Below are 52,707 nucleotides of genomic sequence, written 5' to 3'. Positions count from 1 at the left end.
GCCTAACCAGGCCGACAAGATCCGCACCGCGCAGAAGGTCTCCAATCCGGGCTGCTATCCGACCGGTGGCATCGCGCTGCTGCGGCCGCTCGTCGATGGTGGCCTGCTCCCGGCCGACTATCCCGTCACCATCAATGCGGTGAGCGGCTATTCGGGCGGCGGCAAGTCGATGATCGCAAGCTTCGAGGACGGCTCGGCGCCGGCCTTCCATCTCTATGGTCTCGGCTTCGAGCACAAGCACGTGCCGGAGATGCAGCTCTATTCGCATCTGACGCGGCGGCCGCTCTTCGTCCCGTCGGTCGGCAACTACCGGCAGGGCATGCTGGTCTCGGTGCCGCTGCAGCTCGACGCGCTGCCGGGCAAGCCGACGGGCGCCGACCTGCAAGCCGTGCTGGCGAAGTGGTACGCCGGCAGTAAATGCGTCTCGGCGATGCCGCTGCAGAACGAGGCCAGCAAGGGCGGCAAGATCGAGCCGGAGGCGCTCAACGAGACTAACCAGCTCGAGCTCTATGTGTTCGCCAGTGACAAGCACCGCCAGGCCGTGCTGGTCGCCCGGCTCGACAATCTGGGCAAGGGCGCCTCGGGCGCCGCGGTCCAGAACATGCGGCTGATGCTCGGGCTTTCCGACAGCTGACGGCGAGGTGCGCATCGTGGACGACGCCACGCTGCAATTCTATCGGCGCAATGCCGAGGCCTATGCCGGGTGGGCGAAAGCGCCGTCCACCCGGCTGATCGGCTTTCTCAAGCTGCTGCCGCCGGGCGGCGCGATCCTCGAACTCGGCTGCGGTGCCGGCAATCATGCCGCGGTCATGCTTGCCGAAGGCTTCGTGCTGCGCGCGACCGACGGTTCACCCGAGATGGCTGAAGTCGCGGCACGGCGCATCAACCATCCCGTCGAGGCGATGCTTTTCGATGAGCTCGAGGATCGTGGGGCCTATGACGGCGTCTGGGCCAGCGCCTGCCTGCTGCATGTGCCGCGCGACGAATTGGCCGGCATCCTCGGCCGTATCCATCGGGCGCTGAAACCCGGCGGCATCTTCTACGCGAGCTACAAGGTCGGCCATGGCGATGGCCGCGACAGCATCGGCCGCTACTACAATTATCCCGCGGCTGACTGGCTGGCGGCGACCTACGCCGCGTCAGGAGCATGGTTCCAGGTCTCGTCCGACACCAGCGAGATCAAGAGCTTCGATGAGGCGCCCGCGACGATGCTGCATATCGTCGTGCGGAAAGACAAGGAATAGCGCCGGCGCGGATGTGACCGCCGCCGGCGCGAATGTGTCGCTTAGAGGATCTTGAAGATCGCGAGCGCCAGCACCGCCTGCGCGATGAAGCCGACCGTGAAGGCCAGGGTGCGGAACACCGGCAGGCCGAGCGTGTAGACGATCAGATGCGCGACGCGGGCCCAGAAATACACGGCGCAGGCCAGCACGGTCCATTTGGTGGAATAGTCTGCCGCGTTGAGGATCAAGACCAGCGGCGCGAAGATCACGAGGTTCTCGACCGCGTTGTCATGGGCAAACATCAGCCGGTTGGCCCATTCGGCGTGCGGCTTGTCGGTGCGCGATGGATTGCCCATGGCGCCGGAGAGGCCGCGCACCTGGCAGCGGTTGATGATGTAGGGAACCCACAGCAGCCCGGTCAGGATCACCGTCAGCGACAGCCAGAACAGTTCGCGCGTCATCGTCTCCCCCTCACGTGAATTCGATTCCCGACCGTCGGGACCATCTGTTTATAGCTGAGCGGAAGAACTCGCGCTACGCGCGGACGCGGACATAGCTGCCCGGAGCGTCCTCGAGCACCGACGCCCCGTTCGAGCCCACCATACGTGCCGGCACCGTCTCCGGATCATGGCTTTCCAGCCACCCGCGCCAGTCGGGCCACCACGAACCCTTGTGCTCCTCGGCGCCCTTCAGCCAGTCGGCGAGCTTCATGTCCTTGATGTTGTCGTTGGTCCAGTACTGGTACTTCTTGGAGGCCGGCGGATTGACCACGCCGGCGATATGGCCGGAGCCGGACAGCACATATTTCACCGGGCCGCCGAAGAACTGCGAACCGTAGAGCACCGATTCCGCCGGCGCGATGTGATCCTCGCGTGCCGCGAGGTTGTAGACCGGCACCTTCACCTTCGACAGATCGAGCAGCGTGTTGTCGAGCACCATCGTGCCGGTCGACAGCCGGTTCTCCAGATAGCAGTTGCGCAGATAGTAGGAGTGGTTCGACGACGGCATCCGCGTCGCGTCCGAATTCCAGTGCAGCAGGTCGAACGAGGAGGGCGGCTGGCCCTTCAGATAATTGTTCACGACATACGACCAGATCAGGTCGTTGGAGCGCAGCATGTTGAAGGCCATCGCCATCTTGCTGCCTTCGAGCACGCCGGATTCCTGCATGTCGCGTTCCAGCGCCGAGATCTGGTCCTCGTCGACGAACACCAGGAGATCGCCGGCGTGGGTGAAGTCGACCTGCGCGGCAAAGAACGTCGCTGACGTCACGCGCTGACGGCGCTTTTCGGCTAGGTAGGCCAGCGTCGAGGCGAGCATGGTGCCGCCGACGCAATAGCCGGCGGTGTGCACCTTCAACTCGCCGGTGACCTTCTCGATCACGTCCATCGCCGTGAGCGGGCCCTCGGCCATGTAGTCGGCCCAGGTCTTCTTGCCGAGCTCCTTGTCCGGATTGACCCACGAGATCACGAACACCGTGATGCCCTGGTCGACGCACCATTTGACGTAGGATTTCTCAGGGCGCAGATCGAGGATGTAGAACTTGTTGATCCACGGCGGCACGATCAGGAGCGGCGTGCGCAGCACGTTCTCCGTCGCCGGCGAATACTGGATCAGCTGCATCAGGTCGTTCTGGTAGATCACCTTGCCCGGCGTCGTCGCCATGTTGATGCCGACCTCGAGATTGCTCGAATCGGACTGGCGGATCCGCAGCGTGCCGTGCCCGGCCTCGATATCCTCGGCTAGCATCTTCATGCCGCGGACCAGATTGTCGCCATTGGTCTCGACGGTAGCGCGCAGCACTTCCGGATTGGTCAGCACGAAATTCGACGGCGCCAGCGCGTTGGTGATCTGCTGGACGTAGAATTCGGCCTTCTTGCGGGTGTGCGGATCGATCCCGTCGGCGTCGTGGACCAGCTGCTGCGCCCATTTCGCTGTCAGCAGATAAAGCTGGAGGATGAAGTCGAAGAACTGATTCGACTTCCACTCCGGATCCTGGAAGCGCTTGTCGCGCGGGGCCGGCGCGATCGCCGGCTTGGCGTCGGCTTCGCCGGCCATGCGGCGCACGGCCGAGCCCCAGAGATCGAGGTAATCCTTGCCGAGCTGCATCTGCAACGAGGAGGCGCGTTCCTTGTCGGCCAGCCAGTATTCGGCGATCACGCTGAAGGTCTTGATGACCTCACCGAGCTCGTTCGGCGGCTTGTCGCGGACCTCCCCGGTCTGGCGCGGCTTGAGATAGGCCGCCAGCGCCTGGCCGCTGCTCTCCATCGCCCGGGCGATGTTCATGGCGAAGGCTTCGGCGTTGAATTTCGGGGTGGCTTGGGTGTCGGTACTGACGTTGCTCATCTGAGGGACAATATCGCGTCGTTGGGGGGGCGTCATCGCGCGGTGCGGTAGCGAAAATCGGTCAAAAGCCGATGTTTCGCTCTGTTGCGGTGCGATAGAAAAATCTTTGTTCCGTCATATTGAAGCCTCAGGGGTCGCTTTTGGTGTTCCCGCTTTAAGCGTTTCGGGCGACAATGGTTTGAAACGTCTAAAGCCAGGATTAGATGCAGCCGGGACGCTGCAAGGCTCGTACCAGTGCGACCCGTGTCGGCAATGTGCGACGTGCGCGCTAGCTTGTTGGGGACAATTCGGCGCATGCCGATCGATCGAATGAACAGGGGGCTCGCGGCCGCAGCGCTGCTCGCGTCGATGCTGGCGCTGAGCGGGTGCTCGAGCACGATTGCCGATATGGCCATGCCGGCCGATGCGCCGGCGCGGCAAAAGGACGCCAACGGCTACCTCCCGGTCCACGACCTTCCGCCCGACCGCGCCGATCCGACGATCAAGCCGGCGGATCAGGCCAAGATCGAGCAGGAGCTGGTTGCGGCGCGTGAGCGCCAGGCACAGGCTCAGGCCGCGACGGCCGCCCAAAGCGGGAAGTGAGCGCGCCAGTTTGGCCGATCAGCGCTGGCGCCGCCCAGCGTCCGTGCTAAAAGAAACCCAATTCAACCGCAGATCCGGCCGCAGCCCCCCGATCGTGCGCCTGAATTCGCTCTAAGTCATTGATTCAGTGCGATTTCTGTAAGAGGCCGAGCCGGCTTCCGCAAATCTACCAAGGGGGACGATTCTGGCATCGCGGTTGTCGGAGCAAGGGTCCCATGGAAGATTTTTACCGCATTCGCCGTCTGCCGCCTTACGTCTTTGAGAAGGTCAACCAGGCCAAGGCGGCCGCGCGCAATGCCGGGGCCGACATCATCGACATGGGGATGGGGAACCCGGACCTACCGACCCCGGCCCACGTCATCGAGAAGCTCAAGGAGACGCTGGGCAAGCCGCGGACCGACCGCTACTCGGCCTCGCGTGGCATCAACGGCCTGCGCAAGGCCCAGGCCGCCTACTATGGCCGCCGTTTCGGCGTCAAGCTGAACCCCGATACCCAGGTGGTTGCGACACTCGGCTCGAAGGAGGGGTTTGCCAACGTCGCGCAGGCGATCACCGCGCCCGGCGATGTCGTGCTGTGCCCGAATCCGAGCTACCCGATCCATGCGTTCGGCTTCCTGATGGCGGGCGGTGTGATCCGCTCGGTGCCCTCGGAGCCGACGCCGCAGTTCTTCGAGGCGGTCGAGCGGGCGATCCAGCATTCGATTCCGAAGCCGATCGCGCTGATCGTCTGCTATCCGTCGAACCCGACCGCCTATGTCGCCGATCTCGACTTTTACAAGGATCTGGTCGCGTTCGCGAAGAAGCACGACATCTTCATCCTGTCCGATCTCGCCTACGCCGAAGTGTATTTCGACGAGAACAATCCACCGCCGTCGGTGCTGCAGGTGCCCGGTGCGATCGACGTCACCGTCGAATTCACCTCGATGTCGAAGACGTTCTCGATGGCCGGCTGGCGCATGGGCTTTGCGGTCGGCAATGAGCGCATCATCGCGGCACTTGCGCGGGTCAAATCCTACCTCGATTACGGCGCCTTCACGCCGGTCCAGGTGGCGGCGACCGCCGCGCTGAACGGTCCCGACGACTGCATCCGCGAGATGCGCGACACCTACCGCAAGCGCCGCGATGCGCTGGTTGAGTCATTTGGCCGCGCCGGCTGGGATATTCCGCCGCCGCAGGCCTCGATGTTCGCCTGGGCGCCGCTGCCCAAGGCGTTCGAGGCGGTCGGCAGCATGCAGTTCGCGACCCTGATGGTGGAGAAATCCGGCGTCGTGGTGTCGCCCGGCGTTGCTTTCGGCGAGCATGGCGAAGGCTATGTCCGGATCGCGATGGTGGAGAACGAGCAGCGCATCCGGCAGGCCGCGCGCGGCGTGCGCCGCTTCCTTGAAAGCGGCATCGAAACGTTGCACAACGTCGTTCCTCTCGCCAACCGACGCTAATCCTTCCAGGTTGCTTAATCTCCAGGTCCCTTAAATCCATGGTCGCACCCCTGAACGTGGGCATAGCGGGGCTCGGCACCGTCGGTGCCGATGTCGTCCGCCTCATCGAAACGCAAGGACGGGCGCTGGCCGAGCGCAGCGGCCGCGGTATTCGCGTCGTCGCCGTCACGGCGCGCTCGAAAGCCAAGAAGCGCGGCCTCGACCTGCGCGGCATCGCCTGGGCGAAGAGCCCCGAGGCGCTGGCCGAAGATCCCAATATCGACTGCTTCGTCGAGTTGATGGGCGGCGCCGGCGATCCCGCGCTGTCCGCGATCGAGACCGCGCTGAAGGCCGGCAAATCGGTCGTGACCGCCAACAAGGCGCTGATCGCCAAGCACGGGCTGCGGCTTGCCGCCGCCGCCGAAAAGCACGGCGGCGCGCTGAATTTCGAGGCGGCGGTCGGGGCGGCGATTCCGGTCATCAAGACGCTGCGCGAGGGCCTCGCCGGCACCAGCGTCAACCGCGTCTACGGCATCCTCAACGGCACCTGCAACTACATCCTGACCCGGATGGAGCAGGAGGGTTTGTCGTTCGAGGAATGCCTGAAGGACGCCCAGCGGCTCGGCTACGCCGAAGCCAACCCGTCATTTGACGTCGATGGTCACGACACCGCGCAGAAGCTTGCGATCCTGGCGAGCCTTGCCTTCGGAACCAAGGTTGCCGAAAGCGCGGTCTATGTCGAAGGCATTTCCTCGATCACACCGGAAGACCTCAAGGCCGCCGCGGAACTCGGTTACCGCGTAAAACTGCTCGGCGTTGCCGTGCGCACGGCAAAGGGCATTGAGCAGCGCGTGCATCCGACCATGGTGCCGAAATCATCCTCGATCGCGCAGGTGATGGGCGTCACCAACGCGGTGGCGATCGACGGCGAGGGGATTCCGCCGATCACGCTGGTCGGCCCCGGCGCCGGCGGCGGTGCGACCGCCTCGGCCGTGGTCGCCGACATCGCCGATGTCGCCCGCGGCATCCGCGCCAAGCCGTTCGGGCGTCCGGTGGAGCGGTTGCGCGACACCACCAAGGCGCCGATGGAACGCCACGAGGGTGGCTACTATATCCGCCTGATGGCGCGCGATCTTGCAGGCACTGCCGCAACAATCGCCACCCGGCTCGCGGAACAGAAGATATCTCTGGAGTCCATCGTGCAACGGCACCCGGATGGCGTCGATGTGAACGGTGCAGCCAAAAAACCTTCACCGGTCCCGGTCATTCTGATTACCTATGCGACCAGCGAGGATGCGGTGCATCGTGCGCTGGCCGCAGTGCAGCGCGACAAGGTCATCAGCGGCCGGCCGCAGGTGATCCGGATCGAGAAAAACTAGCGCATGGCCTGAACGGGTCGGGCGTGAGACGATTGATGCGGGCAGGCTGGCCTGTCCCCGAGGCTTTAAGGAGTACGCCGATGTCGACCCATATTTCCGTTCCGCCGCAGATGCTGCTCGAGCGCATCCTGACGCTCGAAATCGTGCGCGTGACGGAGCGCGCGGCGGTGTCGGCCGCGCGGCTGCGCGGCCATGGCCAGGAGAAGGCCGCCGACAAGGCCGCGGTCGACGCGATGCGGCGCGAGCTCAACAAGTTGCCGATCGAGGGCACGGTCGTGATCGGCGAGGGCGAGCGCGACGAGGCGCCGATGCTCTTCATCGGCGAGAAGGTCGGGCTCAATGCCGGCCCCAAGGTCGACATCGCGGTCGATCCGCTCGAAGGCACCACGCTGTGCGCCAAGAACATGCCCGGCTCGATCGCCACCATGGCGATGGCCGACGGCGGCACGCTGCTGCACGCACCCGACGTCTACATGCAGAAGATCGCGATCGGTCCGGGCTATGCCAAGAACGTGATCGAGCTTGACGCGCCGCCGGCCGACAACGTCCGCCGGCTCGCCAAGGCGAAGGGCGTCGATCCCACCGCCATCAATGTGCTGGTGCTCGACCGTCCGCGCCATGCCGACATCATCAACAGCGTGCGCTCGACCGGCGCTGCCGTGCAGCTGATCACCGATGGCGACGTCGCCGGTGTCATTCACTGCGCCAAGCCTGATGAGACCGGCGTCGACATGTATATCGGCACCGGCGGCGCGCCCGAAGGCGTGCTGGCGGCGGTCGCGCTGCGCTGCATCGGCGGCCAGATGCAGTGCCGCCTGATCCTTGACACCGAGGAGAAGCGCGAGCGCGCCCACAAGATGGGTGTGCTCGATCCGAAGATGATCTACGGCATCGAGGACATGGCCAAGGGCGACTGCCTGTTCGCCGCCACCGGCGTCACCACCGGCTCGCTGCTGACTGGCGTCAAGTTCAAGAAGGATGTGATCGAGACCGAGACGGTCGTGATGCGCTCCGTCACCGGCACCGTGCGCTACATCAAGGCCGAGCACCGCCAGCTGGAGAAGTTCCACCTGGATTGAGCAAAGATCCCTAGGACAGTTTGGTTGTGCCCTGCTTCGGCAGGAACATGAATACGCGCCCCTGCGACAGCCCGAGTTTCAGGGCGCCCAGCAGCTTGGTGATCTCTCCGGCAAAGGGAAGCAGCGTTTCCCTTGCCGCGCCGGTGTCACCGCGCGCGAGCGCGTCGCGCGCCTTTTGGTCGGCCGCAACGTAGGCGTCGGTGGCCAGTATCTGTGACAGCACGCCATTGATGCCCTGATCGTAGGTGTCGAGCCGGATCTCCGAATCATAGCTAGCAGGTTGCAGCTCGACATGATTGTCGGCGCTGCTTGCATCGAAAAGTCCAGCGCGGGTCAGCAGGCTCAGGAGCGGATGATCCCTTGCCACCGTGGGCGAGACGATCGGATAGCGCTTGAACGGGCTGGAGGCCGATAGAGCCCCGATCCTCAGGACCGGCGAGGCGTTGAAGCGGGAAACCGCATGGTGCACCTTGAATCGCTCAGTGGCTGAGACCGCAAACACCTCGCCATCCTTGATCTCTTGTCTGCGCGCGATGAGCTGGCAGGCGATTAGCGCGACCTTGCCGACCAGATCGGGCAGCGCCATGCCTGGCAGGTCGCACTCGATGTCACGGCCGATGAACGGAAACAATCCAACCGTGAGCGCGCCGATCGATTCGATCGACTTGAACGGAAGAATGTCGATCCAGAGCAGGAAAGGATAACCTGGCGCAGGTGCGAACGATTGTTCGGAGTCCTTCAGCCACCTCTGAGGCTCGCGGCCAAGCAAGTCTTTCCAGATGACGGCGCAGGCCTCGGGCAGTGTTGCGAGCAGACCGCCGACGACGGCGGTTCCGATCCTCGCGCGTTCAAGTTCACCCGTATTGGCGTCCGTTGCTGATACCACGACATGGGCATTGTGGCGGTCAACGAGCTGACGCCCGTCTCGCCAGAGGAGCGCGGCGCGCTCCCAGAGTGCATCATCTTTCGGCTTCGGCGCGTCGACAAGCGCGAGGGCAATGATGTGATCGCCGCACTGAATGGATGAGGCGGTGCCGGCTTGCCAGGAACGGTCCGGGTGGCGTCGTCGCAGCACATCAATCAGCCGCGGCAGATCGAGGGGCGTCGCGCTTCGCAGGAGGACGGACGCGATTGGCTGGCTCATGGATCGACTTGCCCCTGATTGGGATAGCGCACGGGAAGGTTCGACAATTCTTGCGGAGCGGAACGGCCGAGCAACCCGCCTATGTTGTCGTGCGATGGATATTCACGTCAAGCAACGCTATATGGGGACGTTCGGCGCGTGCGGCCGGGCCAAGAACGATATGCAAATTGGAGCAATGAAATATGACATCCGATCTTGCGGGAGTGAAGGCACTGGTGTTCGACGTGTTCGGAACCGTGGTCGACTGGCGCACCAGCCTGATCAACGATTTCACGACATGGGGAGAGAAGCGCGGCATCAAGGCCGATTGGACCGCGCTGGTTGACGGCTGGCGCGCGGTCTATGCGGCCTCGATGGACGAGGTGCGCAAGAATCCGCAGAACGGCTACGTCATCCTCGACGTGCTGCACCGCCGCTCGCTGGAGAAGCTGGTCGCGCAATTCGACGTGAAGGGCCTCACCGAGGCCGACCTCCAGCATCTGACGCTGGGTTGGCATCGGCTGCACGGCTGGCCCGACAGCGTCGCCGGCCTGACCCGGCTCAAGACCAGATACATCATCTCGCCGCTGTCGAACGGCAACGTCGCGCTGCTCACCAACATGGCGAAGTTCGCAGGCCTGCCCTGGGACCTCGTGATGTCGGCCGAGCTGTTCGAGCACTACAAGCCCGATCCGGAAACCTATCTCGGCGCGGCAAAGCTGCTTTGCCTGCCGCCGGAGCAGGTGATGATGGTGGCCGCGCACAATTACGACCTGAAGCACGCGCAGAAGCACGGCCTGAAGACGGCGTTCGTCGCACGGCCGACCGAATACGGCCCGTTGCAGAAAGTCGATTTCGAGGCTACCGGCAACTGGGACATTGTGGCCAAGGATTTCGGGGAAATCGCCACCCGGATGGGCTGCTAGAACTGGCTTGGGATTCACTGAGGCGCTACGATTCCCGCTTGATCGGAAGGGAATCATGACGCTGCACGCATCCGCACTGCCCGTCGAGGCGCCACAGGCGTTCCTTGGCGTGGCGCGGTCGCTGACCGGAAAGCTGTGGCGCGACCGGCTGGATGCGCGCGGGGCGGCGCGGGCGCTCGCGATCGTGCAGCGGCACAATCTGCCGGAAATGCTGGCGCGGGTGTTGGCCGGGCGCGACGTCGCGATCGACGAGGTTGCCGACTTCCTCGACCCGACCATCCGCAAGCTGATGCCGGATCCGCACACCGTCACCGAGATGGAGCATGCGGCCAAGCGGATCGCGGATGCCGCGGTGCGTGGCGAGAAGGTCGCGATCTTCGGCGACTACGACGTCGACGGCGCGACCTCGGCGGCGCTGCTGACCTGGCATCTGCGCCATTGCGGGCTGGACCCGCTGATCCACATTCCCGACCGCATCTTCGAGGGCTATGGGCCGAACGTCGACGCCGTCCGCGCGCTGGCGGCGAAGGGCGCGACGCTGCTCGTCACCGTCGACTGCGGCACCACCAGCATCGAGCCGCTGGCGGAAGCCAAGAAGCTCGGCATGTCGGTGGTCGTGATCGATCATCACCAGACCGGCGATGAGTTGCCCGAGGTCGACGCGCTGGTGAATCCGAACCGGCCCGACGATCTCTCGGGCCTCGGCCACCTCGCGGCCGTCGGCCTGGTGTTCGTCACATTGGTCGCGGTGAACCGGGAGCTGCGCCGGCGCGGCTTCTGGACGGGCGAGATGCCGGAGCCGGATCTGCTCAGCGTGCTGCATCACGTCGCGCTCGGCACCGTCGCCGACGTCGCGCCGCTGATCGGGCTGAACCGGGCCTTCGTCGCCAAGGGCCTGATCGCGATGCGCCGCCGCGACCATGTCGGCCATACCGCGCTGATGGATGTGGCGCGGCTCAATGGCCCGCCGGAGGCCTGGCATCTCGGCTTCATGCTGGGGCCGCGCATCAATGCCGGCGGCCGCATCGGGCGCGCCGATCTCGGCGTGCGGCTGCTGCTCGAAGGCGATGTCTCGGAGGCCGCGCGGATCGCGGCCGAGCTCGATCGCCTCAATGCCGAGCGGCGGGTGATCGAGCAGGCGGCCGAGGCGCAGGCCGAAGCCGAGGCGCTGGCCTCGCTCGGGCTCGAAGACAAAGGCGCTGTCATCGTCACCGCGGCGGAAGGCTGGCACCCCGGCGTGGTCGGGCTGGTCGCGGCACGGCTGAAGGAGAAGTTTGCGCGGCCGGCCTTTGCGATCGCGCTCGAGCCGGGCGGCATCGGCACCGGATCGGGCCGCTCGATCGGCGGCGTCGATATCGGCAAGGCCGTACGGCAGGCGGTGCACGACGGTCTGTTGATGAAAGGCGGCGGGCACGCGATGGCCGCCGGCGTCACGCTGCGCAAGGAGAAGCTCGCCGAATTCCGCGCCTACATGGAGAGCGCGCTGGCCGCCGACGTCGCCAACTCGCGCCACGAGAACGAGCTGTTCATCGATGGCGCAGTCACTGCGCGCGCGGTGACGCCGGAATTCGCCGCGACGCTCAATCGCGCAGGTCCGTTCGGTGCCGCCAATCCGGAGCCGGTGATCGCGCTGCCGTCGCATCAACTCGTCTATGCCGACGAGGTCGGGCAGGCGCATCTGCGACTGCGCTTCAAGTCCGGCGACGGTTCCATCGTCAACGGTATCGCATTCCGCTCGGTCGGACAGAAGCTCGGCAGCGCCTTGACGCAAAATCGCGGCCAGCAATTGCACGTGGCGGGCTCTCTTGCAGTCGACCGTTGGCAAGGCACCGAACGTGTGCAATTCCGTGTGCTCGACGTCGCGGTACCGGATCAGGGCCCGGCGGTGATCAGATAAGAAACGTCGGGAGTGAACATGGCAGGACAGGTTGAAGGCAAGGTCGCGCTGGTGACCGGCGGCGCGTCGGGTATCGGCGAGGCCATCGTCGAATTGTTCGCGCAGGAAGGCGCGACGGTCATTGCGACCGATATCGACGAGTTGAGGGGCCCTGAGCTCGCCGCGCGGCTCAAGAAGGCTGGTCGCGAGGTGGTCTTCCTGCCGCAGGATGTCACCAGCGAGGAGCGCTGGATCGAGGTCGTCGCCGAGATCGGCAAGCGCTATGGCCGCCTCGACATCATGGTCTCCAACGCAGGCATCGGCATCGGGGCGCCGTCGATCGTCGAGATGTCGCTTGCAGACTGGCGCCGGCAGACCGCCATCAATATCGACGGCGTGTTCCTGTCGGTGAAGCATTCGCTGCCGCTGATGCGTAAAACTGGCGGCGGCTCGATCATCATGATGTCGTCGCTGGCTGGCCTGCGCGGTGCAGCGACGCTCTCCGGCTACAGCGCGACCAAGGGCGCGGTACGGCTGTTCGCCAAGTCGATCGCGATGGAATGCGCGCAGGTGAACGACGGCATCCGCGTCAACTCCGTGCATCCCGGCATCATCGACACGCCGATCTGGGGCAAGATCCCGACCGGCGCGACGGGCGCCGGCCAGAACGCTCCGATCGATCCGGAGGAGCGCGCAAGGTTTGCAACGCCGCTCGGCCGCGCCGGGCAGGCGATCGAGATCGCGCAGGGCGTGCTCTATCTCGCCTCGGACGCGTCGCGTTACGTCACCGGCACCGAGCTCGTGATCGACGGCGGCATGAATGCCGGCGGCGTGGTGCGGCAACCGAACTGATTTCCGTCATTGCGAGCGAAGCGAAGCAATCCATGGTGCCGCAAGCGTACTGATAGATTGCTTCGTCGCTTCAGCGCAAAATTGCTTCGCAATTTTGTCGCGAGCTCCTCGCAATGACAGTGGCTGGCTAACCGCCTTGACGTAACCGCGCCAACACCTTGAGCCCGCCGTACCCGTCAGCGGGCAACAGGCCTGTCTTGGTCTGGAAATCCTTGATCGCCTGCATGGTGTCGTTGCCGACGCGGCCGTCGGTGCCGCCGGTGTCGAAGCCCGCCTTGGTCAGCCTCGTCTGCATCTCCTGCACCTCGGCGAGCGTCAGCGCGCGCTCCGAGCCCGGGAACGGCTGGATGAAGGGCGGTCCGCCGAGACAGCGGTCGCCGAGATGGCAGATCGCCAGCGCATAGTTCATCGACGGATTGTAGCTCTTCACCGAATTGAAGTTCGGGCCGAGCAGGAAAGCGGGACCGCCCGCGACCGGGATCCAGAGCTGCGCCGACGCGTTCGGCTGCGGGAACGGCTGGCCGTCGGCGCGGGTCACGCCGGCGCTGGCCCAGGCCGCGTAGGTGCGGCTGCCGCCGGCGCCGCCGCCGGGCGCACGGACCTCGTAGCCCCAGTGCTCGCCACGATGCCATTTGCCGCGATTGACGAGATATTTCGCAGTCGAACCCAGCGCGTCGTCGGGGCGGCCGAACGGCGAGACCTTGCCGTCGCCGTCATAGTCGAAGCCGACATTGAGCCAGACTTCCGGCATCCACTGCGAATGGCCCATCGCGCCGGCCCAGGAGCCGTTCATCTCGGCCGGCGTGCTCCAGCCGCGCTGCACGATCTTCATCGCGTTGATCAGCTCGGTCTCCCAATAGGCCTTGCGGCGCGGCTCGTTCCAGGCGAGCGCGGCAAGCGAGGGAAACACCGGTGTCATGTGGTTCTGCTGCACCAGCGGATCGCCATAGGCTGATTCGACGCCCCACAGCGCGAGCAGCGTGCCGCGCTCGACGCCGAAGTCGCGCTCGATCCGCGCGAACAGCGCCTCGTTCTTCTTTAGAGCCTCGCGGCCGTGGATGACCCGCCAGTCGGAGACGCGGCGGTTGATGTACTGCCAGATCTGCTCGTGGAATTCGGGCTGGTTGCGCATCTGCTTGAACACGCTCATGTCGGGCTCGACCGGCGCCATGCAGCGATTCCAGGTCGCCTCCGAAACGCCCTTTGCCAGTGCGCGGGCGCGAAAATTGTCGCGCCACTGGTCGAATCCCGGAGGCGCGGCCGCCAACGCGCCGAGCCGCGTGCCGAGCGTCATGCCAGCCGCGAGCGCCGCCTTCAGGACGGCGCGGCGGGCAGGGAATTTCAAAGAATCAGGCTGTTTCATTCGGCCAGTGTAGCGGCGCCGATCGGGTGAGCCAAAAGCCACGCCGCCGCAGGAGCTATGTATCCTGCAAATCTGTGGCGATTTTTGACAGCCATTGCCGGACCATCTGCTCCGACTTGCTATCGAGGCCGGTGGCGAGCCTGCGCTCCTGGGCCTGGGCGATATGCCGGCATTTCTCCAAGAGCGTGGTTCCATGGCCGGTCAGCGTCCATTGCAGCACCCGGCCGTGGACCGGATGCGGTGTCTTGCGGATCGCGCCGTCGCGCTCGAGGTTGCGGATGATCACGCTCACGGTCTGTGGCGTCAGCAGCGCGACCCGGGCCAGATCGGCGCCCGAGAGCCCCGGATAGGCCTTCAGCATTGTCAGCACGACGAATTGCGGGGAGGTGACGCCGAGGCCCGCCAGCTCGCGCTCCATCGACAGCCGTGAGGCCGCATGCGCCTGACGCAGCAGGTAGGCGAGATAGCCCTGTTCGCCCCGCTTGCCTTCGCCGGGCGGCGGGACGGCGGAGGCGGGCGGGGCGTCTGCGGCCGATCCTGTCCCGATCGCTGCCTTGCGCGCCGCCGCTTTCCCCGCCTGCCGCCGCTCGGCGGCACCGGATTTCCCTCGTTTCTGCATTCCCGCCATGTTGCCTTCGCGAATGTCTGCGTCTTGCTCCATATCAGAGCTCTGATAATATGTCAGTATACTGATAACATGAGGCCACGCCAATGTCACATGCCCGCAAGGAATATACCGACTTCGAGAAGCTCGCCCCCGATGTCTTCGCCGTCGTGCGTGACCTCGGCCAGTTCGCGGCGAAGGCCGGTCTCGACAAGCAGCTGCTCGAACTGGTCAAGCTGCGCGCCTCGCAGATCAACGGCTGCGCCTTCTGCGTGCAGTATCACATCATGCAGGGCGAGAGCCTCGGCGTACCCGTCGACAAGCTCAACCTCGTCGTGGTGTGGCGCGAGGCGCCGCAGTTCTCGGCGCGCGAGCGCGCGGCGCTGGCCTGGACCGAAGCGCTGACGACTATGCCGAACGGCGTCAGCGACGCGGTCTATGCCGAGGCCGCCGCCGAATTCTCCGAAAAGGAGCTGACCTACCTGACCTCGGCGATCGCTTCGATCAATGTCTGGAACCGGTTCGGCGCCGCCTATCGCTGGACGCCGCCGCCGCGCCGGCAGCGGGCGGCCGCGGCAGCTTCGTGAGACTGAACAAACAGCAATTGACAGGGAGAACGACCGATGACCTCGATAGCGATGACACCATCTCTTTCATACGCGCGGCCGCCGCGGGCGGTCTGGCTGGCCGTGATTGCGGGGCTGGCGTCAGCTTTCGTAATCGGCAAGGCCTTGCCGACCCCGATGGATGCGATCGCCGCTGTGATCGCACCACTCTGTGCGAGTGCCAACGCGGCGTCGCCGCTCGACAAGGTCGAGGTCATCACCTCGCACGCGCTGCCCAACGTGCCGGGCAAGCGTGTCACCGTCGTGCGCGTGTTCTACGGTCCCGGCGGCTTCACGCCGCCGCACCGCCATTCGGGTACGGTGACGGCCTACATCACCAAGGGCGAGATCCGTTCCCAGCTCGGCGGGGGGCCGGTCGAGACCTTCAAGGTCGGCCAGTCCTTCTTCGAGCCGCCGGGCTCGACCCACATGGTCTCGGCCAATGCCAGCACCACGGAGCCGGCGGAACTGATCGCGGTGTTCGTCGCGGACGAAGGCGCACAGCTGACCACGATGCTGGAATAGCCACCGGCAATTCCGATCGACGCCGGCCCAATTCCAGAGACCGCAGCGCCACCGCGCACTGGGCCAGTTTGCTGTGAAGTCCACAGCAAACTGGACCTTGCAAGCAGAATTGGGCGCGGTGATTGATAGCGCGGCGGTGACGACCGCGATGCGATTTCGCCGCTCGTGCGGCGGTCACCAGATAGGAGCAACCGATGGTCAATCTCAAGGGGCTTTCCGCCTTCCCGATCACGCCCTCGAACAGGGATGGGCAGGTCGACGCGGGAGCGCTTCGCGCCTTGCTGGAGCCCTTGATTGCGGCCAAGGTGGATTCGATCGGGCTGCTCGGAAGCACCGGTTCATATCCGTATTTCAGCCGCGACGAGCGACGGCGTGCCGTGCAGGTGGCTGCCGCGCTCGCCGATGGCAAGACGCCGCTCCTGGTCGGCGTCGGCGCGCTGCGCACCGATGATGCGGTGAAGCTTGCGCAGGATGCACGGGATGCCGGCGCGGCGGCAGGCCTGCTGGCGCCGGTCTCCTATACGCCGCTGACCGATGACGAGGTCTTCGAGCACTTTCAAACGGTGGCGCGTGAAAGCGGATTGCCGATCTGCATCTACGACAATCCGGGCACGACGCACTTTCGATTCACGCCGGCCTTGGTCGGCCGCTTGAGTCACGTTGCAGGAATCGTGGCGGTGAAGAGTCCCGCGCTGGACGCTGCCGCAGTGCCGGGCCATATCGCCGAATTGCGCGCCGTCGTACCGAGCGGCTTTTCGTTGGGTTACAGTGCCGACTGGAATTGCACCGAGGCGCTGCTGGCGGGGGGCGAGACCTGGTACAGCGTGCTCGCAGGAGTTTTTCCCAGGGTTTGTGTTGACATCGCCCGTGCTGTGGCAAGTGGAGATGCCGCCAGGGCGCGGCAGCTTGACGCGCACCTGCAACCGATCTGGCAGTTGCTCAAGACATTCTCGAGCGTGCGGGTCGCCTACGCGATCGCGAATCTCAGAGGGATCTGTGCGGCCGAGCCTCCGCGTCCGATCCTGCCACTGCCTCCTGATGCCCAGAAGAAGGTCGGTGAAGTGTTGGCTGGAATGGAGATAGGCTGATCGCATCGATCAGCTTCGCAATGGGAGCCGCGGTCGCTCCACCGCCATCGTGGCTTCCATCCGCGCATAAAATCGGCTTAACAATCGCCCGTCGTGCTCGGCTTTTTGGGAGGCGTTCGATGCGATTGCCGGTGGTTCTGTTGACACTTCTGATCCCTGCGGTGGCGTGGGCCGAGGAACCCGCGACCAACGCGCCGGCGTTGTGGGGCAGTCCCATCGTCGACAACGGCGCCTGCTGCAAGACGCTCGGCGAGGTGCGCAGCAATATCGATCGGCTCGACCGCGAGATCGTGCGCCTGATGGCCGAGCGCGGCCGCTACGTCCATGAAGCCGCCCGCTTCAAGGCCAACCCCGCGCAGGTCGAAGCGCCGGAGCGCGCCGAGGCAGTGGTGAAGAAGGCGATGGCGCTGGCGGAAGCGGACGGGCTGTCGCCCAAGGTTGCGGAAGCCGCATATCGCGCAATGGTCCGCGCTTTCATCGACTACGAGCAGGGCATCTTCGCCGATGCCGCGGCACGCGGCGATACGCCCTGGAAGAAATAGGCAGACGCGGCTCTCCATGGCCCCAAGGGCGAGCGGCGTTTGCACGATTTCGGAATAATGGAATAATGCCGCTGAGTTGCCCGACGTGTCAAGTTGCCGTGCCTGATGGCGGCAGCCGTCGGCTACTTTGCATGGGGTTGTTTTCGATATTTTGGCAGTGCGCCCCGAACCGGTGCCCACGTCGCTCGCGCTAATTGCCGCCGCCTTCCTGGGTGTCGATGCGATGCACGACGTCGTCGGGCAGGGCGTGCGCCACCGCGGCCGCAGGTCCGGGCTCCGGTCCGATCTCGCGGCCGCGGCCGCGGATCAGCCGCTCATAGGCCGACACCAGCGTGGTGTAGGGATTGACCCAGAGCCAGCCGTCGCGCGTGAACACCTGCACGTCGAAATGCAGATGCCGTGACGTGCCGTTGGGATGGTCGAGATAGTTCGAGACCACGCCGATCTTCTCGCCCTCGCTGAGGCGGCGTCCGTTGAGCAGGCCGTCGGCATCCATCACGGACGGGTTCATGTGCATGTAGCGGAAGCGGACGTGCTCGGTGCTTGTGTTGACCTGCAATGTCGCGGCCTGCTGCTGCGTCGAGCGGATCACGATACTGTCGCGCACCGCGACGACCGCCTGCTGCCTGGGATCGCAACCGTCCTTGCTGTCGGCCGGACACGCGCCCGGCCTGATATCCTGGCCCTGATGGCCGTAGCCGCTGGCGCATTGGCCGACCTCGAAGCTGCGCGCCTCGCAGAAATTGTCCTGCCAGGGATACTCGTCGACGGTCGCGCCCGCCTTGCGCCTGGCGAAGGACTGCGAGTGCGCGAAGGCCGGCGCCTTGTCGAGCGGAAAGCGGATCTGCGAGTACACCGTGAAGTCGGCGTGGCCACCCTGCTGCCTGCGGCCGCCGCTGCCTGCGACGATGTCGCCGCTCGGGCGGTAGGTGAAGTCAGCCGATTGGACCATCGGCCGTTCGGCGATGCCGGAGGCGATGTCGCTGCGCGGCCGCGACGGTTGCCCGCCGGCGATGCGCAACGCCTTCAGGAAGCGCTCGGCCACCGGATAAGCCTCGCGGCAGGCCAGCCGCTTCGGCCGCGGCGCGCTGTCGAGGCACTGGATCGAGACGACATAGGGAACCCCGAAGCGGGTGAAGGCGTAGCGCACATAGCCTTCGCGGATGAAGCGGCGCAGGTCGGGAAACTGCGCGGCCAGCGTCTTGACCGGTTCGCCCTTGCCGGCGAGCCGGTCGGCGAGGTCGTAGACCAGAATCGAGCCCGAGATCTGCACCTCGACCGGCTTTGCAAACGTCCGCGGCGGCATGCCGTCGCCGGCACCCGGGTCGAGCGAGAACACCGCGTCATAGCCGGACGCGCCGGCATGGAAGACATCGGCCGCGCGGAAGTCGGCCTGGTAGCGTGCGACCGACAGGCCGGCCGCTGCGCCGTTCTGTCGTGCGTCGAGATAGCTTGCGGGGTCGAAAGGCAGCAGCACCGGGATCGGGCTCTGCGCAATGCCGGGGAACAGCGGTGACGTCACCGCGTTCAGCTGCACCAGCGCGGGCGTTGACCGCGGATCGGTGGCCGGGACGCGGCGTTGTCCGGCGAAGGTGAAGCTGGAGGCGATGGCCGGATGGGTGGTGATCTCTTGCCGGAGCTGGTCGAGCACGGAGCGCCATTCGACCCGCATGGCCGAGATCGAGGGCGTCCGGAATTCGTCGGCATGAGCGCCGGGAGGAGGCAAGAGCAGGGCTGCCAGCCAGCAACTGATGAAGCTGACGACCTTCCTGTTCACTGCACTCCCCGATTCATGGCTGATCGCAAGAGATTAGAGCAAGTTCCGGAAAAGTGCGTAGCAGTTTTCCGGAAAATTTGAGCTTGAACAAACAACCTGATGCGCGGTGATGATTCATCACGACTGCCACCGCGCGTTCGGCGCTCAATCCTTCTGCTCAATCCTTCCTCTTAATCCTTGGCGCGCTCGACGTAGGAGCCGTCCTCGGTCATGACGACGATGCGCGTGCCGGTGGCAACGTGCGGCGGCACGCCGGTGCGGATGCCGTTGGACAGCATCGCGGGCTTGTACGACGACGAGGCGGTCTGCCCCTTGGTGACGGGCTCGGTCTCCACCACTTCCAGCGTCACGCGCTGCGGCAGCTGGATCGCGACCGGATTGCCGTCGTGCATCGACAGCTTCACGGTCATGTTCTCCTGCAAATACGGCGACGACGAACCGACGATCTCCTTGGAGACCTGGACCTGGTCGTAGTTGTCGTTGTTCATGAAGTGGAAGCCGTCGGCGTCTTCATAGAGGTAGTTGTAGTTGTGGTCCTCGACGGTGGCCTTCTCGACCTGGTCGGTGGTCTTGTAGCGCTCCGACACCTTCACGCCGTCGCCGATGCGGCGCATTTCGATCTGGCTGACGGGGGTGCCCTTGCCGGGATGAATGTTTTCGGCGGAGAGGACCACATAGAGCTTGCCATCCTGCTCGATGATGTTGCCCTTGCGGATGGAACTGGCGATGACTTTCAAAGGTGTTTTCCTGAATTTGAGAAGCGGGGGCGCAAACCGGACCGGCAGCCCCTCGGCCGTGGCGGCGATTTCGGGCTGCAACATACTGATTTGTCCCTGAGATGCCAGCCTTTTGCGGCCGAATTCGGTAGTTTGCCGGCCGTTCCCGCCGCCCGAATTCGGGCCGCTTGCCGAGGTTCAGCCGAGGCTGCACATGGACAATGCCGGCTTCTTTCGACAAGAAGGGACCCGCTTTGCTGCGTTCCACTGAGACCAAGGCCGTGCCGACCATGTATTTGTATGGAATCAAGGATTTGCGCCCGGCTCTTCATTCGGGGCGGTGGCTTGCTAATGTTGAATCAGCATCCGCAGGGCCGGCCGGCCGATGACAACCCATGACCAGCCATCGCCCTGGTGGACGCCGTCGCGCTACGCCGACCGCAGGCCGTTCCTGCAGGCGCGGACCGCGATCACGCGGGCGCTCCGGGCCTGGTTCGAGGAGCAGGGTTTTGCCGAGGTCGAGACCGCCATCCTGCAGATCTCGCCGGGCAATGAGACCCATCTGCACGCCCCCCGTACCGAACTCAGGCAGGCCGATGGCGCATCGGCGCCACGCTATCTGCGCACCTCTCCCGAGTTCGCCTGCAAGAAGCTGCTCGCGGCCGGCGAGCCCAAGATCTACGAGTTCGCGCGGGTGTTCCGCGATCGCGAGCGCGGCGACCTGCATCTGCCCGAATTCACCATGCTGGAATGGTATCGCGCCAATGCCGGTTATGACGCCATCATGGCCGACACGATCGTCGTGATCGCCCATGCCGCGCAGGCGACCGGGATTGGTCGGTTTTCCTTCCGCGGCAAGATCGCCGACCCCTTTGCCGAGCCGGAGCTGCTGACGGTTGCCGCAGGTTTCGAGCGCTTCGCCGGCATCGACCTGCTGGCGACGATCTCGGGTGGGGAGGGCGACCGCGCGGCGCTGGCGTCAGCCGCGCGCGAGCGGGTGCGGATCGCCGATGACGACACCTGGTCGGACATCTTCAGCAAGGTGCTGGTCGAGCATGTCGAGCCCAATCTCGGACAGGGCCGCCTGACGGTGCTGTTCGAATACCCGTCGCCCGAGGCCGCGCTGGCGCGCACCAGGGCGGGCGAACCTCGCGTCGCCGAGCGGTTCGAGGTCTATGCCTGCGGGGTCGAGCTTGCCAACGGCTTTGGCGAGTTGACCGACGCGGCCGAGCAGCGCCATCGTTTCACCGTAGCCATGGACGAGAAGGCCCGCCGTTACGGCGAGCGCTATCCGCTCGACGACGATTTCCTTGCCGCCGTCGGCCAGATGCCCGAGGCGAGCGGCGTCGCGCTCGGCTTCGACCGGCTGGTGATGCTGGCGAGCGGCGCGCCACGAATTGACCAGGTGGTTTGGACGCCGCCTGCAGGAGAGACATGAACGGGATCGATCCGAAACTGGCGGCAACGCTGCGCCAGCCGCGCGAGCTGGCCGATGCCGGCCTCGTGCCGGTCGCAGCACTTGCTGAGCTCGAACAGGTGGCCGCGCGCTACGCAGTCGCGGTGACGCCGGAGCTCGCGGCGTTGATCGATCCGGCCGACGCCAACGACCCGATCGCGCGGCAGTTCATCCCGAGCGCTGACGAGCTCGTGGAGCAGCCGGGTGAGAACGCCGATCCGATCGGCGACGATGCGCATTCGCCGGTCGCAGGCATCGTGCATCGCTATCCGGACAGGGTGTTGTTCAAGCTCGTCCATGTCTGCGCGGTCTATTGCCGGTTCTGTTTCCGGCGTGAAATGGTCGGGCCGGGCAAGGCCTCGGCCTTGTCCGATGACGCCTACCGCGCGGGACTGGAGTACATCCGTACCCATCAAGAAGTCTGGGAAGTCATCCTGACCGGCGGCGATCCCTTGATGCTGTCGCCGCGCCGGCTGTCCGAGATCATGGCCGATCTCGCCGGCATCGATCATGTGAAGATCATCCGCCTGCACAGCCGTGTACCGATCGCCGATCCCGGACGCATCAATCCCGACATGATCGCGGCGCTGCGGGTTGCGGGGGCGACGACCTGGATCGCGATCCACGCCAACCATCCGCGCGAGCTGGGCGCCAATGCCCGTGCCGCCTGCGCGCGCCTTGCCGACGCCGGCATTCCGCTGGTGAGCCAGTCCGTCCTGCTGCGCGGCGTCAACGACGATGCTGCGACGCTCGCGGCGCTGATGCGCGCTTTCGTCGAATGCCGGATCAAGCCCTATTATCTGCATCACGGCGACCTTGCACCGGGCACCGCGCATTTGCGCACCACGATCGAAGCCGGGCAGGAATTGATGCGGGCGTTGCGCGGGCGCGTCTCCGGACTGTGCCAGCCGGATTACGTGCTCGACATCCCCGGCGGCTACGGCAAGGCGCCGATCGGCCCGACCTATTTGTCGCAGCCGGCTTCCCGCGAAGGTGAAGATCCGCTGGAACGGCAGTACCGTATCGTCGATTATTGCGGTGACGTTCATCTTTACCCGCCGCAACCGTGAGCCGCGATGAGCGGGGCCGGGGACGGACGGCAGGAGCCGCCCGACGACGAGGGCAGCCGCAGCATGGAAAATGCTGTGATGTTCGGCTTCTTTGTGGTGCTGGTCGCGGCGGGAATCTGGCTCCTTGGCACGATGGCCGATATACGGAAGGTTCAGGATTGCGCAGCGCAGGGGCGACGCAACTGTGCTACCGTCGAGGTGCCGGAACGGGCGCAATAGGGTTGAGAAGCGGAGACGCGAGATGCGGAAGACTGTTTTGTTGATGGCTCTGATGATGGTTGGAGCGCCCCAGGTTGGAACGTCCCAGGCATGGGCGCAGCAACAGGGCGGTTCGTCCTCCATGCAGAAGAACGCGCCGCTGCCGGAGGCGCCGGTCGGACATCGTCAGCCGCGCCGCGGCGACGTTGGCAACGAGAAGAATATCAGCGATCCGAACAGCACGGCGAACAAGGAAGACGCTGCGCTCGACAAGAAGATCAAGAGCATCTGCCGCGGCTGCTAGGCCAGCAGCAGCGCCGGCACGGTGCCGGATTTACGCATGAGCGGCACAGGCATCACGCGACAATGTGTGGGGGCAAAGCTTTGCGCCCCCTCCTGCGCCGTTCGAAAGCGCTAAATCCTCACTCTGGGCGATCGGCTAGCCATACTTGAGGGTGGTGCTCTGTCCCACCTCGATAAGATAGCCATCGGGATCACGGATGTAGCAGCGCCACTCACCGTACTTCTCCAACGGCTCCGTGATGAACTCGGCTCCTCGGGCTTTCCATAGGTGATAGCAGGCTTGAATGTCCGCAACGCGGATATTCAGGAAACTGTTGATGCGGTTCGGGTCCGGAACGCTGAGCGATACCGTCGGCTTGTCCGGTGTGGGTCCGCCCCCGACGTTCAAAATCATCCAGATATTTGCGAGCTGAAGGTACCCTGGCGCGTTGCCGTCTCCGAGGCTCAGAATGCGTGCGTCGAAAACCTTTTCGTAGTAGCGAGCCGATCGCTCGATGTCGGCAACGGTGAGAAATTGCGCTATGCTGATCCCCTCCTGCGGGGGCATCTCGTAGCTCTTCTGCTCGATGTTTACGCCCATTGGGAACTCCTTTTCCGATCCAGAGCCCAGCGGCCATTAGACACCCTAAACCCGTCGTATGGCACCCCAATTGTGCGCCTCGCGCTTGAACGGGTACCAACTCGCCAATGCCTCGGAGAGCTAGCGGAGCGCGATCTGGTGCGCACCGCTAGCAAGCACTCAATCCGTCCGGCCGCGTCAGGCCGAACGCTCCTGCAGACCATCACGCCGCACGCTGCGCCTCGCGTCGACGGCATCGGCCAGCTGCTTCAAGACGTCAGCCGTCGTCGCGAGGTCGATGCAGCCGTCGGTGATGCTCTGTCCGTAGGTCAGCGGCTTGCCCGGCACGACGTCCTGGCGTCCCGTGACAAGGTTGCTCTCGACCATCACGCCGATGATGCGCTGTTCGCCGCTTGCGACCTGCTGGGCGATGTCAGCGGCAACCAGCGGCTGGTTCTCCGGCTTCTTGCTGCTGTTGGCGTGGCTGGTGTCGATCATCAGCCGCGGCGCGACACCGGCGTGGCCGAGCTCGGCGGCGGCCGCATCGACGCTCGCTGCATCATAGTTCGGCGCCCGGCCGCCGCGCAGGATGACGTGGCAGTCCTCGTTGCCGCTGGTCGCAGCGATCGCCGAACGGCCGCCCTTGGTGACCGCCATGAAGTGATGCGGGTGCGACGCCGATTTCACCGCGTCCGCCGCGATCCGCACGCCACCGTCGGTGCTGTTCTTGAAGCCGACCGGGCAGGACAGGCCGGACGCCAGCTCGCGATGGATCTGGCTCTCGGTGGTGCGCGCGCCGATCGCGGCCCACGAAACCAGATCGGCGATGTATTGCGGCGTCGTCATATCGAGGAATTCGGTGCCGGCCGGCAGGCCGAGATTGTTCACGGCCGACAGCACGTTGCGTGCGAGCCGCAGGCCCTTGTTGATGTCGAAGCTGTTATCGAGGTCGGGATCGTTGATCAGGCCCTTCCAGCCGACGGTGGTGCGCGGCTTCTCGAAATAGACCCGCATCACGATCTCGAGGCGGTCGGCGAACTGCTCGCGCAAGGTCGCGAGACGCTCGGCGTAATCGACGGCCGCCGCGGGATCGTGGATGGAGCAAGGGCCGACGACGACCAGCAGGCGGTCATCGGTGCCGTTGAGGATCGCGTGGATGGCGTTGCGGGCGCCCATCACGACGCGGGTCGCCGTCAGGGTGCGCGGGACCTCCCGCATCACCTCTTCGGGCGTACTCAGCTCTTTCAGTTCCTTGATGCGAAGATCGTCTGTCGTACTCAACACGGCTGGCTCCTTTGGATTTTTCGGACCTGCCGGCACAAAAAAGCCGCCAGGTCTGGCGGCTTGTTTTGGACGTTTGCTGCAATTCTTCAGATTGAGCGCGATCCTCCTGCCGCCAGCGAGCTGTCGTAGCTAAAGTACCAAAAATAGCTGGTGGCGACGGTGATCATGGGCGGCTCTATAGCGCAGGGATTTTTGCCTGTCACCCCCAAAATCCGCGAGGGCAGCCAGTTGGCCGTCAGGTGTTGCGCGCCGCCAACGCCATACCTATCAGCGTCGCCCCGCCGAACATCAGATTGAGACCGACCAGGAGGCCGATCGCCCATCCCGCCGAGATCGTTGGACAGGGTCATCGCGGCTCTCCAAAGCAACCAAAGAGTCTGCAACGGCAAAGTCTGCGAGCGTGCGGCGTATCCTAGCTCTGGCCCGGCGCCGACGGAAAGCCCTCCGCGGCGGTCCGCATCCGGTTGCGGCCGAGGAAATAGACGGCAGTGGTCGCGATCAGCAGCGCCAGTCCGATCAGGATCGAGGTGAAACCGATCGGGACCAGGATGAACGACGCATTGCGCTCGGGGTTGACGTACCAGTGATGCAGCGAGGTGAGCAGGAAGGCGACCCCGGCAAAGCCGGTGCCACCGCCGACCAAGAGCAGTGCCCACATCCGCCGCAACTGGCTCAATCGCTCGCGCGCAACGTCCGTGCGCGGGGCATGATGCCTGCCGAGGCGGCGCACCAGGCGGATTGCGAAGCCGATCGAGGAGAAGCCGATCAGCACGCTGGCCGAACCAAGCAGCAGGTGCGTGGTCGAGCTGAGATCAGGAATGCGCTGCAGCGCGAGCAGCGGAAAATCGAATGCTGCGTGCAGCAAGACCGGAGCGACCAGCACCAGCGTCCAGTTGGTGATGCGCGCCCAGTCGCGGTGGCCCCGGTAGGCGCCGAGCGCGCCGCCGGAGCGCGCGATCGCGAGGTAAGCGCCGGCGATGATGCCGAGGGCGCCGTGGAACGGCACCGTGAGCACGCTGCGCAACGCCGCGAGCGCCCGCCACATGTCCTTGTGCTGGACGAGGTAGGCGAGGTTCTCGTAAGCCGCAAATCCGAGGCCCGCGGCCGCGCCATAGACCACCGTATCCATCGGATCTGCGAAGGCGCGTCGGCGCGTCGAGATCACGACAATGACGAGAACCTTGACGATCTCCTCCGGCGCTGCGACGCCGAACAGCGCGCGGACCGCCTGCGTCGCCCAGGGATTGTCGGGAATGGCGAGCAGCGCATTGAACGGAATTCGCGCCAGGCCGAGCAGCGAGATGCTGGCCGCGCCGAGCACGAAGGCGAGCCACACCTGCACCGGCGGTCCGGGGCGTTCGTCGGCGGCAATCACGAGCCACAACACCAGCAGGGCGGGCGCGATGGCGGCGGCGCCAATCACAGTCGGAAGCGACTCAAGCAACAACATGAGCCGGACGGCCCCTTTTATGGCACCAAAGCGATGCGTACCGAAGAAATGGCAGCAAGTTCAGCGGATTGCAAATCGGGCAATTGGGGAAATCGGCTCGGCTGACGCCCATCTCGTGTCCAATATGCCACGGTTGCCGGCGAAAGCGCGGCGCGGGCCTCGATCGGCTGAAAGCAGAGGGCGGCGACCGGCTGCCGGGCAGTTCCTGACGGCGAAAACGCCCCTGCGGCGTTCCAGGCGCAGTGCCCAGTACCCGAGCCGTGATCGGGTGACGATCTGTCGGTCCAGCCAGCTTGCTTGAATGCCGCGAGCCGCGCGGCGATGTCGTGCCGGAGTGAGATGGGGGCGCATCGACAAGGTGGCTCACGGCATGACGAGGTCGTCGACCCGTGGATCGGGCGAACTTCACGGCGCGTGGCCGTGGCACGACGTGGCGGCGGCAAGTTTCGGCACCGCGCCTGTTTCCATGGGCTATAATGTCGCGGGCAAAGCGACTGATCCGGTAAAAGCCAAAGATGTCTTCGATTGATTCTGCTGTGATCGTTCTTGCCGTGATCGCCCTGTTTGCGGCCTTTGTGAACGGTGCGCTGGGTTACGGGTTTTCCTCGCTCACCGTGCCGGTCGCGCTTGTCTTCTATACCAACCGCGTTCTCAATCCTGCGGTCGTCATCGTCGAAGTCTTCGTCAACCTGTATGTTCTGTGCATCAACCTGAGCGGCGTTCCGGCCGTGTGGCGGCGCGTGCTGCCTATTCTCATCGGCATGCTGCCCGGCATTGCAGTCGGCGCCTTTGCTCTGACGTCACTGCAACCCGGCTGGATCAAATTCGCCACCTACTCGATCATTCTGCCGCTGATCCTGCTGCAGGCGGCCGGTTGGCGGAAGCCGATCCAGTCGAGATGGCTCGTCGGTTTGCCATTCGGAACGGCGCTCGGGGTCCTGTACTCGGTCACGACCATCTCGGGACCGCCGCTGGCGATCCTTTTCAACAATCAGGGCCTGGTCAAAGACGAGTTTCGGGCCGGCCTCGCGCTGGTTCGGGTGACAGAGTCCGGCTTGACCGCGATCGCGTACTACAAGCTCGGTCTGTTCATCGAAGAGAGCCGGAGCATCTTGTTCGTGCTCGTTCCCTGCGTGGTCGTTGGCATTCCGTTCGGTGCCTGGCTGATCCGGCGGCTGGATGCCGAGACGTTTCGCCGGATCTGCATGAGCTTTGATGCGTGGGTCGTCGGATTCGGACTGTCTCGCGTGTTGGTCGAAGTGAAGCTGGTGGAAAGCCCGTGGGCCTACAGCGTCATGGCCGCAACGATCCTGATCGACGTCTGCTTGTTGTACGTGTTCTTCACCGTGCGGAGAGGGACCGCGCAGGGCTCACATGCGTTGGCTCCGCAGAGATCCGGAATCGGCGCGGCCCAACCTGATGGCGACAATGCCGCGGGGCGGCGTTCGCAAGGTGGCTAGAGCGCTTTCGGTTCTGATTGAATCAGAACCGAAGCTCTGGATTCTTGTTTTGACGCGTTTTCTTCACGCGAACCGGTGGTCCACTTCGCTTGAAGACGCTCTAACCTGCCAGTAAGCGGCGGCAGGTTTCGACAAACACCTCGGCGCCCGTGACGATGTCTGCGTCGTCGGTGTTCTCGCTCCAATGATGGCTGATGCCGCCGATCGACGGCACGAACAGCATCGCCGCCGGCATGACGGTGGCGAGGACCTGGGCGTCATGTCCGGCGCCGCTCGGCATCCGGATTGATTTGCCGCCGGCGCAGGCGGCGCTCGCAGCTTCGATCGCGTCCTGGAAGGCAGGCGTCATCATCGCGGGCACGCCGGTGCGGATGCGCTCGACCTTCACGCCGCAGCGGCCCTGCGCGGTGGCATCTTCTGCCAGACGATGCAGATGCGCCTCGAGCCGCGCGATCACCTCGGGATTGTCGTCGCGGATCTGGAACAGCATCTCGGCGTGGCCTGGAATGATGCTCGGCGCGCCCGGGTCCAGCGTGATGCGGCCGGTGGTCCAGACCGTGCGCGGTCCGCACACGGCAGGGAAGCTGTCGTCGATTGCGACGCAGAACCGCGCCAGCGCCAGGCCGGCATCCTTGCGCACCGCCATCCGCGTGGTGCCTGCATGGTTCTGCTCGCCCGTGAACCTGATGCGATATTGCCAGATGCCGACGATGGAGGTGACGACGCCGATCTTGAGCCGGCTGCTCTCCAGCGTGTCGCCTTGCTCGATATGCGCTTCGAGATAACCGATATGGCGGCCAGCTTCGGCGCTGACGCGCGGGCGGCCGGCGAAGCCCGCATCGTGCAACGCCTGGCGCATGGTGCGATCGCTGGAGCGGTCGCGCGCCGCATCGATGTCGGCCTCGGTCACCGCGCCTGCGAACGACCGGCTGCCGAGGAAGCTGCCGAAATGTCCTTCCTCGTCGCACCATGCTGCGACCTCGACCGCGCCGTCGATGCCGGGATCGCCGTTGATGACGCGCGCAGCCTCCAGCGCATAGATTACGCCGAGCGGCCCATCGAGCCAGCCCGCATGGTTCTGACTTTCGAGATGCGAGCCCGCGAGCAGCTTCGGTCCCGCTTTCGCGCTGGTGCCGAATACGTTGCCGATGCCGTCGATCGTCGCGGTGAGGTTGGCATCGGGCAGGTGCGTCGCAAGCCAGTCCAGCGAGCGCAGATGCGGCTCCGAGAATGTCGGCTTGTGCACGCCGGTCTTGTAGGCGCCGATCGCGCGCAGCGCGTTGAGATCGGCGAGCACGCGCTTGCCGTCGAAGCGACCGTTGATGCCTGGCATGGTTGGACTACTCCTGATTAGCGTCTTGGTGCCTCAATCCCGTCTTGATGCGGTCGCGGTTGGATGCGACGGAACAATCAGGATGAACGATTTCTTAGCGGTTCTGCTCTTAGTTCGCAGAACTGATGTCGCGGTACGAATAGCGTGTGAGTGTGATCATGTCTGCATTCAGGAACTGGGCTCGCAAGGCCGTCGTGCTGTTTCTTCCGATCGCGCTCGGCGCCTGCGCGCAATACTCGCAGCAATACAGCATGACGGCTCCGTCGCCGGGAACAGGTCCGTTGGCCTGGGATGGCGCCGGGCAGGATCCCAATCAGCCGCAGCCGCGACGCCATGCGCGGAATGCGTCACCGGCGGCGGCAGAGACGCAATTGTCGGAAGAGGATGCCGACAACCGGTTGGCGCGCAAGCTCGTGATCTGCAGCACCTGCATCAAGCAGACGCCGGTGGCGGCGGCCGCGGCGCAGCCGACCGATCGTCAGGACGTCGCGAGCGTGACCAATCGCTAGCGCGCTGTCGCCAGACATCGATCCGGCCTGCAGGCCTTAGTTAGGCCACGATGTGGTTCGATGCGCAGGCCCATGTCGTTCCGAAAACTCATTGTTCCCGCCATCGTCATCGCGCTTGCCGCCGCCATCCTGATTCATGGGGGCGGTTCGCGGGCCCATGCGCATGTGCCGTCGCATTGCGGCTTCTGGACCTCGATCGAGGCCGGATTGTCCTGCAGGTGATCTGCTGTCGGGGGCCGGCCCGGCCCCCGGGAAAAGCGCGTCTCGACGCTTGCCCGCCCGGCCAATCGCCACTATACGTTCGCCCGTCGCGGCCGGTTGCAGGTCACGGCCAGTACGGCATGTCTCACGTTTAACGTATTGATTTGCCGGGAGTTTTGCTCCCTTCGTCTATCGGTTAGGACGCCACCCTTTCACGGTGGAGAGAGCGGTTCGATTCCGCTAGGGAGCGCCATCGCGCAACCAGTGCGAAAATTCCCAAATACTTTCAAATCGTTATTCCGACAGCCAACTTCCTGTTGGACGTTTTGTTGGACGCGTCCCATGGAAATTTGCTCCCGCTTCGTTCACCTGTTTTGCGCGGCTAAGGTGTACTTCGCGTCGGAGAGAATCTCGCAAAGGCCTCGTCGGGCCGAGTACAGACGTGCCACCGAGCCTTAACCGACTCGAAGAATCCTTGCACTTTTTCAAGTATTTACTAGAATAGGGGCATGACGCGCCACCAGTCTGATCCACTGATGACGCGCCACACCTACTCTATGGTGGTTGCATAACGACCACCTCCTTATGGACCGGGGGATCTCCGTGCCTCACCCCCGGTTAGTTACGACGGTCCTTGGTGAACCACCGTGCCGGGCTAACCCCGGTGCCTCCCTGCATCTGTGACACGGCCCGATGCAGACAGGTTTTCAGACGGCGGGCTTAGCCCGCCGTTTTCTTATGAAACGTCGTAGCCCAATCCTGCTGAGCCGGTTTCGATTCCGGCTTGGGCAGACTCGATTCAGCGCGAATGTTGTCCGCGTTGCGAATATTGTCCGGTAGCCCAGCCTTGTTCGCTACCAGTCGCCATTTGCGGCGAAACTCATTGGGCGAATACGGCCGGCCTGTCGGCTCGCAGACAATCATCGGCCCCGATGTCGGCATTGAGTCAAACTTGTCGATTTCCTCAAGCACCATCGGCAGCTTCGTCAGATCTACCTCGCGCTGGATCTTGCGTTTGACTTTGTCCACTACAGAGAAACGCAGGATCATCTTGTCGTCCACGTCAGACCAGCGGAGCCCACGAACCCACTTTTCCTCGCCCCAAATCACAGTGGACGGAGTTAAATCCGACACCGGCACCCATTCGCCGATCACATCAACCTGGCGCAGCTTCAACTCAAACTGAATGGCCTGCGCCAAGGCAATTGAGGGCCAGCGCATCTCATGAGCCTTCGATCGAACGGCCGTCGCATACTCGACGGTCATCGGCACCGCACGCGGCAGGGAGGCGGGAAACCGCAGTGTCCGCATAAGGTGCGCGAACCGGATGCAAGCGGCGTCATCAAGAACAGTGGCACCGAAGCCCGATAAAAGACGCAGCTTGGCTGCCAAGGCATGGCCCATAGCGATTTTGCCACCTTCGGACCACTGATTATAAAATCCCATGATCCGATCAGCCGTAAGGTCCGCGATGACGTGTGAGCCGAAATCAACGGTAATCTTGTTGAAATTGCCGTCGTAACTGTTGCGGACCGAGCGCTTCAGCGTGTGGTAGGGCGAGCGCTCGTCGGTTCGATAGGTCTGGATAAGCCCTGCAATGGTCCCATCAAAAGACTGAGTCTCAGGGATGGGCGGTGACGAAACAGCAGTTAGTGAAGGCGGTGAGGGGGAAGTGGTCGAAGAAGGCGAAACCGGGGCAGCCGCCGAAGGAAACGATCCAAGCGGCATGCCAAGCTCTCGAGCCAGGGCCCTAAACTGAGCAATCTTCTCCAGCCGAGCCTTGAGGGCGGCCTCTTCTTCATCAAGTGACGAGAAATTGGGCGGGGAATCGTGTTCCATAACCCCCGTTTAGGGCAACACATAACCCCGGTCAAGAGTGTCAACAGCGCTGAGGGTGTTGGTGTTGCCCGTACACACAGCTTATGCCCTGCACCCGTGGCGCGACCGGAAAGGGCCAGTAAGCCCTGGCCGAATCTCGCGAGCTTATGCGACGGAGTCCGCCGGGCGTCTTTCTGCTTCAGTTTGTCGTGCAATGTGGCGCCGTGCGCGAAAGATCGGATCTTCATAGCGCCTGACCGTCTCAAGCTCCTGCTCAAGCCGGTCGAGCAGTGGCGCGTATTTTACGCCGTGCAGGATGATCACCTCGGAAACGAGCGCAATCGCATCGAGCAGTCGTTTTTCGGTGATCGGCCTCGTCATGCGTGGTGCTCGCTGCACTGGAGGCCGCGGTGGTAACCGGCGTTAAGGTCGGCCAGAAGGCCGACCACAAGGTTGGCCGCGATGAAGATCGCCAGCGTCATTGACGGCGCCTCGCGGATGCAACGCGCAATACTGGACGCAACGTGTCATCAACGATTTGCGCGCGGCCGCCGGCGATCAGGCGGTCGGCCATTTCGCTCGCGATCCTCTTGGCGCCGAACCGCCAGCCGCCGCACGGGTGCCGCTCGAAGGGACTGTATTCGAGCAGCGCGAGCGCAATGTGGTGATTGCGTTGAAGGCGCTTCATCAGGGAAGAGCCGCTCTTACAGGCTCGGCCCGGCGAGCTGATGCGCCAGCGCGCGCGCATCAGCCGCATGTGCCTTGATCTGTGAGCGGGTGAAGCCGAGCCGCTCGAGGTCGTCTTCGGTGATGCCGCCCTCACGGTAAGACGCGGCACGCATATCATCGGCCATGCGCTTGACCGTCTCGCTCGGAGACAGTGGCGAGCGCGGCTTTACCAGCGCGGTATCAATGTATTCAGGGACTTTTGCTTGAGCGGCAGTCGAGCGGCTGATGGCGGGAAGGCGGTTGCAGGAAGTACGTCGCATAGGGATTCCCCGTTTGTTCACGGGAACAAAATCTCACCAATATGGTGTTTGGTCAATTCGTAAATCACCAAAACGGTGATGATAACTAAAATGGTGCTCTGGTGTTCTTTTTGCCGGATTGGTGGTTGATGAATTAGCCCAAATCGTTGATGACGCGGCCGACGCGACCGACGACGAGTGTCTCGCTCGACATTTGAATGGTCTCATGATCGGGATTCGTAGAAAACGGCTGTAGTCGCGGCGGATTGCCGTGACGGTATCTCTTGAAGGTGGCGTCGCCCTCCGGTGTACCGAAAACATAGAACTTGTCGGTGAGGAGTCGGTGGTCGGACAGATTGACGCAGATGTACGATCCGTCGGGGGCGACCCGATCCATGGAGTCGCCCTGTACTTCAAGGACGATCCAGTCGCCCTTCGGCAAATCAGCGAGGTAAACGTACTTTCGTACGTCTGACTTTCTGACGCCTTCCTGGCTTGCGAGGCGTCCAGCACTGACCCACGATAGAAGTGGCGCTCGAAACGTCCTTAGGCCGGGGAAGACCAGCCGCTCGGGTGACGTGCGCAGGGCCGGGGCCAACCGCTCGGCCCAGAGCGCCGTCATCTCTCGCTCGCCGTGAATCAGCCGATTGATCTGCTGGGGGCTCGTACCGGCGGCTTTAGCAAGATCTGCCTGCGTTACATCCGATCGCCTTGTGAGGGCGTCAGCCAACCCGTTTGGGTATTTCTCCTTCATGGCGGCAATGGGCACCAAATTGGTGTTCGATCATAGCACCAATTTGGTGATTTGGACTTGCGAATCATCACCATATTGGTGACGTAGTGGAGTTATGCGCTTTGACCCATGGATGATCGCTAACAGGGAAAGCAACGCCGGCTTCGGAAAGCGAGCTGGCTGGAGTGGCGAGACCGTACGCCGCTACCGAGCCGGCGAACGCGAGCCCGACAAGAAGGCGATGGCAACGATCTTCGAGCTGACGGGTGGCGAGGTAACGCCGAACGACTGGGTCGGCGTCGGTCCTCGGACCGAAAGCGCTGGGCAACAGAGCGCATGACGGACAGGGGGATCGAGCCGTGAACGGCGACATCGATATCGAGGATCTGCGTTTCCTGGTGATCATGGCCTGCATTCTGCTTGTGGCGGTGTTTGCCGCGGTCGGCTGTGCGATGCAGCCATTTCGCGATCGGCGAGGCGCTGCCGATGCCGGTTTTCGCTGGGTGCGCCGATGAGCAAGAAACCGGCCGCAGAAACTCGGGCAACGACGATCGCCAAAGACCAGCTGAAATCGATCGTTGAGCGCGTCGAGCGCCTGATCGAGGAGAAAAAGACGATCTCCGACGACATCAGCGACGTCTATGCCGAAGCCAAGGGAAACGGTTTCGACGTCAAGGCGCTGCGTGCGATCGTCAAGCTGCGCAAGCTGGATCCGATCGAGCGCGAGGCCGAGGAGGCGATCCTCGAGACCTACATGCAGGCGCTGGGAATGCTGTGATGCACGGCTGTTTCGCCAGAACGCGCGAGGATCTCGCTGCATCATCGGACCTGGTTGACCTGTCAAACACGCCGTGGCGGCGGATCTGGCTGTCGACGCGCGAGCCGATCTGGACGCTGGTCGACGCCGTCGATTACGCCTGGCTGTCGGAGAAGATCTGGAACGTCTGGCACGCCGGCCGCGGCGATTGGATGCGGTACGCCAAGCGCAACGTTGACGTCTCGCGCGCGACCGTCCGCATGCATCGCGAGATAATGATCCTCGCGGAGCCGCAAAGCGAGGCTTACCTGCGCTCGCATTTCGTCGACCATATCAACGGCCAGACGCTCGACAACCGCCGCGCAAATCTGCGCTGGGCGACGAAGCAGGAAAACGCAGCCAACCGCCGCAGGCGTGGCTCGGCGCCGTCGCTCGAGGACATTGTCCGCGAACTCGTCGTCAGCCTGCCGGCGCAGCCTCAACTCGAGGAGATCCCGTTTTGACTGAGCTCGTTCGCTATGAGGCGGCCTGCCGCGCGCTGGCCGAGGCCGTTGCCGCCGACGAGGTCATGACGGTCCGTGACCAGGCCGAGGCCATGCGCCTGGCTGCCAAGGTCGCGAAAAACCTCGACCTAGAGATCCAGGCCGCGCAGATCCGCTTCCGGGCCGAACGCCGCCTCGGCGAGCTCGTCGCCGAGCAGAAAGCGACGGTCGGTCTTGCCAAGGGTGGCCGCCCTTACCAGTCGCGGTGTACCTGTTCCGACGAGGAACAGGTATCCGAGCGGTCGGCAACGCTGGCCGAGGCCGGGATCGACCGCAAGCTATCGTCCAAGGCGCAGCGGCTCGCGGCGATGAATGCCGCCGAATTCGAGGCCGCGCTCGGCCGTCATGAACAGGAGATGCGCGCCGGCGCCGGTCGCGTTGCGATGGATCTGACAAAGGTTGCGGCCGAGGAAAAGGGCAGGGAGCATCGCCGAGGTCTCGCACAGGCGCTCTCTGACGCCTCGGCGCTGCAGCCAACTGGCCGCAGGTATCCGATCATTTACGCAGATCCGCCGTGGCATCGAAGCCAGGGCGTCACCAGCCGCTCCTATGAGAACCATTATCCGACCATGCCGTGGTCGGAGATCTGCGATCTGCCGGTTAAGGACATGGTCCTGCCCGACGCCTGGCTGTTTCTCTGGATTCCGCGCGCGCATCTGCTCGCCTGGCATGAGGCCGAGATCGAGGCGACGGATCTGCGGACCGGCGAGGTCATCAAGGTCCGGGCGCAGATGCCGCTCGCCTCGGCGGTCGCGCTGTCATGGGGCTTTGAGTCCTACTCGACGGCCTTCGTCTGGACCAAAAATGATGACGAGCATCCGGACGAGGCCGGCGGCGCCGTCCTGGTCCGCGACCAGGACGAGCTGCTGCTGCTGTTCAAGCGCGGCAAGGGCCTGCCGAAACCGGCGAGCGGCGAAAAGTTCGGCTCCAACCATCGCGAGCGATCGCGACCGCTCGGCCACTCGCGCAAGCCTGAGCATTACCGGCGCATGATCGCCGCCATGGGCGGCGGCGTGCCGGTGCTCGAGCTGTTTGCTCGCATCGATGCCGACAATCCATTGCCAACCGGCTGGGACGCTTGGGGCAACCAGGCGGCTGTGGTCCCACCGTTTGCGGACGCCGGAGCTCACGCCGGCGATCCTCCAGCCCGTTCGGTCGACGTTGCCTCGTTGCCGATCGGGGAAGTCGTTTCGAGCGTCGCCGTCGCTGCCGGCCGCGCCGATATAGCCGCGCCGCCGGCGAACCGACCTGGAGCCAATTCGAACGACGACGGCCTCGACATCCCGGCATTCCTGCGCCGGGCGCCGAAGGCCGAGCCGGTCCACAAAGGGGCGTTGGGGCGATGAAAATCGAGAGGCATCACACTTTACGACCGCGCGACATGCGGCGCGTCATTCTGGTATCGCCATACGCTGGCGAGGTTGAGCACAACGTCAACTATGGGCGCGCCTGCGTGCGTGATGCGCTGCTGCGGGGCGAAGCGCCGCTGGCATCGCATCTCCTCTACACGCAAGACGGAATCCTCGACGACGGCGATCTGAACGAGCGAGCCCATGGCATCAACGCCGGGCATGCCTGGATGCACCTCGCCGATGCCGTTGTCGTCTACACCGATCGCGGCATTTCCTCTGGCATGGAAGCCGGGATGAACCTGGCGCGCTTCCTCGACATCCCGATTGAACGCCGGTCGCTTGAGGACAATGACACGGCATCGCGCTAGGCCGATTGTCCGTTGCTTGGCCGCCGGAGGGCCGCAAGCGCTGACGCTGGCCGACGTGATTTGTCAGTTGGTGGCCCACGGCGCCGAGCTCGGCGAGCTCGAGGAATACGAGATCCCGGATTGCGCCGCGCTGGCTGCCGGCGTCATCGATCCGCCGCGGCTCAAGCGTCGAGGTTTTCGCCGCGAGTGGCTTGACCGGCTCGGTGTTGCGATCGAGCTCGACGCGATCGCCCGGTTGCCGGCGCGCGACATCGTCGATCGTCTGCTGCAGCCGCGGCCGTGAAATTCTCAGTGTTTGTTGCGTCAGCGTCTCCCGAAATTCTGCTTAGGACGTGAAATCATGACGACCGCGAAACGGCGGCGCCGCATCGCTGCCGACGAGGCGCATAGCTGGGCGCGCAACCTGCGCCTGCGAAACATTCAGGCCAAAATCCTGCTCAGCATGCTGACGCTCTACGTCGACGCCGAGGGCACCTGTTTCGTTAGCATTCCTTCGTTAGCAGAGGACTGCGAGCTGTCGCCGCAAACCGTTCGCCGGCGTCTGGCCTGGCTGCAGGAGATCGGCGCGATCTCGCGTCACGAGCAATGGATCGACGAGCAAGGGAACAGGAACGGCAACGGCCGCGGCAAACGCACGACTGACAAGATCCGGCTGCTGTACGACGTTGATCCCTATGTGATCGAGGCACGCGCCGCCGGGCGAGCTGCTGCCGACGATATCGACGAGACGGTGGCCGGAGAGGACGAGATTAGCCCTACCTGCCAGATAGGGCTAAATCCGGAGGTTAGCCCTGCGCCAGGACTCCGCCAGCCCTACCACTCGGGTAAGGGCCTAATCTCTGAACCTGAACCTGAAGATCCCCCTAAGTCCCCCTCCGGGGGATTTCCGGATGATCACGAAACGATCGAGGAAGGCGAGCCGGCCGAGTTCGCGTCAGCGTTCGATGGCTACGTCGGTCACGAGGTCATGCGGCGCGACCTGGCGCTCGAGGAGTTCCGTCTGCTGACGCAGGAGGATCGATCCTGGTGCGGCGATGCCGTCCCGCTCTACATGGCGAAACTGCGCGAGCTCAAACAGCGCCGACCGATGAATTTTCATCTCTGGGTGCGGACGCGTGGGTTTCGAGAATTCCCGGCGCCTGGTGCGACGGCAGCGAAGCCCGCGCCTCCGCAACGGCGGCTTGTGCAAGGCGACGAGCTCAAGGGCCTTACCGTGGCGATGCGGATCGCTGAGCGGCGCGAGCTGCGCACTATCCGCGATCAGGACCTCGGGGAGGGCGTCTGGACGCATCTCGCGCCGCAGGCTGACCTGGTGGCGATGGCTGCGTTTGCCGGTGGGCGCGATGCCTGGCAGGTGGTCGACCTTGGGACACCGCAGTTTGCCGCGTGGCGCGATCGGCTGGCAATCTGGATAGGCGCCGAGCCGCAGGCCGAACGGATCTTCCTCGAGCCGTTTGATCCCATCGTTCACGGCGTCTCGGCTTCAAATCCGAATTTCCGTTTGAGGAAGTCAAAGCAGGGCTTCCGCGTGCCGTCGCCGTGGCCGCCGCGGCGCGATGGAACGTGGGAAAGCGCAGGGGAGAGCGAATGAACATGCAATACCGCAAAGGGCAGATCGTCGGTTACGTCTCAGTATCCGACGAGTTCGGAGCGGTGCCTGCGGCGCCCGCAAGCTGGCATTTGTTGCGCGTGGCGCCCGGGCGCGACGCGCGCGTGATGCGCACATTCGATGACCGTGGCGTTAGCGGTTGGTCACTGACGGTCACCAGCGTAGTCAACCGCGCGTCAGGTCGCGATGCGCGTCGCCCGCATCTCGGTCGCAAGGTCGTTCGGCCGTTCCTGCCTGGTCTGATCTTCCTTCCCGATTTCGAGCTCCGCAGGATCGACCAGATCCGCGCGATCGACGACGTCGACAATCTGCTGCAGATCGGCACTTTGCGCTGTTGGCTGAAGCCGGAAGAAATGCAGCTGATGCGGGACATCGCCGCATGCGAAGGCCTGCCGCCATCGCAGCGCAAGCAGGCGCGGCTTGTGATCAATCAACGCATCGCAATCGTTGATGGCCTGTTCGCCGGTTTCCGCGCGCTGATCGAGCGAATTGACTCAAATGGGCGACTCACTGTCTACGTCGAGGACGGAAAGCGCGGCGTCAAGGTAAGCGGTTTGACCGAGACGCAGATCGAGTTGATTGTCTAATTCGCGGTGCGGTGCATTCGCGGCAGCTCGACTAAAAGCGCAGAGCCTGATTCAGGCGGCCGCGCGCAGCGCGCCTCGATAGTTCCAAGCCCAGCTCATGCTGGGCTTTGTTGTTTCTGAGGCTCGCGCCGCTCCACCGAGGTGATGCAACGCGAGCCAGAACGACGACCTCGCGTCCCGTGCTGAGTGGTTGGCTAGGCCGACGCTCGAGCGTGGGGTTAGCAACTTGCGTGCGTTAGTTGTACCGGGTTGATACGGGGGTTTCGGCAAATTCGCGAATAGCCGCCATGCGTCGTCTTGGTGTTTGTTCCGCGATCACGTGACGCTCCCTTGAAAGCCCGACCAATTGTGGCAACGCAAACGGTCTTCGACGCCATGCCACAGCAACCGTGGAAAGCTTGGTACAGATTGGCGCGATGGCGGACGCTGCGCCTGCGCATCTTCCTGCGCGATCTCTATACATGCCAGCGCAACGGTTGCGGCAGGATCGAGGGCGATACGTCGCTCTTGGTGTGTGACCACATCAGGCCGCATCGTGGCAACGAAGCGCTGTTCTGGGACGAGGGCAACCTGCAGACGCTCTGCAAGGCTTGCCACGATCGGGACAAGCAGCGCGAGGAACAGCAGTCATTGGTGACGCGCGGCGTCTGGCACTGACATCCACAATGGGGTGGGGGTGGGTGAATTCCTCACGGCCTCGTGCCCCGCGGACCGGCCCCACTCTCACGCGCAGGTTTTTTTCCATCGTGACCGCGAATTTTGACCTCTTTGGCGATCCTGTGCCGGCCAACCATGGTGGCCGTGGCCGGCCGGAGCATGTGCCGACGCTCGAAAACCGGAATCGGGTCAACATGTTGCTCGCGATGGGTTGGAGCAATGAGCGGATTGCGGCGACGCTGCGCGTGACGCTTCCGACTTTGCGGAAGCATTATTTTTCAGAGCTGAAGTACCGTGCTGTTGCGCGTGACCGGCTCGACGCTGCGCTGCTCATGAAGGCGTATGAGGGCACCGGCAAGGGGCGGCTCGGTCCGTTCCTCAAACTGGTCGAGCGAAACGACCTGATGAACTTCGGGCAGATATCACGCCCGCGCAGCGAGTCGGCTGAGCCGAAGCCGGAGAAGCCGGCGAAGGTCGGAAAGAAGGAAGAGGCGCTCGCGGCGGCCCATGCGCCAGACGTCGGCTCGCCGATGGGCGAGCTTATGGCGCGCCGGCAACAGAGCATGTCGCACTGATGACGCCTTGGGACACCTCTTGCCCCGACTGGGAGGATCGCATTCGGAGCGGAGCCTCGTTGATACCGGACCTTCCGCTATTCGAGGACGAGGCCGACATCGGCCTGGCGTTCTTTGACGAGATCAGGCTCCCCGACGTGCCTGGCAATCCGCGGCTCGGCGAAGCCTCCGGCCAGTGGTTCCGCGATCTCGTCCGCGCCGTGTTCGGCTCATGGGACCCGGTCGCAAAGGCGCGGATGATCCGCGACTTCTTCGCGTTGGTGCCGAAAGGCTCGTCCAAGACGACGTACTCGGCCGCGTTGATGCTGGTTGCAATGCTGATGAACTTCCGGCCGCGCGCAACGGCGCTGTTTCTCGGCGAGACGCAGGCGGTTGCCGACCGGGCCTATGAGCAGGCGGTCGGCATGATCGAGGAATCCCCGGACCTGCGTCGGCGGTTCAAGCCGCGGGATTACGACAAGACGATCGAGGACCTCGTCACCAAGTCCGAGATCATGATCGCGAGTTTCGATCTCAAGATCCTGACCGGCGCGATGGCGCTGATCTTCGTCCTGCTCGACGAGCTGCATTTGCTGGGTAAGCGCGCGCATACATCCCGCGTGCTTCGTCAGATCCGCGGCGGCCTCGATAAGACCGAGGAGGGTGTCCTGGTTATTACCACGACCCAAAGCGACGAAGCGCCCACCGGGGCGTTCAAGAGCGAGCTGAAGTTCGTCCGCAACGTGCGCGACGGGCTGTACCGAGGCAAGATCATTCGCCCCACGCTACCGCTTTTGTACGAGTTGCCGCGCGATGTAGCGACCTTGACCCGCGAGGAGCGCAAACTCGGAGTCGAACCGCGCTGGATGAACCCGGCGTGCTGGCCTTGGGTGATGCCGAACATCAATCGGCCGATCACTGTTGCCTCGATGCTGGCCGATTTCGCCAGCGAGCGTGAGAAAGGCGAGGAGGCTGTCGAAGTCTGGGCTTCGCAGCATCTCAATATCGAGATCGGGACCGGCACCCGAGACGACGGCTGGAGCGGAGCCGACCTTTGGGATGCGCAGGTCGACGAAAAGCTCAGTCTGGAGGCGCTGCTCGAGCGAAGCGAAGTGGTTACGATCGGAGTCGACGGCGGTGGTCGCGACGATCTACTCGGCCTGGCCGTCATGGGCCGCGAGAGGGACACGCGTCACTGGCTGTCGTGGTGCTACGGCTGGGCCGACCCGGTCGTTCTGCAGCGCCGCAAGGACATTGCCGCCCAGCTCGAGGATTTTGTCAAAGAGGAATCCTTCAAGATCCTCGACATTGCCGCTGCGCACGCTGACCTCGCCAGTATCGTCGCGCGCGTCGTCGCGAGCGGGCTTTTGCCGGAGAAGAATGCGCTTGGCATCGATCCGAACCGGGCCGCGGCGCTGTTTGAGGCGTTGTTCGGCGCCGGCGTGACCGACGATATGCTCCGCCGGCTGTTACAGGGACCCGCACTGGCGCCGGCAGTCTACGGCCTCGACATCAAGCTCGCCGACGCAACCTATTTCCACGCGGACCAGGCGCTGATGACGTGGGTTGTCGGCAACGCCAAGGTCGAGCAGCGCGGCAACGCCGACATGATCACCAAGCAGGTCGCCGGCCGCGCCAAGATCGACCCCATGATCGCGCTGCTGCAGGCCGCGATCTTGATGAGCTGGAACCCTTCCGCCGGCATGCTCGTGACCGGCGCTGACATCCTGACGGTGATTTGATGGGTATTCTCTCCGGCCTTGGCAGCGCGCTGCGGGCGATGGCTGACTCGATCGACATGACGAAGCCGCGCGACCAGTGGGATCAGCAATATTGGGGCGCGCTTGGCGGCGGCATGTCGTTGGCTGGCGTGAACGTCACCGATCATAATGTTTCGCAACTCGGCGCCGTGCAGTCCGTGCGTTACGGGCTGTCATCGGCGCTATCGACGCTGCCCGTATCGGTTTATCGCAAGGGCGCGAAAGGTGCCCGGACGCCGTTGCCAAATCATCCGGTCACGCGGATGCTCGGCGCCCGGCCCAACGCGGTAAACGCGCCGGGAGAGTTCATCGGCGAACTGGCCTGGCATCTGTCGTACTACCGCAACGGCTTCGCACGCATTCTACCGCCGAGCGACCAACTTGGGCCGGAGCCTTACGGGCTCGGAGGATTGGAGTTGATCCATCCCCGGCGCTTGGCGCTGGTCGAGCGTCGCTATGACGGGCGGCTCTATTACACGTTCAATCCGCCCGCGACGATCGTGCAGAATTCCTCGCTGGCGCCGGAGACCTACCGCGAGGACGAACTCTGGCATCTGCGCGGCAACCCGCTGCGCGAAGATGGCCTGCTCGGCGAACCGATTTTTGAGACCGCCAAGAACGTCTTTGCCCGCGCCATCGCCGTCCACGATTACGGGGATCTCTGGTTTGCCAATTACGGGGGCACCGGCGGAATCATCAAGCATCCTGGCACGTTCAAGGACAAGGAAGACAAGCAGGAATTCCTGAATACGTGGCGGGCGAGCGGAACGGGGCGCAATCGGCACCGTGATCGTCTGCTCACCCATGGAGCGGAGTATACGCCGCTCAAGGTGACTAATGCCGAGGCGCAGCTCCTCGAGACCGAGGACGCTGCAGATACGGCCGTGTTCGGTCTCTGGAGCTATCCGCCGCACCGCGCAGGCCGCCTGAAGCGGTCGACCAACAACAACATCGAGCAGCAGGGCAGCGAATTCGTCGTCTATTGTCTGGCGCCGCTTGCTGTTGCGATCGAGCAGGCCGCCGAACGCGATCTGCTGCTCGACAACCAGAACGGCGATCTTTTCGTCGAATATAATTTCTTCGGCCTTCTGCGTGGCGACCTGCTCAACCGTTACCGCGCGTACCTGATCGGTCGTCAGGGCGAGTGGCTGTCGGCCAACGATATCCTGCGATGGGAAAACATGTCGCCACGGACCGATCTTGCCGGCGACGACTACAAAAACCCGCTGACAAAGGACTCCGGCGCGGCGGTCGACGAGGGCGCAGGCGAGAGCGGAAGCGACAAGCAGGGCTCGAGCGGAAAGGAACAGAAGAATGACGAAGATTGAGCGCGTCGAACTTCGCCAGGTTGTCGTACAGATGACCGCCATCGATCCCGTCATGGCGATCGAACTGTCAGCAATCGCGAGCGGCGCCGCGCCGATCGAGGCTCGCGAGCAGCAGCTGGCGGCGGCCGCGGCGAGCGTGGCGTCGCAGCCAACCAAGATCGCCCTGGTTGGGGTCTATGGCGGCTTGTCGCCGCGCGGCAGCTACTACGGCTCGAGCCTGACCGACATCGCGGCGGCTGCCACGCGTGCGGCCAACGACCCGGATGTCGCCGGCGCGATCGTCGATGTCGATAGTCCCGGTGGCACGGTATCCGGCACGATGGAAGCCGCGGCGGCCGTGGCGGATCTCGCCAGCAAAAAGCCGGTAATCGCCTGCGTCAACACGCTGGCCGCAAGCGCTGCGTATTGGATCGCGTCGCAGGCGTCCGAGATGGTCATGTCGCCGTCCGGTGATGTGGGCTCGATCGGCGCCATGATCATGCACCATGACATCTCGGGCTGGCTCGAGCAGATCGGCATGAAGATGACGCTGATCCGCTCCGAGCACGCGCCGATGAAGAACGAGGCGCATCCGTTCGCGCCGTTGTCGGATGACGCCAAGGCGTTTCTGCAGGGGCGCGCCAATGCGGCCGGCGCCGATTTCATAAAAGCCGTTGCGAACGGTCGGCGCGTGTCGCAGACCAAGGTTCGCGAGGAATTCGGTCAGGGCCGAATGGTCGGCGCGCGCGAGGCGGTTGCGCGCGGCATGGCGGACAGGATCGCGACGCTCGACCAGGTCATCGGCGGAATGCTGCAGCAGCGCTCGCCACGTCCGCACTCCCGCCGGCGATCGGCGCTGATGTTTGATTAGGGATCTTTAAGTCGCCGCCCTGGAAACAACGTTCCATTGCGCCCAATCCGTAGGGTTCCGGGGTCGGGAAAGAGTGGCAATTTTCCCGTTGGCTTGCGTGCTCGATACTGCTTTAAAAACGGTTCTAGCCGTTGGCATATGGCCTCGGCGGTGGGGGACCGATGGAACCGACACTCTACCGCGCCTACGCGATAGGCCGGGACGATCGCATTTTGAGCCGGGTCGACCTGCACTGCGCGAGCGACGCAGACGCTATCCAGCGGGTCCAGGATTTAGTGGACAGACATTCCATGGAGCTGTGGAAGGGCGCACAGCTGCTACGCAAGTTCGCTGCGAGGCAGTAAACGTCGTTGCAGTTGGCGAAACCAGCGAAGAAACGGCCCCAGCGAGGGGGGCAAGCTGGGGCCGAGTTTTCCCACTTTGGTCGTCATCCTGCGCCGCCTAGGACGGCGCCGGATATGCATTAAGTGCCAGCGAACGCGCTTCGTTCCTGCAAGAAGTTGATAGCCCCACAAACGTCCCGTATATGCAGAAAGTGCCAGCTCAAAAATGAACGGCCCCAGTGCCCCGGGGAGAGCACTGAGGCCGCTTGTCGTCCCGCTCCTCAACACGACCGTCTCTTTAACAGCGAAACTTGCCACTTGTTCCCGAAAAAAGAACGGCCCCAGCGTATCGCCACGCTGAGGCCGTTCCTTTTCCTAATGCTGTCTCGGACCGCGCTTGCCTCAAAATAACGGCCTTACCGGGTCTAAAAGCTTTTCTTAATGAAACATCAGCTTGCCCGGTAGCCGGATCATCGAATCAGGCGTGCGCGTCGTCAACTGATATATGTGAATCAAGTCTAAATTTATTGCCACATTTTCCCGACGGGGGTCAGCACCGCAGGCCGAGAGCACTCAGATCGGCCGCGGAGCTCGCGCCGGTGATTGGCGCGAGCATTCGACTAAGTGCGTTCGCGCTGATTTACGCGGCGCGTTGCTTGTCTGCCTGTTCCTTGATGGCGGTCGCGGTTTCGTCCAGCCCATTCTCGTAATTGCCGGTGAATCTCTCAAGGGTATCAGCCCACATCCTCAGCATTGAGACCTGAAAATGCAGCATGGGCTTCAAGGCACTCATGCCGATCGTTGTCGCTGCCGCCATACGCTTTTGCGGTTCCTGGAGAAGGCGGGTTGCGTTGTTCATCTCGTCTGTCATGCGGTTTGCTCCTTCGATTGGTTGTCGGGAAAAAGACGAAGATCGGTCACGCACTGCGTCATTCCAAACATTTGGCCAAGGCGCGATCTGCGACGAGTCTCGCACTTCGGTCGTCGTGCAGTTCGTCTAGAGTTTTCAAGTAGGTTACTGCCGCAATTTGTAAGAGATCGAAATCATAGCCGCCTGAATCGCAGAGATCAGTGACATAGCGATCGAGGGCGGAACGCCTCTTGTCGTTCTCGTTGATGCCGTTGTTAACCAGCAAGTAGTTCCGCCAAGCAAACGCACACGCGGCTTGTCTTGTTTGAGCAGTCATAGGCGTCCTCCTTGGAAAGAAGGACTGGGGGAGCCGTTTCGTTCCGAGATTTCTCAGACGTAATGCTGTTCCATGGTGGCGTCGATCACGCGCCGCTTTCCCGCTTCAGTTCCTGAGTTGCTCGACCCGCGCCGTCGCCTGGACAGCGGGAACGCGGGCTCTTTCTCCGTCCAGGCAAACCACACAACCAACAAGGAGTCACAGATCCATGCGAGTGGACATCAAGCAGCTGCGCCAGGCCCGCGCCAACAAAGCGAAAGATGGCAAAACCGTGCTCGAGCAGCTCAACGCGCTGCAGGGCAAGCCTACTCTGACCGAGGCCGAGACCGCGCAGGTTGGCGAACTCGAGTCCAAAGTCGACGCGCTCGAGGCCGAAGTCGCCGAGCTGGACAAGCAGATAGCGGTTGAGGAGAAGAAACTCCGCCGCGCCTCGTTGTTCGGCTCGACGGCACTCGGCGGCCCGGCGCTGGCGACCGTCGTCAACGATACCGACCCGGCGCGGACGGCGGGCTTCAAAAGCCTGGCCGAGTTTGCCGTCTCCGTGCGCAATCTGCAGGTCAACGGCGTTGCTGACCCGCGCTTTGCCGCTGCGGCGAGCGGTTACCAGCAGAACCAGGGCTCCAGCGGTGAGGGCATTCTCGTCCCGACCGAGTGGCGCGAGCAGATCTGGTCGCTGGTGTTCGACGACAACGACCTGCTTGGCTTCTGCAATCCAGAGCCGACGCAGGGCAACACGGTTGGCATCGTGAAGGACGAGACCACGCCCTGGGGCGCGGCCGGCGTCCAGGCGGCCTGGCGCTCGGAAGGCTCGCAGATGATCGCCACCAAGGCCGCGCTCACGCCGACCATCATGCAGCTGCACGAGCTGTATGCCTTCGTCCTCGCGACGCAGGAGATCCTCGACGACGCGCCGCGGTTGCAGAACCGCATCCTGACGCAGGCGGCCCGCGCGATCCGCTGGAAGGCGTTTGAGGGCGTTGTCAACGGTGACGGCAACGGCAAGCCGCTCGGCTTCATGAATTCGCCGGCGCTGATCACCGTGGCGGCCGAAGCCGGCCAAGCCACGGGTACGATCGTGACCGCCAACGTCCTGAAGATGATGGCGCGGCTGTTCGAGATGCCGGGCGGCAGCCCGCAATGGCTGGCCAACCGCGACACCATTCCGCAGCTCGGCACCATGACGATCGGCAACAACGCGGCCTGGCTGCCGATCAACCAGGCGCTGTCCGGTGGTGCGATCCGCAAGGGAGGCATTCTGCTCGGCGAGCAGCTGTCCTTCAACGAGCATTGCCAGACGGTCGGCACCGCTGGCGACCTCGTCCTGGCCGATCTCTCCGGTTACGCTCTGGCGACGAAACAGGGCGGCGGCATCGACTTTGCCGCGTCGATCCACCTCTACTTCGACCAGAACCTGACGGCCTTCCGCTGGATCTTCCGTGTCGGCGGGCAGCCTTATCTGTCCAAGCCGATCCCGCCGGCGAAGGGCAACAACAGCAAGTCGCATTTCGTGGCGCTTGCGACGCGGCCCTGATCGCGCGCCGGCATTGCAAGAGAAGCCGCTCCGGAAACGGGGCGGCTTTTTGCTGTCTAGGGTAGAGGCTCGCGCAACCGGCGCCGCCTCGACACAGCAGAATCGAGGTGATTTCAAATGTCTGGACCCGCAAATCTTTCGTCGCAGCGCGTTGCGATCGTCGACTCCATCGCGCCGCAGTCGACCGCTGCGACCGTTACGTCAGGTTGGATCGATGCGACCGTGTTTCACAACTTCCTGGCGCTGGTGCAGCTCGGCGCGCTCGGTGCCTTGGCAACCGTCGACGCCAAGCTGCAGCAGGCGACCAAGACCGACGGCACCGGGACCAAGGATGTCGCCGGTAAGGCCATCGTGCAATTCACGAAGGCGAACAACGACGACAACAAGCAGGCCGCGATCAACGTGAAACAGGAGGATCTCGACTTCAACAACGGCTTCAAGTTCTTCCGCGTGTCGATCACGGTCGGCACCGCGGCGTCGCTGGTCGGCGCCTCCGTGCTCGGGCTCGATGCCCGGTATGGCTTCGCATCCGACAACACGAACGCGACCGAGGCGCAGATCATCTGACGCTGCAACCGCCTCCGGCCGCTCGGCCGGGGGCGCCTTTTTCCCTTCCCCATAGTCGAGGATTTCCGATGGCCGATACCATCAACAACGCCGTGACGATCGCGCTCGGCGCAAGTCTGTCGGGCGCGCTCTATGTCGGTGAAAAGATTGCAGTCGGCATACTGATGCCGGCGGCTGGTTGGGATGCCGCGGCGCTGACGTTCCTGGCGAGCGTCGACGGGCAGAATTTCTCGAGCGTCTATGACTCGAGCGGCAACGAGCTGACCGTCCAGGTGGCGGCCTCGCGCTACATTTATCTCGACCCGACCGCCTTCGTCGGCGTCAACCAGATCAAGGTCCGCTCCGGCACCTCGGCGGCGCCGGTCAATCAGACCGCGGCGCGCGCGCTGACGCTCGTCACGCGCTGACCTCATCCAAGGGCGAGCGAGGCCGTAATGAGCATTCTTCTGCCGGTCAGGAAGATCCTGAGCCCGAAGGGGCGCGCTCGCCTTGTGAGGCGTGTGGCCGCCGGCGCTGACCTCTCGGCCTTCATGTTCTCCGATAGTTTCAACCACGCGGCCGCGGTGCTTAACGGGCAGACCGCCGACAAGGGCGGCAATTGGATGACCACCGGCACTGGCGCCCTCGACCTCAAGACGGTCGGGACTGGCGCCGGCGCTGGCGCCCAGATGGCGAGCGCGGCGACGGTCGCCTATGCCGCCAATGTGACGCCGCTGCCGCAGACACCGGCATGGATGACGGCGAAATGGACCTTCCAGACGTCCATCGATATTCCGGTCGCCAACGCCTTCATGACGACGAACACGTTCACGTCAGGCAAGGCGCTGCACGCCGCGACCTCGCTCATCGCCGGCAACACGTTCTGGAACGTGACGCTGCTCGATGTGGCGGCATCGACGTTCACGCCGTGCGCATTCAACGTCAACAATGCCGGGTACGTGCTCAAAGCCAATGAGGCTTACGCGACCGACATCTACACCAACGGGATGTTCTGCAAGATCACGCTGACGGACCACACCGGCACCGTTGTGATGTCGCAGACGCTCTACGACCCCGATATGTCGACATATGTTGGGCTCTACTTCTTCTTCGAGCATCTCACCACAACGAGCTTGCTGACCACGAATGTCGGCGTGCGGCCGAGCCTGCCGAACGGTTGGACGTGGCCCACCATCTCGCCGCTATTCCCGAACTCGAGCACCGGCTGGTCGCTCATCACCGGATTTGGCAACAGCCCGTTCGGTGGCAGCGCGACGCAGGGCAGCGGCAAGGTCACGTTCGCCGGAGCCACCTTTGGGGCAGGTGGTGCGCTGGCGATGCCGGCGCTCCTGACGACCGACAAGGTGTGGTTCTCGATCGATGTCACCAACTTCACCGGCACCGATGGTCGCGCATTCGTTGCCCTGGCGGATGCGGGTGGCACTGTTGGGCCGTCTGGCTTCGTCACCATCACCGGCAACGGCCGAAAACAGGGCGTCATCTCTCCGGCGAACACCAACGCGCAGAACCTCCTCGTCTGTGCGACCAACCTTGTCGGTGATCCGACGTTCAGTTGCGACATCAGCACTAAGTTCTTGGTGTTGAAGAATCCGCCGACGACGCCGTAAATTTTCCCTAGAGAACCTCGGTTCATTCACCCATGCTCCGCATCTCCCGACGACCCGCCGGTTATCCGGTCTCGCTCGACGAAGCCAAGGCGCTGCTGCGCGTCTCGGGGACGGCGAGTGATGCGCTGATCAGTGGCCTGATCGGCGCTGCCACTGCGCATTGCGAGGCTCTTGTGCAGCGGGCCTTTGTGCCGCGCACGTTTCAGTGGGTGCTGGCGCATTGGCGGCATGTGATCGAGATACCGATCGCGCCGGTTGCCGGCGATGCGATCGCCTCGATCAAGTATGTCGATTGGGTGTCGGAGGCGCAGCAGACGCTCGATCCGGCTACCTATGTCGTGCAGACCAGGGGTGACAGCGTCCGCATCTTCCCTAAATTCGACACATGCTGGCCGGTGCTGTTCTCCTACGCGCCGGAGCCGGTCGTGATCGAGTTCGATGCCGGCTATGAGGACATCGACGATCTGCCGCCGAACGTTAAGGCGGCGATCCTGCTGCAGATCCGACACCTCTATAGCCTTGGCGGTCGCGATCCCGGCCTGGTCAAGGATTCAGTGATCGGCGTCAGCGAGAAGGGTTGGCAGGCCTCGGCCGATGTCGCCAAGATGATCCCCGACGCCGTCACGGCGCTGATGCTGGCCGAGGTGTGGTGATGGCCGATCGCGTGGTCAAATCTCCGCGTTATCCGCGAACGCTGCTGTTCTGGCCGGCAAAGGCGCCGGAGGAGGCGGCTGACTACGGTTTCGACTGGACCGATGTTCTGCTTTCGCCGGTCGAGTTGGCGCGCCGCGGTTCCGGTGAGAACGTAGAGCCCTCGGACGGCATCAAGAACTCGAGCTACGTGCTCCCGCCCGGAATCGTCGCCAGCGCCTCGAGCAACACGGCGACCGCGACGACCGTCACGCTGACCGGCGGCGTCGAGGGTGCGATCTACAGCATCATCAACCGCGTTGACACCGCGGGCGGCCGGTTCTTCGAGCGTACCGTCAAGCTGCGCGTCCGCGCGAAATGAGCCCGCGATGGACCGGCTCACGGCGCTGGTCGCGATCGCGCACCTGAAACTGCGGCTCGAGCTGCTCGAGCGGCATCCGCAAATCCTGGAGGCAATCGACATGATCGATATCAAACGGCCGATCGAGCTTGTCGGCATGCGCTCGCGCCTGGCGCGGGCGAAGAAGCTCGAGGCGGACATCGGCGTGACCGGCCAGCGCTATGATCGCGTGCTGGACAAGATCGACGACCAGCACAAGGCGCTGCAGGGGCACGCCGGCGAGCTCGAGAACAACTCGGCGCAGCTCGAGCAGCTGCTCGGCACCATGATCGCGGGGGACAACGGCGGCCCAAACGATGGCGAGGCCGGCTCGAACGGCTCCGAGGTCGGCCAGGTCATCACCAGCAAAGTTGACGGCCAGTGACACCCGACGATTCCCTCGACCAGCATCGGCGCATGATCGGCGAGGTCGGCGAGACTATCGTCGTGCGCCGGCGGCTCAATGGCGCCATCGTGGCCGAGGTCGAGACCACGGCGCGCGTGATGGGCTACCAGCCGCGCGAGATCGCCGGGATGATCCAGGCCGGCGACCGCAAGGTCATCGCCCTGGTCGACACACTGGCCGCGCTGCTGCCGCTGACGGCGGCCGACAAGCTGGTGATCCGCAATCGGGAATGCGCCATCAAGTCGGTCGACGACAACACCCGCCGCATCGCGGGCGTCCTGATCGCGCTCGAAATTCAGGCTGCTGGCTGATGCTTTCCGGCTCGATCGACCCGCTCGATCTCGATTTCGAGGTTTTGATCCGCGAGGAGTTCTCGCCGGCGGCGCGGAGCGCGGCGATCGCGGCTGTGGCGCGCGAGCAGCTCGCGGAGGCGCAGGCGGTCAATGTGGCCGCGCTCAGCTTTGTGCCGGCGCATTCGACGCTGGTCGACGGCCAGGCCGGCGCTGCCGAGGACCAGGTCCGGCCGGATGGCGTCATCGTCTACACGTTCCAGCTGCTGCCGGAGATCTTCGGTTGGATCGTCGAGCAGCTCCGCGCGCATGCGCCGGTGCTGACGGGCCGCTTCCGCGACTCGTTCGAATTCTACGCCGATGGCGCCCTGGCCGACCCGTCCGGCGAGATCCCGGCCGCCTCGGAATATGTGTTTCTGTCGCCGCTGGCCTATGCCCGCAAGCTCGAGGAGGGCTCCTCGCGCCAGGCGCCGGATGGCGTGTTCCAGGCCGTGGCGACGCTTGCTGCGCAGCGGTTCGGCAACCAGGCGCTCATCCGCTTCGTCTACCGGGCGCCGATCGACGGCGCGCTGTTGACGGGCAGGGCCGGCGGTCGATCGGACCTGCGCGTGCCGGCGATCTCGATCCAGTTGAGGGGCTGAAATGGCGCGACAGGCAGTAATCGACGCGGTCAAGGCGCGGCTCGGCGACGTGTTCAACGGGTGCCCGGTTCTCGACCAGGATGCGGCGGCGCAGGGGCTGGCCGATGGGTCGATGTACCTGGTGCTGCAGTTTCCGGTCGCCAATGAGCGCCAGATCACCATCGGCGCGCCTGGTGCGAACGTATGGCGCGAGGAGGGCGCGTTTCGCCTGGTGCTCTCCGTCCGGACCGGCGATCCGCTTGCGCCGGCCACTATGCTTATCGACCAGGCGCGCGCGATCTTCCGGGGCAAGCAGTTCAGCGGCGTCACCACCTATGCGCCGAGCCCGGCGGTGCAGGGCGACCCGCAATTCGTCGGCGGCACGCGCGTCGAGCTGTCGTCGGCAGTCCCGTACCAATCCGACTTTTTCGCCTAACCCTCAATCCATCGGAGAAAGCAGACATGACTGATCTTCAGTCGACGAACCGCGTTGCCCTGGCGAAGGTGCGGGAGGCCGCCTTCGGCGTCATTCCCGCCAATCCGGCTTTCAAGCAGATCCGGCAGACCTCGAGCGGGCTCAACGCCAACCCGAAAACCGTCACCACCAACGAGATCCGCGGCGATCGCCAGGTGACCGACCTGATCCTGGTCGGCGAGGAGGCCGGCGGTGCGGTCGGTGGTGAGCTCGCGTTCGGCGTCGCCGATGACGATCTCGAGGAGGCGCTGCAGGGGACCTGGTCGAACAATCCGGCCATCGTCGTCGCAACGCTGGATACCGAGATCTCCGACGTCTCGGCGACCACGCTGACGGTTGCCGCGGGCGGCGCTGCCTTCGTCGCCGGCATGTTGACGCTGCTGCAGGGGTTCACCACGCCGGCAAACAACCGCCTGGCGCGCGTGAATGCGTCGACCGCAGGCACTATCGTCTATCCGGCCGCGACCTTTACGGCCGAGGGGGCGCAGATCCCGGTCGGCGCCTCGGTGCGCCAGGTCGGCTTCGAAGGCGCGGCCGGCGATCTCGCGGCCGTCACGGTCGGCGGCAACGGCCTGACCTCGGCTGCGCTGGATCTGACGACGTTCGGCCTTTCCCCTGGCGAGTGGGTGCGGCTCGGCGACGGGGACAATGCCGGCTTTTCCTTCACCGGCACCGCGGTCAACAATGATTTTTGCCGGATCTCGGCGGTCGCTGCGCACAAAATCTCGTTCGATCGCGTGCCGGCAGGCTGGGCGGCCGACGCCGGCGCCGGCGTCACGCTGCGCGTGTTCAGCGGTGATTTCCTGGTCAACGGCTCGACCAAGCGATCGAATACGATCGAGCGGCAGTACCTCGACCATACGCCGGTCACTTACGAGTATCTCCGCGGCATGACGCTCAACACGCTGCAGGTCGAGGGCAAGGTGCAGGCGGTCGCGACCTACACC

Annotated in this window: 63 protein-coding genes, 1 tRNA gene and 1 pseudogene (2 of these 65 running past the window's edge); 46 read left to right on the top strand and 19 right to left on the bottom strand. The window is 64.1% G+C overall.

Features of this window, described 5'->3' with window-relative positions; genetic code table 11:
• Positions 1–634: the 3' portion of an N-acetyl-gamma-glutamyl-phosphate reductase gene (gene argC, locus BraRD5C2_RS08470; protein ID WP_223967830.1), read on the top strand. Its footprint begins 347 nt before the window's first position; only the last 634 of its 981 coding nucleotides appear in the window; its start codon lies beyond the left edge, outside the window; its stop codon occupies positions 632–634.
• A 16-nt stretch (positions 635–650) separates the two neighbouring features.
• Positions 651–1,244, top strand: a complete 594-nt coding sequence (locus tag BraRD5C2_RS08465) for a class I SAM-dependent methyltransferase (RefSeq protein WP_223967829.1) — start codon at positions 651–653, stop codon at positions 1,242–1,244.
• Between the two features lie 41 nt (positions 1,245–1,285).
• Here the strand turns inward: BraRD5C2_RS08465 and BraRD5C2_RS08460 are convergent, their stop codons facing one another.
• Both BraRD5C2_RS08460 and BraRD5C2_RS08455 read right to left on the bottom strand, forming a co-directional pair.
• Positions 1,286–1,684, bottom strand: coding sequence for an MAPEG family protein (locus tag BraRD5C2_RS08460; RefSeq protein ID WP_223967828.1), 399 nt, complete (start codon positions 1,682–1,684; stop codon positions 1,286–1,288).
• 73 nt (positions 1,685–1,757) lie between these two features.
• Positions 1,758–3,566, bottom strand: coding sequence for a PHA/PHB synthase family protein (locus tag BraRD5C2_RS08455; RefSeq protein WP_223967827.1), 1,809 nt, complete (start codon positions 3,564–3,566; stop codon positions 1,758–1,760).
• A gap of 294 nt (positions 3,567–3,860) precedes the next feature.
• Here BraRD5C2_RS08455 and BraRD5C2_RS08450 point away from each other — a divergent pair, with 294 nt between their 5' ends.
• The 4 genes from BraRD5C2_RS08450 (at position 3,861) to glpX (ending at position 8,021) form a co-directional block, all read left to right on the top strand.
• A complete protein-coding gene (locus BraRD5C2_RS08450; RefSeq protein WP_223967826.1) occupies positions 3,861–4,148 on the top strand; it encodes a hypothetical protein in 288 nt (95 codons plus the stop codon).
• Positions 4,149–4,363: 215 nt separating this feature from the next.
• Positions 4,364–5,584, top strand: a complete 1,221-nt coding sequence (locus BraRD5C2_RS08445; protein WP_223967825.1) for an LL-diaminopimelate aminotransferase — start codon at positions 4,364–4,366, stop codon at positions 5,582–5,584.
• Between the two features lie 38 nt (positions 5,585–5,622).
• A complete protein-coding gene (locus tag BraRD5C2_RS08440) occupies positions 5,623–6,942 on the top strand; it encodes a homoserine dehydrogenase (protein ID WP_223967824.1) in 1,320 nt (439 codons plus the stop codon).
• Positions 6,943–7,022: 80 nt separating this feature from the next.
• On the top strand, positions 7,023–8,021 hold the full coding sequence (gene glpX, locus BraRD5C2_RS08435) for a class II fructose-bisphosphatase (protein ID WP_097672244.1): 999 nt from the start codon (positions 7,023–7,025) through the stop codon (positions 8,019–8,021).
• 10 nt (positions 8,022–8,031) lie between these two features.
• Here the strand turns inward: glpX and BraRD5C2_RS08430 are convergent, their stop codons facing one another.
• Positions 8,032–9,165: a DUF4261 domain-containing protein gene (locus BraRD5C2_RS08430; protein ID WP_223967823.1), complete on the bottom strand. Its 1,134-nt coding sequence runs from the start codon at positions 9,163–9,165 to the stop codon at positions 8,032–8,034.
• Between the two features lie 182 nt (positions 9,166–9,347).
• On the opposite strand from BraRD5C2_RS08430, the gene BraRD5C2_RS08425 reads away from it, so the two are divergent.
• From BraRD5C2_RS08425 to BraRD5C2_RS08415, 3 genes are read left to right on the top strand one after another with little or no spacing between them, the layout of a single operon-like run.
• Positions 9,348–10,070, top strand: coding sequence for a haloacid dehalogenase type II (locus BraRD5C2_RS08425; protein ID WP_223967822.1), 723 nt, complete (start codon positions 9,348–9,350; stop codon positions 10,068–10,070).
• A 55-nt stretch (positions 10,071–10,125) separates the two neighbouring features.
• On the top strand, positions 10,126–11,967 hold the full coding sequence (recJ, locus tag BraRD5C2_RS08420) for a single-stranded-DNA-specific exonuclease RecJ (RefSeq protein WP_223967821.1): 1,842 nt from the start codon (positions 10,126–10,128) through the stop codon (positions 11,965–11,967).
• A gap of 18 nt (positions 11,968–11,985) precedes the next feature.
• Entirely contained in the window at positions 11,986–12,798 is an 813-nt protein-coding gene (locus tag BraRD5C2_RS08415; protein WP_223967820.1) for an SDR family NAD(P)-dependent oxidoreductase, read from the top strand.
• Positions 12,799–12,925: 127 nt separating this feature from the next.
• Here the strand turns inward: BraRD5C2_RS08415 and BraRD5C2_RS08410 are convergent, their stop codons facing one another.
• A complete protein-coding gene (locus BraRD5C2_RS08410) occupies positions 12,926–14,161 on the bottom strand; it encodes a lytic murein transglycosylase (protein ID WP_223967819.1) in 1,236 nt (411 codons plus the stop codon).
• Positions 14,162–14,216: 55 nt separating this feature from the next.
• Positions 14,217–14,789: a MarR family winged helix-turn-helix transcriptional regulator gene (locus tag BraRD5C2_RS08405; protein WP_223968050.1), complete on the bottom strand. Its 573-nt coding sequence runs from the start codon at positions 14,787–14,789 to the stop codon at positions 14,217–14,219.
• 83 nt (positions 14,790–14,872) lie between these two features.
• Here BraRD5C2_RS08405 and BraRD5C2_RS08400 point away from each other — a divergent pair, with 83 nt between their 5' ends.
• The 4 genes from BraRD5C2_RS08400 (at position 14,873) to BraRD5C2_RS08385 (ending at position 17,525) form a co-directional block, all read left to right on the top strand.
• Positions 14,873–15,352, top strand: a complete 480-nt coding sequence (locus tag BraRD5C2_RS08400; protein ID WP_223967818.1) for a carboxymuconolactone decarboxylase family protein — start codon at positions 14,873–14,875, stop codon at positions 15,350–15,352.
• Positions 15,353–15,388: 36 nt separating this feature from the next.
• Positions 15,389–15,895 (top strand): cupin domain-containing protein, encoded by a 507-nt coding sequence (locus BraRD5C2_RS08395; RefSeq protein ID WP_223967817.1) that lies wholly within the window; start codon positions 15,389–15,391, stop codon positions 15,893–15,895.
• Between the two features lie 194 nt (positions 15,896–16,089).
• Entirely contained in the window at positions 16,090–16,983 is an 894-nt protein-coding gene (locus tag BraRD5C2_RS08390) for a dihydrodipicolinate synthase family protein (RefSeq protein ID WP_223967816.1), read from the top strand.
• Between the two features lie 119 nt (positions 16,984–17,102).
• Positions 17,103–17,525: a chorismate mutase gene (locus tag BraRD5C2_RS08385; protein WP_223967815.1), complete on the top strand. Its 423-nt coding sequence runs from the start codon at positions 17,103–17,105 to the stop codon at positions 17,523–17,525.
• Between the two features lie 190 nt (positions 17,526–17,715).
• Here BraRD5C2_RS08385 and BraRD5C2_RS08380 read toward each other — a convergent pair whose 3' ends face one another.
• Together BraRD5C2_RS08380 and efp are read right to left on the bottom strand one after the other, a co-directional pair.
• A complete protein-coding gene (locus tag BraRD5C2_RS08380) occupies positions 17,716–19,302 on the bottom strand; it encodes a M23 family peptidase (protein ID WP_223967814.1) in 1,587 nt (528 codons plus the stop codon).
• Between the two features lie 170 nt (positions 19,303–19,472).
• The gene (gene efp, locus BraRD5C2_RS08375; protein ID WP_223967813.1) at positions 19,473–20,039 is read right to left on the bottom strand and encodes an elongation factor P; all 567 of its coding nucleotides are present in this window, start codon (positions 20,037–20,039) and stop codon (positions 19,473–19,475) included.
• A gap of 364 nt (positions 20,040–20,403) precedes the next feature.
• On the opposite strand from efp, the gene epmA reads away from it, so the two are divergent.
• The 4 genes from epmA to BraRD5C2_RS08355 are packed head-to-tail and all read left to right on the top strand — an operon-like array spanning position 20,404 to position 23,046.
• Complete coding sequence (epmA, locus tag BraRD5C2_RS08370) at positions 20,404–21,456, top strand: EF-P lysine aminoacylase EpmA (RefSeq protein ID WP_223967812.1); 1,053 nt, start codon at positions 20,404–20,406, stop codon at positions 21,454–21,456.
• Positions 21,453–22,544: a lysine-2,3-aminomutase-like protein gene (locus BraRD5C2_RS08365; RefSeq protein ID WP_223967811.1), complete on the top strand. Its 1,092-nt coding sequence runs from the start codon at positions 21,453–21,455 to the stop codon at positions 22,542–22,544. The genes epmA and BraRD5C2_RS08365 overlap by 4 nt, the downstream gene beginning before the upstream one ends.
• A gap of 6 nt (positions 22,545–22,550) precedes the next feature.
• Positions 22,551–22,763 (top strand): hypothetical protein, encoded by a 213-nt coding sequence (locus BraRD5C2_RS08360; protein ID WP_223967810.1) that lies wholly within the window; start codon positions 22,551–22,553, stop codon positions 22,761–22,763.
• Positions 22,764–22,785: 22 nt separating this feature from the next.
• A complete protein-coding gene (locus tag BraRD5C2_RS08355; protein WP_092113899.1) occupies positions 22,786–23,046 on the top strand; it encodes a hypothetical protein in 261 nt (86 codons plus the stop codon).
• Between the two features lie 135 nt (positions 23,047–23,181).
• Here the strand turns inward: BraRD5C2_RS08355 and BraRD5C2_RS08350 are convergent, their stop codons facing one another.
• From BraRD5C2_RS08350 to BraRD5C2_RS08335, 4 genes and pseudogenes are all read right to left on the bottom strand, one after another.
• Positions 23,182–23,625, bottom strand: a complete 444-nt coding sequence (locus tag BraRD5C2_RS08350; RefSeq protein WP_223967809.1) for a VOC family protein — start codon at positions 23,623–23,625, stop codon at positions 23,182–23,184.
• A gap of 177 nt (positions 23,626–23,802) precedes the next feature.
• The gene (locus BraRD5C2_RS08345; protein ID WP_223967808.1) at positions 23,803–24,888 is read right to left on the bottom strand and encodes a 3-deoxy-7-phosphoheptulonate synthase; all 1,086 of its coding nucleotides are present in this window, start codon (positions 24,886–24,888) and stop codon (positions 23,803–23,805) included.
• A 235-nt stretch (positions 24,889–25,123) separates the two neighbouring features.
• Positions 25,124–25,219: pseudogene (locus BraRD5C2_RS08340) on the bottom strand (HdeD family acid-resistance protein); the annotation flags it as partial.
• An 81-nt stretch (positions 25,220–25,300) separates the two neighbouring features.
• Entirely contained in the window at positions 25,301–26,338 is a 1,038-nt protein-coding gene (locus BraRD5C2_RS08335; RefSeq protein ID WP_223967807.1) for a PrsW family glutamic-type intramembrane protease, read from the bottom strand.
• Between the two features lie 370 nt (positions 26,339–26,708).
• On the opposite strand from BraRD5C2_RS08335, the gene BraRD5C2_RS08330 reads away from it, so the two are divergent.
• Entirely contained in the window at positions 26,709–26,867 is a 159-nt protein-coding gene (locus BraRD5C2_RS08330; RefSeq protein ID WP_223967806.1) for a hypothetical protein, read from the top strand.
• On the top strand, positions 26,854–27,798 hold the full coding sequence (locus tag BraRD5C2_RS08325) for a sulfite exporter TauE/SafE family protein (RefSeq protein WP_223967805.1): 945 nt from the start codon (positions 26,854–26,856) through the stop codon (positions 27,796–27,798). Before BraRD5C2_RS08330 ends, BraRD5C2_RS08325 begins: the two co-directional genes overlap by 14 nt.
• A 100-nt stretch (positions 27,799–27,898) precedes the next feature.
• Here BraRD5C2_RS08325 and BraRD5C2_RS08320 read toward each other — a convergent pair whose 3' ends face one another.
• Positions 27,899–29,131 (bottom strand): Zn-dependent hydrolase, encoded by a 1,233-nt coding sequence (locus tag BraRD5C2_RS08320; RefSeq protein ID WP_223967804.1) that lies wholly within the window; start codon positions 29,129–29,131, stop codon positions 27,899–27,901.
• A 158-nt stretch (positions 29,132–29,289) separates the two neighbouring features.
• Here BraRD5C2_RS08320 and BraRD5C2_RS08315 point away from each other — a divergent pair, with 158 nt between their 5' ends.
• The 3 genes from BraRD5C2_RS08315 to BraRD5C2_RS08305 all read left to right on the top strand — a co-directional run bounded on the left by BraRD5C2_RS08315 (position 29,290) and on the right by BraRD5C2_RS08305 (position 30,094).
• Positions 29,290–29,640, top strand: coding sequence for a hypothetical protein (locus tag BraRD5C2_RS08315; RefSeq protein ID WP_223967803.1), 351 nt, complete (start codon positions 29,290–29,292; stop codon positions 29,638–29,640).
• Positions 29,641–29,700: 60 nt separating this feature from the next.
• A complete protein-coding gene (locus BraRD5C2_RS08310) occupies positions 29,701–29,862 on the top strand; it encodes a hypothetical protein (protein WP_223967802.1) in 162 nt (53 codons plus the stop codon).
• Between the two features lie 157 nt (positions 29,863–30,019).
• Positions 30,020–30,094: transfer RNA gene (locus BraRD5C2_RS08305), tRNA-Glu, on the top strand.
• 467 nt (positions 30,095–30,561) lie between these two features.
• Here BraRD5C2_RS08305 and BraRD5C2_RS08300 read toward each other — a convergent pair.
• The 5 genes from BraRD5C2_RS08300 to BraRD5C2_RS08280 form a co-directional block, all read right to left on the bottom strand.
• Complete coding sequence (locus BraRD5C2_RS08300; protein WP_223967801.1) at positions 30,562–31,680, bottom strand: site-specific integrase; 1,119 nt, start codon at positions 31,678–31,680, stop codon at positions 30,562–30,564.
• 144 nt (positions 31,681–31,824) lie between these two features.
• Positions 31,825–32,040: a hypothetical protein gene (locus BraRD5C2_RS08295; protein ID WP_223967800.1), complete on the bottom strand. Its 216-nt coding sequence runs from the start codon at positions 32,038–32,040 to the stop codon at positions 31,825–31,827.
• 97 nt (positions 32,041–32,137) lie between these two features.
• Positions 32,138–32,347, bottom strand: coding sequence for a hypothetical protein (locus BraRD5C2_RS08290; protein ID WP_223967799.1), 210 nt, complete (start codon positions 32,345–32,347; stop codon positions 32,138–32,140).
• 16 nt (positions 32,348–32,363) lie between these two features.
• Positions 32,364–32,513 carry a hypothetical protein gene (locus BraRD5C2_RS08285; RefSeq protein ID WP_223967798.1) on the bottom strand — a complete coding sequence of 50 codons (150 nt, stop codon included), beginning with the start codon at positions 32,511–32,513 and terminating at the stop codon, positions 32,364–32,366.
• Between the two features lie 268 nt (positions 32,514–32,781).
• The gene (locus BraRD5C2_RS08280; RefSeq protein WP_223967797.1) at positions 32,782–33,381 is read right to left on the bottom strand and encodes a LexA family transcriptional regulator; all 600 of its coding nucleotides are present in this window, start codon (positions 33,379–33,381) and stop codon (positions 32,782–32,784) included.
• Positions 33,382–33,719: 338 nt separating this feature from the next.
• Here BraRD5C2_RS08280 and BraRD5C2_RS08275 point away from each other — a divergent pair, with 338 nt between their 5' ends.
• The 13 genes from BraRD5C2_RS08275 (at position 33,720) to BraRD5C2_RS08215 (ending at position 43,724) form a co-directional block, all read left to right on the top strand.
• Complete coding sequence (locus BraRD5C2_RS08275) at positions 33,720–33,875, top strand: hypothetical protein (RefSeq protein WP_223967796.1); 156 nt, start codon at positions 33,720–33,722, stop codon at positions 33,873–33,875.
• The gene (locus tag BraRD5C2_RS08270) at positions 33,872–34,138 is read left to right on the top strand and encodes a DUF2312 domain-containing protein (RefSeq protein WP_223967795.1); all 267 of its coding nucleotides are present in this window, start codon (positions 33,872–33,874) and stop codon (positions 34,136–34,138) included. Before BraRD5C2_RS08275 ends, BraRD5C2_RS08270 begins: the two co-directional genes overlap by 4 nt.
• The gene (locus BraRD5C2_RS08265) at positions 34,138–34,620 is read left to right on the top strand and encodes an HNH endonuclease (protein ID WP_223967794.1); all 483 of its coding nucleotides are present in this window, start codon (positions 34,138–34,140) and stop codon (positions 34,618–34,620) included. Before BraRD5C2_RS08270 ends, BraRD5C2_RS08265 begins: the two co-directional genes overlap by 1 nt.
• The gene (locus BraRD5C2_RS08260; protein ID WP_223967793.1) at positions 34,617–36,005 is read left to right on the top strand and encodes a hypothetical protein; all 1,389 of its coding nucleotides are present in this window, start codon (positions 34,617–34,619) and stop codon (positions 36,003–36,005) included. The genes BraRD5C2_RS08265 and BraRD5C2_RS08260 overlap by 4 nt, the downstream gene beginning before the upstream one ends.
• Complete coding sequence (locus BraRD5C2_RS08255; protein ID WP_223967792.1) at positions 36,002–36,379, top strand: DUF7768 domain-containing protein; 378 nt, start codon at positions 36,002–36,004, stop codon at positions 36,377–36,379. Before BraRD5C2_RS08260 ends, BraRD5C2_RS08255 begins: the two co-directional genes overlap by 4 nt.
• A 16-nt stretch (positions 36,380–36,395) precedes the next feature.
• Complete coding sequence (locus BraRD5C2_RS08250; RefSeq protein ID WP_223967791.1) at positions 36,396–36,662, top strand: hypothetical protein; 267 nt, start codon at positions 36,396–36,398, stop codon at positions 36,660–36,662.
• Positions 36,663–36,719: 57 nt separating this feature from the next.
• Positions 36,720–37,970, top strand: coding sequence for a helix-turn-helix domain-containing protein (locus BraRD5C2_RS08245; protein ID WP_223967790.1), 1,251 nt, complete (start codon positions 36,720–36,722; stop codon positions 37,968–37,970).
• The gene (gene nusG / locus BraRD5C2_RS08240; protein WP_223967789.1) at positions 37,967–38,575 is read left to right on the top strand and encodes a transcription termination/antitermination protein NusG; all 609 of its coding nucleotides are present in this window, start codon (positions 37,967–37,969) and stop codon (positions 38,573–38,575) included. Before BraRD5C2_RS08245 ends, nusG begins: the two co-directional genes overlap by 4 nt.
• A 375-nt stretch (positions 38,576–38,950) precedes the next feature.
• On the top strand, positions 38,951–39,232 hold the full coding sequence (locus BraRD5C2_RS08235; protein WP_223967788.1) for an HNH endonuclease: 282 nt from the start codon (positions 38,951–38,953) through the stop codon (positions 39,230–39,232).
• Between the two features lie 89 nt (positions 39,233–39,321).
• A complete protein-coding gene (locus tag BraRD5C2_RS08230; protein ID WP_223967787.1) occupies positions 39,322–39,807 on the top strand; it encodes a hypothetical protein in 486 nt (161 codons plus the stop codon).
• A complete protein-coding gene (locus BraRD5C2_RS08225) occupies positions 39,807–41,528 on the top strand; it encodes a terminase large subunit domain-containing protein (protein WP_463671632.1) in 1,722 nt (573 codons plus the stop codon). The genes BraRD5C2_RS08230 and BraRD5C2_RS08225 overlap by 1 nt, the downstream gene beginning before the upstream one ends.
• Before the next feature lie 56 nt (positions 41,529–41,584).
• Positions 41,585–42,874 carry a phage portal protein gene (locus BraRD5C2_RS08220; protein ID WP_223967785.1) on the top strand — a complete coding sequence of 430 codons (1,290 nt, stop codon included), beginning with the start codon at positions 41,585–41,587 and terminating at the stop codon, positions 42,872–42,874.
• The gene (locus BraRD5C2_RS08215; RefSeq protein WP_223967784.1) at positions 42,861–43,724 is read left to right on the top strand and encodes a S49 family peptidase; all 864 of its coding nucleotides are present in this window, start codon (positions 42,861–42,863) and stop codon (positions 43,722–43,724) included. Before BraRD5C2_RS08220 ends, BraRD5C2_RS08215 begins: the two co-directional genes overlap by 14 nt.
• A gap of 963 nt (positions 43,725–44,687) precedes the next feature.
• Here BraRD5C2_RS08215 and BraRD5C2_RS08210 read toward each other — a convergent pair.
• Together BraRD5C2_RS08210 and BraRD5C2_RS08205 are read right to left on the bottom strand one after the other, a co-directional pair.
• On the bottom strand, positions 44,688–44,918 hold the full coding sequence (locus tag BraRD5C2_RS08210; protein WP_223967783.1) for a hypothetical protein: 231 nt from the start codon (positions 44,916–44,918) through the stop codon (positions 44,688–44,690).
• A 58-nt stretch (positions 44,919–44,976) separates the two neighbouring features.
• Positions 44,977–45,234, bottom strand: a complete 258-nt coding sequence (locus BraRD5C2_RS08205) for a hypothetical protein (RefSeq protein WP_223967782.1) — start codon at positions 45,232–45,234, stop codon at positions 44,977–44,979.
• Positions 45,235–45,442: 208 nt separating this feature from the next.
• On the opposite strand from BraRD5C2_RS08205, the gene BraRD5C2_RS08200 reads away from it, so the two are divergent.
• The 11 genes from BraRD5C2_RS08200 to BraRD5C2_RS08150 all read left to right on the top strand — a co-directional run.
• Complete coding sequence (locus tag BraRD5C2_RS08200; RefSeq protein ID WP_223967781.1) at positions 45,443–46,765, top strand: phage major capsid protein; 1,323 nt, start codon at positions 45,443–45,445, stop codon at positions 46,763–46,765.
• 117 nt (positions 46,766–46,882) lie between these two features.
• Complete coding sequence (locus tag BraRD5C2_RS08195; protein ID WP_223967780.1) at positions 46,883–47,332, top strand: hypothetical protein; 450 nt, start codon at positions 46,883–46,885, stop codon at positions 47,330–47,332.
• Positions 47,333–47,400: 68 nt separating this feature from the next.
• Entirely contained in the window at positions 47,401–47,739 is a 339-nt protein-coding gene (locus BraRD5C2_RS08190; RefSeq protein WP_223967779.1) for a hypothetical protein, read from the top strand.
• A gap of 27 nt (positions 47,740–47,766) precedes the next feature.
• The gene (locus BraRD5C2_RS08185; RefSeq protein ID WP_223967778.1) at positions 47,767–48,939 is read left to right on the top strand and encodes a hypothetical protein; all 1,173 of its coding nucleotides are present in this window, start codon (positions 47,767–47,769) and stop codon (positions 48,937–48,939) included.
• A 32-nt stretch (positions 48,940–48,971) separates the two neighbouring features.
• Positions 48,972–49,592, top strand: coding sequence for a head-tail connector protein (locus tag BraRD5C2_RS08180; protein ID WP_223967777.1), 621 nt, complete (start codon positions 48,972–48,974; stop codon positions 49,590–49,592).
• Entirely contained in the window at positions 49,592–49,951 is a 360-nt protein-coding gene (locus BraRD5C2_RS08175) for a phage fiber-tail adaptor protein (protein ID WP_223967776.1), read from the top strand. The genes BraRD5C2_RS08180 and BraRD5C2_RS08175 overlap by 1 nt, the downstream gene beginning before the upstream one ends.
• Positions 49,952–49,958: 7 nt before the next feature.
• The gene (locus BraRD5C2_RS08170) at positions 49,959–50,354 is read left to right on the top strand and encodes a hypothetical protein (RefSeq protein ID WP_223967775.1); all 396 of its coding nucleotides are present in this window, start codon (positions 49,959–49,961) and stop codon (positions 50,352–50,354) included.
• On the top strand, positions 50,351–50,686 hold the full coding sequence (locus BraRD5C2_RS08165; protein ID WP_223967774.1) for a hypothetical protein: 336 nt from the start codon (positions 50,351–50,353) through the stop codon (positions 50,684–50,686). The genes BraRD5C2_RS08170 and BraRD5C2_RS08165 overlap by 4 nt, the downstream gene beginning before the upstream one ends.
• Positions 50,686–51,306 (top strand): hypothetical protein, encoded by a 621-nt coding sequence (locus BraRD5C2_RS08160; protein ID WP_223967773.1) that lies wholly within the window; start codon positions 50,686–50,688, stop codon positions 51,304–51,306. The genes BraRD5C2_RS08165 and BraRD5C2_RS08160 overlap by 1 nt, the downstream gene beginning before the upstream one ends.
• A gap of 1 nt (position 51,307) precedes the next feature.
• Positions 51,308–51,721, top strand: coding sequence for a hypothetical protein (locus tag BraRD5C2_RS08155; RefSeq protein ID WP_223967772.1), 414 nt, complete (start codon positions 51,308–51,310; stop codon positions 51,719–51,721).
• A gap of 26 nt (positions 51,722–51,747) precedes the next feature.
• Positions 51,748–52,707 carry the 5' portion of a phage tail tube protein gene (locus BraRD5C2_RS08150; RefSeq protein ID WP_223967771.1) on the top strand. 531 nt of this gene lie beyond the right edge of the window, so the window shows 960 of its 1,491 coding nt (coding positions 1–960); its start codon is at positions 51,748–51,750; the stop codon falls past the right edge of the window.

Origin of the sequence: Bradyrhizobium sp. RD5-C2 (assembly GCF_019972155.1) — a bacterium.
GTDB lineage: Bacteria > Pseudomonadota > Alphaproteobacteria > Rhizobiales > Xanthobacteraceae > Bradyrhizobium.
This window is presented reverse-complemented; position numbering and strand designations above follow the sequence as displayed.

Coding starts and splice junctions, on each gene's coding strand:
- BraRD5C2_RS08195 (WP_223967780.1), top strand. CDS start 46,883: ATGTCTGGACCCGCAAATCTTTCGTCGCAGCGCGTTGCGATCGTCGAC.
- BraRD5C2_RS08255 (WP_223967792.1), top strand. CDS start 36,002: ATGAAAATCGAGAGGCATCACACTTTACGACCGCGCGACATGCGGCGC.
- epmA (WP_223967812.1), top strand. CDS start 20,404: ATGACAACCCATGACCAGCCATCGCCCTGGTGGACGCCGTCGCGCTAC.
- BraRD5C2_RS08390 (WP_223967816.1), top strand. CDS start 16,090: ATGGTCAATCTCAAGGGGCTTTCCGCCTTCCCGATCACGCCCTCGAAC.
- BraRD5C2_RS08440 (WP_223967824.1), top strand. CDS start 5,623: ATGGTCGCACCCCTGAACGTGGGCATAGCGGGGCTCGGCACCGTCGGT.
- BraRD5C2_RS08190 (WP_223967779.1), top strand. CDS start 47,401: ATGGCCGATACCATCAACAACGCCGTGACGATCGCGCTCGGCGCAAGT.
- BraRD5C2_RS08455 (WP_223967827.1), bottom strand. CDS start 3,566: ATGAGCAACGTCAGTACCGACACCCAAGCCACCCCGAAATTCAACGCC.
- BraRD5C2_RS08290 (WP_223967799.1), bottom strand. CDS start 32,347: ATGAAGCGCCTTCAACGCAATCACCACATTGCGCTCGCGCTGCTCGAA.
- BraRD5C2_RS08355 (WP_092113899.1), top strand. CDS start 22,786: ATGCGGAAGACTGTTTTGTTGATGGCTCTGATGATGGTTGGAGCGCCC.
- BraRD5C2_RS08415 (WP_223967820.1), top strand. CDS start 11,986: ATGGCAGGACAGGTTGAAGGCAAGGTCGCGCTGGTGACCGGCGGCGCG.
- BraRD5C2_RS08220 (WP_223967785.1), top strand. CDS start 41,585: ATGACGAAGCCGCGCGACCAGTGGGATCAGCAATATTGGGGCGCGCTT.
- BraRD5C2_RS08280 (WP_223967797.1), bottom strand. CDS start 33,381: ATGAAGGAGAAATACCCAAACGGGTTGGCTGACGCCCTCACAAGGCGA.
- BraRD5C2_RS08235 (WP_223967788.1), top strand. CDS start 38,951: ATGCCACAGCAACCGTGGAAAGCTTGGTACAGATTGGCGCGATGGCGG.
- BraRD5C2_RS08325 (WP_223967805.1), top strand. CDS start 26,854: ATGTCTTCGATTGATTCTGCTGTGATCGTTCTTGCCGTGATCGCCCTG.
- BraRD5C2_RS08385 (WP_223967815.1), top strand. CDS start 17,103: ATGCGATTGCCGGTGGTTCTGTTGACACTTCTGATCCCTGCGGTGGCG.
- nusG (WP_223967789.1), top strand. CDS start 37,967: ATGAACATGCAATACCGCAAAGGGCAGATCGTCGGTTACGTCTCAGTA.
- BraRD5C2_RS08315 (WP_223967803.1), top strand. CDS start 29,290: ATGTCTGCATTCAGGAACTGGGCTCGCAAGGCCGTCGTGCTGTTTCTT.
- BraRD5C2_RS08175 (WP_223967776.1), top strand. CDS start 49,592: ATGGCCGATCGCGTGGTCAAATCTCCGCGTTATCCGCGAACGCTGCTG.
- BraRD5C2_RS08225 (WP_463671632.1), top strand. CDS start 39,807: ATGACGCCTTGGGACACCTCTTGCCCCGACTGGGAGGATCGCATTCGG.
- glpX (WP_097672244.1), top strand. CDS start 7,023: ATGTCGACCCATATTTCCGTTCCGCCGCAGATGCTGCTCGAGCGCATC.
- BraRD5C2_RS08330 (WP_223967806.1), top strand. CDS start 26,709: ATGACGAGGTCGTCGACCCGTGGATCGGGCGAACTTCACGGCGCGTGG.
- BraRD5C2_RS08335 (WP_223967807.1), bottom strand. CDS start 26,338: ATGTTGTTGCTTGAGTCGCTTCCGACTGTGATTGGCGCCGCCGCCATC.
- BraRD5C2_RS08170 (WP_223967775.1), top strand. CDS start 49,959: ATGGACCGGCTCACGGCGCTGGTCGCGATCGCGCACCTGAAACTGCGG.
- recJ (WP_223967821.1), top strand. CDS start 10,126: ATGACGCTGCACGCATCCGCACTGCCCGTCGAGGCGCCACAGGCGTTC.
- BraRD5C2_RS08310 (WP_223967802.1), top strand. CDS start 29,701: ATGCGCAGGCCCATGTCGTTCCGAAAACTCATTGTTCCCGCCATCGTC.
- BraRD5C2_RS08205 (WP_223967782.1), bottom strand. CDS start 45,234: ATGACTGCTCAAACAAGACAAGCCGCGTGTGCGTTTGCTTGGCGGAAC.
- BraRD5C2_RS08295 (WP_223967800.1), bottom strand. CDS start 32,040: ATGACGAGGCCGATCACCGAAAAACGACTGCTCGATGCGATTGCGCTC.
- BraRD5C2_RS08450 (WP_223967826.1), top strand. CDS start 3,861: ATGCCGATCGATCGAATGAACAGGGGGCTCGCGGCCGCAGCGCTGCTC.
- BraRD5C2_RS08210 (WP_223967783.1), bottom strand. CDS start 44,918: ATGACAGACGAGATGAACAACGCAACCCGCCTTCTCCAGGAACCGCAA.
- BraRD5C2_RS08400 (WP_223967818.1), top strand. CDS start 14,873: ATGTCACATGCCCGCAAGGAATATACCGACTTCGAGAAGCTCGCCCCC.
- BraRD5C2_RS08445 (WP_223967825.1), top strand. CDS start 4,364: ATGGAAGATTTTTACCGCATTCGCCGTCTGCCGCCTTACGTCTTTGAG.
- BraRD5C2_RS08460 (WP_223967828.1), bottom strand. CDS start 1,684: ATGACGCGCGAACTGTTCTGGCTGTCGCTGACGGTGATCCTGACCGGG.
- BraRD5C2_RS08185 (WP_223967778.1), top strand. CDS start 47,767: ATGAGCATTCTTCTGCCGGTCAGGAAGATCCTGAGCCCGAAGGGGCGC.
- BraRD5C2_RS08215 (WP_223967784.1), top strand. CDS start 42,861: ATGACGAAGATTGAGCGCGTCGAACTTCGCCAGGTTGTCGTACAGATG.
- BraRD5C2_RS08265 (WP_223967794.1), top strand. CDS start 34,138: ATGCACGGCTGTTTCGCCAGAACGCGCGAGGATCTCGCTGCATCATCG.
- BraRD5C2_RS08245 (WP_223967790.1), top strand. CDS start 36,720: ATGACGACCGCGAAACGGCGGCGCCGCATCGCTGCCGACGAGGCGCAT.
- BraRD5C2_RS08395 (WP_223967817.1), top strand. CDS start 15,389: ATGACCTCGATAGCGATGACACCATCTCTTTCATACGCGCGGCCGCCG.
- BraRD5C2_RS08160 (WP_223967773.1), top strand. CDS start 50,686: ATGCTTTCCGGCTCGATCGACCCGCTCGATCTCGATTTCGAGGTTTTG.
- BraRD5C2_RS08410 (WP_223967819.1), bottom strand. CDS start 14,161: ATGAAACAGCCTGATTCTTTGAAATTCCCTGCCCGCCGCGCCGTCCTG.
- BraRD5C2_RS08285 (WP_223967798.1), bottom strand. CDS start 32,513: ATGGCCGATGATATGCGTGCCGCGTCTTACCGTGAGGGCGGCATCACC.
- BraRD5C2_RS08425 (WP_223967822.1), top strand. CDS start 9,348: ATGACATCCGATCTTGCGGGAGTGAAGGCACTGGTGTTCGACGTGTTC.
- BraRD5C2_RS08360 (WP_223967810.1), top strand. CDS start 22,551: ATGAGCGGGGCCGGGGACGGACGGCAGGAGCCGCCCGACGACGAGGGC.
- BraRD5C2_RS08180 (WP_223967777.1), top strand. CDS start 48,972: ATGCTCCGCATCTCCCGACGACCCGCCGGTTATCCGGTCTCGCTCGAC.
- BraRD5C2_RS08350 (WP_223967809.1), bottom strand. CDS start 23,625: ATGGGCGTAAACATCGAGCAGAAGAGCTACGAGATGCCCCCGCAGGAG.
- BraRD5C2_RS08270 (WP_223967795.1), top strand. CDS start 33,872: ATGAGCAAGAAACCGGCCGCAGAAACTCGGGCAACGACGATCGCCAAA.
- BraRD5C2_RS08200 (WP_223967781.1), top strand. CDS start 45,443: ATGCGAGTGGACATCAAGCAGCTGCGCCAGGCCCGCGCCAACAAAGCG.
- BraRD5C2_RS08405 (WP_223968050.1), bottom strand. CDS start 14,789: ATGGCGGGAATGCAGAAACGAGGGAAATCCGGTGCCGCCGAGCGGCGG.
- BraRD5C2_RS08320 (WP_223967804.1), bottom strand. CDS start 29,131: ATGCCAGGCATCAACGGTCGCTTCGACGGCAAGCGCGTGCTCGCCGAT.
- BraRD5C2_RS08300 (WP_223967801.1), bottom strand. CDS start 31,680: ATGGAACACGATTCCCCGCCCAATTTCTCGTCACTTGATGAAGAAGAG.
- BraRD5C2_RS08430 (WP_223967823.1), bottom strand. CDS start 9,165: ATGAGCCAGCCAATCGCGTCCGTCCTCCTGCGAAGCGCGACGCCCCTC.
- BraRD5C2_RS08365 (WP_223967811.1), top strand. CDS start 21,453: ATGAACGGGATCGATCCGAAACTGGCGGCAACGCTGCGCCAGCCGCGC.
- BraRD5C2_RS08155 (WP_223967772.1), top strand. CDS start 51,308: ATGGCGCGACAGGCAGTAATCGACGCGGTCAAGGCGCGGCTCGGCGAC.